The following is a 57,671-nucleotide window of genomic DNA, read 5'->3' as shown; positions in this document are numbered from 1 at the left end:
ATCACAGCAATATACACCGCGACAGGTAAAATCATCTTCCCGAGAGACGGGAGTAACAAAAGAAAAACAATGACCCCTGCAGCAGCAAGCATGGCTGGTAGCCACCAAACCATTCCTCCATCAAGCTGACTCCAGAACCCAACAGAATAGGCAATGTGGGCAAATAGAAAGCTAATAAGCCCAGGAATAAAACGATCTTTGGGGAGCATTAGAAAAATATCACCGAACAGTGACAATATAAGACCTGCAATTAATGCACTATGGTATAAGCCTTCAAATTCAGCGTGCCATGCCACAATAAGTAACAGCAGCATCGTGAAAGGTTTAAAAAAATAAAATTGCCACTTAGGCCCATAATAAGAAGCCGTAATATGAACAAGAGCAGACAGAGAGATGGCTAACCAAACCCACATAGTTTCACCGTTATTGTTATGAACACCAAACTGAGTAACCCTTTGTCATCCAGAGGAAAGCATAGTTTAGAAAGTCATTACGGATTGTCTAGCAACTGACATCAATAACTGGCTCCCAATCATATTAATTTTATTCTTCTTTTTACCCCCATCAACAACATTCAATCACTAGCCTCTTCTTTATTATGGGAAAAACAAAAAGCAATCGTTTGGCATACCACTAACTAGTGAATAAGGTTTTTTACTAGTCTAGAAAGATAAGCCAAAGGTATTAACACACTTTGACAACCATAAGAAAAGCGATAAAAACAGATAATAAACAAATACTTAATTAGACAAAAGTTATATTACCACCAATAGCAACCGTTAAAGACCAAAAACCACAAAACCACCACCAATAGACAATAGCTGCTATAAAAATAGAGTTTTATTCATTTCATCTATGAGTTGAAGGTATACAGACATCTACATTTAAATTTCAGATGTTAGTTTACTGACATATCCACACGACTTGCCAGCTAAGTGGCTTTTTTRTCACTATCTATAAACCAAACAAATTAAAACTGAAAAACCCAAAAGACAAAAAGCACAAATAACAATTAAAAACAAAGACTTAAAATCGTATTACCCATCAAAAATTAAAGGAGAACAAAAAAGAAACAACACAATAAAACACAATTTTAAATGGTAAAAACCCCATAAAAAAGCCCTGATAAATTATTTTTATTACAAACACATGACATTTAAATTTGATAAATCAGTAAAAATAATGCTATTCTTATTTACATCATCTTTCTAGCAGCTTAATTAGGAGCCTAACTATGTTCACTACCTCTCAAAAACAAGGGCTTATGATGATCGCAGTGGTTGTCGGTTTAATGACGCTGCCAGTGATTTATTAAGTAAAAAAAAATTCACAAAAAAAAGGTGCCTATGGCACCTTTTTTTATGAATTTCTGCAATCACCGCACAGAGCTAAGGGGTGAGATTTATCCGGTGCCAATGCTCAGAATAAAACCAAATCGCCAGTGCCGTGACACCAATGACTAATACCGCTGCCGCAGTCCAAACAAAACGACCACTTCTTGGCGTCAATTCTTTTTCACACGCCTTACAAGCGGCAATAAAACCTTTCTTATCGTCTAGCTTATAGCCTTCTTCATGCACCGTTTTATTACGTATTGACGCCACAAAGCGTAACGTCGGAATAATTTCATGCGGCAAGCGCTCTTCACAACTGGTGATCAGCTGGTGCAAACCCTTGCCTTCAGCGTGATAATGTTCTCGCAGTAAATGTTCAATACGCCTTGAGCGCGTTACCACTAACTCAATGTTTGCCATAAATAACGATTCCTTTTTTACCTTTCTTTAACTTACCGCGAGTTGGCAATAAAACAAAGCAAAGAGACAGTGTTTTACATTTCTTCACCGAATTGATATCGCCACAAGGCATCTGAGCAATCTCCCTGAACATACTTGTTCATCAATTCCCAGCCAAGATCACGGTTTATCCGCACAGTAGTATTCTATCTTGCTTTCATCTTGAATAATGGCGTTCACACGATTTTCAAGTATCAAGGAGGACGCCAATGCCAACATGGATTGTCTTGGCTATTTTCGCTTTATTGGTTGCCGCTATTCTTTATTATGTACGTTTCTATCGTCACCATGTACTCGGTGAAAATGCACCAGAAAAAAAAATAGAGGTGCAGATCCTCGACAAGCAAAGTGTCGCAGTCATTGGTGCCAAACCCGGTGAGGACGATGAAGAATACTGGGTTTACGTTCAACCAACAAAAGGCGGCCCTAAACGTGAATTCATGGTTGGGGTTCACTACTATCACGCACTCAACCCAGGTGATAGTGGGATCATGACCTACAAAGGAGTGACCTTCTTACATTTTGCTCTTCAGCGAAATTAACGTCGAAAAATCGCACCAGCCCCCAACTACGGCACCAACCACGCCGTTTTGGGGTTTTTCGCCAATAGCCAACTCGCCCCGAGTGCCAAGGCGGTGATCACCACGGTCCAAAACGGGATCATAATAATAGGATGAAAGAAGTACCAGTCAAAGGCGCGAACCGGCCATAAAAAGATGGGGTGTAATAAATAAATACCTAAGCTATAGCGGCTCATAAAGGCTAATCGTTCAAGCCACTTTTCATTCATTCTATCGGCAACATAACGTCCAAGAACAAAAATCATTGCCGCAATAAGAGCAGTATTGAGCGTTTTATAAGACATCCAGCGGCCAACAGTATATTCATCAAATGCAAATGTCTGACTAATGACCATGTAATCTGTCAACAATAGCCCCATAACCCCGAGTGGCAATAACCACTTCAGCGTTGGCCATCTTAGCTGGTATAGGCTATAGCCAAAAACGAGGTAGCCGCTATATAAAACGAATTCATAGCTCCAAGGCCCATCAATATGAAATAAAAATAGCGTCGTCATCACCAGCCAGACAGATGTTAGGGCGATAACTGCAGTGCGATCATAACGCTGAACAAAGTAGCGGAAGAAAGGGATGACAAAATAAAGAGGGATAAAGTAATAAAAGAAACCAAGGTGATAGTAGGTTTCATGAACAGGTAATGCCTTTAGCGTTTCCCAAGCCACATTCGTTGAATAACCAGTCGGTAGCAACCCTGACAATACCGCATAAAAGATTGACCAGACAATAAATGGAAGCAGGACCTTGCCCAAGCGCCTTTGTATGTAGTATTTCAGTTCAAACGGACGTTTATCCGTCAGCATCAACGCCCCGGTTATCATAATAAAGATAGGAACGGCCCAACGGCTAAAGCTATTAAAGGTCGTTGCGGTTATCCAACTGCTACTCGAAATCTCACCAAATAACTCCCTATATGGGCCAAGTACGTGGATAACGACGACGGCAACAGCGGCCACACAGCGTAGCACGTCAAAAAAAACAACCTTATCTCGCACACATCCCCCTAAACGACAACCACGTTTTGAGTTCAATATAGCAATAGCCACTGTCACCATAAAAGGAAGACAGCGGCTTTATCTCATAAGGAACAATAAAATAGACTATTGTATTTCATGTTCTTTCCGTGACAGAGTAAATATCTGCCTATGGTTGTTGGCGAGTAGCTGCCAGAACAATCTCACGGATACACAGGTGCTGCGGCTGCTGATAAGCATAATTAATCGCGTTAGCAATATCTTGAGGTGCAATTACCCCACCCATGCCTTCTTTCCACTCTTCATAACCCGCTTTAATAGCGTCACTTGATGTATGGCTTAGCAGTTCGGTATCAACCGCACCCGGCGCAATAGTAATAAAGCGAACATTGTCATCAGCAACTTCTTCTCGAAGGTTTTCAGTAATCGCATGGACGGCAAATTTAGTTCCGCAATAAGCGGCATGATTAGGAAATGTTTTACGCCCTGCAACAGAGCTAATATTAATTACCGTACCACCCTTACGTGCTTTCATTTTCGCTAGTACGGCATGAATACCATTGAGTAACCCGAGAACATTCACATCGAACATGGTCTTCCATTCAGCCGGATCTTGTTCATGCGCTAAACCCAGTAACATCATACCGGCATTGTTAACAAGGCAATCAACAGGACCAAATTGTGCTTCCGCTTCTTCAATTGCAGCAGACACCGCTTCACCATCAGTGACATCTACCTGACGACACATAGCATTAGGTAAACCTAACGCAGTCAGACGATCAATACGACGCGCCAATAATAATAGAGGATGGCCTTGTGCAGATAATGTACGAGCAGTCGCTTCACCAATACCAGAACTTGCACCTGTGATTACAACCAAAGACTTAGACATAATTTCACCTTTTATAGACTGAGAACAGAAGCCATTGGACTCTGCCAATAACCTAACCCACCAGCGGCCGTCTGATGATGTTGGCCACTATATAGACCCTACCCATCAATGAAAAATATCAATTTATTTTGCTTACCATAAATTTTAGCTATGGATAAACACTCATGAGGTAGGAAAACAACATGCGCACCCATAAAAAAGTTATCAATTCGCTATCAAATCGTTATCAAATATAAATTATTAGAAAGCAAAGGTTCAATTTTGTGAATTAAAGCACAAATATTTTGTGCTTCATTTTCTAATCGCCTGATATTCGGTGTTATGAACTCGGTTAACAGTTGAGCAATAACCAACCAAATGCATAAACATCAGGGATAAATTGAGAGTAAAACATCACAAAAACAAAACTAAACATCAAAGAATTAACCAAAATTAGACAAAAAACCATCAAATGACATATTTAGACACAATTATATCTTGTTTCTGACATTAACAATGACGTAACCTTCTCCAAATAATAGACGTACCCATTGATGGGATTAAAACGATAAATGGAGGTCGTGATGCAATCACCTGCTTCACAGCAAACACAACAACAACCAAAGAAAACAGTTTTCACCCGTTTTCTAGATACTGTCGAGTGGCTAGGTAACCTACTACCACACCCAATTACCCTTTTTGCTCTATTCTGTTTAGCGGTTTTAGTCGCTTCAGGTGTGGCCGGTTACTTTGGCGTATCAGTTATTGACCCTCGCCCAGAAGGTGCTGCAGGCCGAGCTGCTGATGGCATGATCCATGTCGTTAGCTTATTCAACGCTGAAGGCCTACAGAAAATTGTAGCGAACCTAGTTACGAACTTCACAGGCTTTGCACCACTTGGTACCGTATTGGTTGCCATGCTTGGTGTTGCGATTGCTGAACACTCGGGCATGCTATCTTCCGCAATGCGTGGAATGGTCATGGGTGCATCGACGCGAATGGTGACACTGGTTGTCGTCTTCGCCGGTATTATCTCTAACACAGCATCTGAGCTTGGTTATGTAGTTCTAGTACCGCTTGCGGCGATGCTATTCCACTCTCTAGGTCGACACCCTCTTGCAGGTCTAGCGGCAGCCTTTGCTGGTGTATCTGGCGGCTACAGTGCAAACCTACTACTGGGTACTGTTGACCCACTGCTATCGGGTATTACCCAAACGGCAGCGCACATTATTGATCCGAACTACTCGGTTGGCCCTGAAGCTAACTGGTACTTCATGTTCGCATCAACATTTGCGATCACTATCATGGGTGCATTTGTTACCGAGAAAATCGTTGAGCCAAAACTGGGTAAATACAACCCTGAAGAAGCAAGCGAAGATCTAGGTAAGGATAAACTAGGTAAAATCACCGATCTTGAGAAGAAAGGCTTGAAAATGGCCGGCCTAGCAGCACTCGTTGTTGCAGCGCTACTTGCTCTTACGATCGTGCCGGAAAATGGCATCCTACGTCACCCAGACACCGGTCTTGTGGCAGGCTCACCATTCCTGAAAGGCATCGTAGCATTCATCTTTGTTTTCTTCGCCGTCCCTGGTTTTGTTTACGGTAAAGTCGTTGGCACCATGAAGAACGACCGCGATGTAATTGATGCAATGTCGAAGTCAATGTCTTCAATGGGCATGTACATTGTACTGGTATTCTTTGCTGCACAGTTTGTTGCTTTCTTTAGCTGGACAAACTTCGGTCAAGTCTTTGCAGTTGGTGGTGCAGACTTCCTACAGTCTATCGGCCTAACCGGTCCTTCACTGTTCTTTGCATTCATCCTAATGTGTGGCTTCATCAACCTGATGCTAGGTTCAGCGTCTGCACAATGGGCGGTAACTGCACCGATCTTTGTGCCAATGCTAATGCTGGTTGGCTATGCGCCTGAAACCATTCAAGCGGCTTACCGTATTGGTGATTCGGTGACCAACATCATCACACCAATGATGAGCTACTTCGGTATGATTTTGGCTGTTGCGACCCGCTACAAGAAAAATCTTGGCTTGGGTACACTGATTTCAACCATGCTGCCATACTCGATTGTATTCACTGTGGGCTGGAGCCTGATGTTCTACCTATGGGTATTCGTATTCGGTATCCCTGTTGGTCCTGGCTCAGCAACCTTCTACAACATTGCTGGCTAATACGCACCGCTATATCGTGCGATATGCTTAAAATCAAAACGCCGGGCCTTTGCCCGGCGTTTTATTTTGCACTTCACCATTGTGATACCCCCATAAGCCTTTATCATCATGGCATGCCTTTTTCTGCGGGTTACCACTATGGACTTACGCTTACTCCGTTTTTTTGTCGCCGTTTACGAAGAAAAAAATATCACACTCGCTGCCGAGCGCTGTTTTGTTTCCCAACCCTCAATTTCAAATGCAATTAAACAATTGGAAGCTGAGCTGAACACACCACTGTTCGAGCGTCATAAAAAAGGCGTGAACCTCAGCGATGAAGCGCATTACCTATACCCGCTAGCGGTCAGGCTCCTGGCTGATGTAAATCGCCTGCCGAGCCTATTCCAGCAACGTACTGAGTGCTTATCACTTAAACTAGGTAACTTTCCCGACTTAAGCCAATCCGAGCTGGCCGATGTCATGGCAAAGCTAAACGCAGATGTGCCGAATCTACTACTCGAACTCGTCGATCATGATGCCACCGCAGATGGCAGGATAACGCTGGATATGTTTAAAGGAGATGATGAGATATTTCTGCCACTATGGGATGAAGATTATGTGCTATGCATGTTGCCAGACCACCCATTAGCCCAGCATCAGCTGGTGCGCCCAGATCAGCTCCACCAGCATGACTTTATCGAATGCCCACCTTGCGAGGCACATCAGCAAACTATTGGCTTACTTGCCTGTGATGGCTTAGCCGTTAACTTGGTTGCCAAGGCCGAACATAAGACTCAAGTGATGCACTTAGTGCAGGCAGGGCTCGGGATTTCTTTTTTGCCGACCGGAGTGCTGGAAACGGCAAAGCGATTGGTAACAGTACCACTTGATGGCCCACGGATGTTTCGACGGTTAGGGCTTTGCTACCCTGCCAACAAAACACTCAACCCTGCCTTGGCCGCGGCAGTGAAAGCGCTAAGCCAGTATCAAAAATAACGCGTCTTCCCTGATTTAGGCACTGACAGACTGGGGCGTTGCCTGTAAGTAAGAGGATGACCACTTCAATGCTGACTGGTAACTCCAAATAACTCGCTCTTCACTAATTGCTAGCTGCTCACAGCAAGAACTCACGCAATCCCAATCCGCCTGTTCATAAGCATCAAGCAAAGTCAGTACCAGTCCTAATTCCCCTTCCCGCTTTAGGAGTGCATCGCACATATCAGGCTCAAGAGGAAGCAGAGGAATTAGCTCCTCTAAAGGGCTATCTAACAGTGCATCTATCAATGAAAATAGCCCCGTTAAAAAGGCTTTTTCGCCCGCAATGGCTAAACCGCTGCTATTGGCGAGCACTTCACACATTCGGCCCCGCTGAAGAGACATTGCATACAGCTCGCGCGGCTTATCTATCGAAGCTTGTGCCGTCGCCACCGCACTGACAAACATCTTCAGCTTATCTTCTCCGAGATAGACCAGGGCTTGGCGGAAGGTACTGATCGGAACCAAAGTACGGCTCGCAGCAGTATTTACATAACGCAATAACAAATATGACAATGAGACATCTGCAATGATGATTTTTTCAATGCGATCAAAATTAACGTCTTCACGGCATACCTCTTGAAGTAACCGCAAAGTCGAAAGCCGCTCTGGCTCGACCAATCGGTTTTTCACTAGTTCTGGCTTGCTAAAATAGTAGCCTTGGAAAAAATGAAAACCCGCATTGAATGTCACCATAAAGTCTTCATGCGTTTCAACTTTTTCGGCTAAGAACATCAGCTTACGATGGCGGTTCTGAGAAACATACTCACACGCAACGGTAAGACCAATGGTCATCAAATCAAGTTTAATGATATGCACATAGGGCAAGAATCGCTGCCAGCGTTTATCCATATCAAAATCGTCTAACGCAATCAGATATCCAAGTTTATTCAGTCGGCGAATCGCAAGAAACAGCTCATCATCTGGCTCGCAACTTTCCAGCACCTCGATCACAACCTGCTTTTTCGGCAGCAAAGTGGGCAATAACCGGATCAGGCTTTGATACGGAAAATTTATGAAGTTGCGTTTTCCTCTGGTCGCTGGGTTTTCGCCTACCGCCATAAAGTTTTCAACCAGCAAGCGGCAGGTTGCCTTATTTTCCTCGATGTCAGGAAAAGCATTACTCTCGCCATCACGAAACAACAGTTCATATCCAGCTGTTCGCTGCTGACGATTAAAAATAGGCTGACGTGCGACATAGGAATACATGGTAGAGCTACAACCCCGAGCATCAAAGCAATAAACAAGAACAAAGCCTAGGTCAGTATACTACTGTCCTATCTGTCATTAGACGACGATTATGCCTTTGCTGTCGCCAGCAATGCACCGCAGCCAATAAACATCGAACCAAAAATACGATTCAGCCCAGCCATCACACGCTGCGAGCGAATATAATGTGCAAGACGTGACGCCAGTGCAACGTATGCCAGCATCACCAAAGTATCAACAGCAACAGTCGTCACACCTAAGATCAATAATTGTTCAGCCTGAGGCAGTGTCGGGGTTAAGAATTGCGGAAATAATGCAACTAAAAAGACCACTGTTTTTGGGTTAGTTAAATTCACTAGCACGGCTTGTCGGCATAATTGATAACCTGAAATATTGTCCATTGCCGTACTGACCGACAACGTGGCCTGTTCACGCCATTTCTGAACGCCAAGCCAAATTAAATAAGCCACACCCACCCACTTGATCAATGTAAACGCTTCGGCTGATTGAGCAATCACCGCGCCAAGCCCGATACCAACCAAACCAATATGAATCGCAAGGCCAATTTGTAAGCCCAGTATTGAGGCCAGCGATTTGCGCCAGCCATAGACCATACCATTGCTGATCGAATTCACCGTACCAGACCCCGGCGCGAGGCTAAATACAATGGCCGTCACGAGGTAAGCCAACCACACATCAATATTCACAATATTCCTCTCTTTACCTGATAGCCCGTCATTTATCACCACTTACGACGAATAACGGCGATGATTGACATCAAAACACATAAAATCGCGACACGTTAACAGTAGTTCATGATTAAAGGCAACACGATCATGTACTTCCTTCCCGCTCAGTAGGTTATACTTGCCAATGTTGCTGATTATCAGGAAGCCAAATGACCATTCAACCTCCCCATTATTTTAATTTTACCCAAGAACCTCATTACCTCAAAACAATGGCGGGGCCAATCACCGAGCTTTGGCAGCAACGTAAAGAAGGTGCTTTCAGCGGTGTCGACCAACTCTCGATTCATTGGGCGGCTTTTACACCGAATAACTCAAGTAAAATGATCCTGCTAGTTAACGGGCGAGTCGAAAGCTATTGGAAATACCAAGAGCTAATCTATGACTTAGTGCAACAGGGTTATGACGTCTATGCGATTGATCATCGAGGACAAGGTATGTCAGATCGCCTCACGAACGATAACGAATTGGGTCATGTTGAAGAGTTCTCCGACTATGTTACCGATCTAGAAACTTTTTTCAGAACTGAAATCGCACCGAAAAACTACCAACAGCATTTCATGCTCGCGCATTCGATGGGCGGGACGATTGGCAGCTTGTTTCTAGCTCACAACCCTGATCTCATCGACAGTGCCGTACTCAGTGCTCCCATGCACGGTATTAACATCAAGAACTGGATGCGGCCGATTGCCTCACCCCTCGCACGCGTTGTTGAGCAACTTCAGCGTCAACCTAATTATGCCCCTGGGCAAGTCCCCTATTACCCTAAGCCCTTCACTGGGAATCCTTTATGCCAAAGCGAGGTACGTTACCAGTGGTTTCGCGACCTCTATGATACCAAGCCAGAGCTTAAAATTGGTGGGCCGAGTGCCCGTTGGGTCTGGCAAGGTATTGCAGCCGCAAAACAGTGCATTGAGCTTGCCTCGCAGATCACGACACCCGTGCTGTTACTGCAAGCCAGTCACGATACCATCATTGATAATCAAGCTCATCACCGCTTCTGTCAAGCGATGCAAAGTGCCGAAAGGCAATGCCAGCTCCAAGTCATTGACGGGGCTCGCCACGAGTTGTTATTTGAGAGCGATACCTACCGTCAGCCGGTACTCACGGCGACCATCAATCACTTTCGGAAGGCGGAAATAGCAAAACTGTAAATTAACCTCCTTATTATTGAGTGTTCTGGTTTACTATTCATGCTGCTTTCTCCCAAAGTGCCTTCTGTCGGGATAGGCAACCTTCATGGCTGCTAACCTTTGATGTTGTGATATCACTTTGGGCCTCTGTTCCTATAGCGAGAGGTTTCATGTACCAAATTATTGCATCCGATTTAGATGGCACTTTGCTGACCCCTGAGCATAAGCTTGCCCCTTATACCAAAAACGTGCTGAACCAACTGCACCAACAAGGCAAAGACTTCATCTTCGCAACAGGTCGCCACCATATTGATGTCGCAGGCATGCGAGAGGAATTGGGCATTCCGGCTTATATGATCACCTCGAATGGTGCTCGCGTGCATAACTGCAAGGGTGAGGTAGTTTTCAAACAAGATCTACCCGCTTCGATCGTTAGTGGTCTAGTAGCACTCACCAAAAATGACCCAGAGCTAAAAATTCATATCTACCGCAATGATGATTGGCTGCTAAATGCAGAAGACCCAGCCTTGCGTGATTTCCACGAGACTTTTTGCTATCAGTTATTCGATGTCGACAACCCACCGCAAGAGGGAGTCGCAAAAATATTCTTTACTCGCGATGATCGTGACCATGACAAGTTGGTTGAGTGGGAAGAGCGTTTCAATGAGCACTTTGGCGATCGCGCCAACATTGCCTTTTCAACACCTTGGTGCTTAGAGGTTATGGATGCCGGCGTTTCAAAAGGCCATGCATTAGAAGCCGTCGCAAAAGAAAAAGGCTGCACCCTTGCCGACTGTATTGCCTTTGGCGACGGCATGAACGATGTCGAGATGCTCAGCATGGCGGGGAAAGGACTGGTCATGGGCACCTCTCACGAAAAAGTGAAAAAAGCGCTGCCTGAAAACGACATTATCGGATCTTGCCAAGACGAGGCCGTGGCTCACTATCTGACTGATATGTTCTTAAAGTAAAGCCGAGTTACGTTACCAATATAATGCTGAAACAAAAGCTGCCACATAGGCAGCTTTTTCATTATTGCTAATAGGCTAACAACTAGAACTGCCCGGTCATTTGTAATATCTCCTGCCACTGTGCTTTCGTGACCGGCATAATGCTTAAACGATTACCGCGCTTTACCAATGGCATCGCTTCCAGTAATGGATTCGCCTTCATCCGCTTGAGTGACACTAAGCGTAAATGACGCTGATATTCAATATCCACCATGATCCAACGCGGGTTATCAGGGGCTGATTTCGGGTCAAAATAAGGCCCTTCCGGATCAAATTGGAAATGATCGGGATAAGCTTCTTTCACTACCTTGGCAATCCCCACAACGCCAACATCTTTACAAGAAGAATGGTAGACAAACACTTCATCACCCAGCTTGATGTCATCTCGCATCATATTGCGTGCTTGATAGTTCCTGACCCCTTCCCAGCAAGAAACTTTTTGCTGTTTTAAGGTGTCTATGGAAAAAGTATCTGGCTCTGTCTTAAATAACCAATACGCCATCCTAGTACTCTTCTTTTTTATCTGATATCACTGACTTTAGCTCCAACCTACCACAATAAGGGAACCTGATGACACTCCAACGAACAGCCTTCGCCACCTCAGTGGCAGTGCTCACCTTACTTGCGGGGTGTGCCAGTAACCCAACACCACAGCCAGATACCGCCAGCCCGACCACACAGTCACCCGCAGAAGACGGGAAAGTACAAGCCTTCATGCTTCGCGGCAATGTGGTTATTGGCCATGAAAACCGCAGTATCCAACCTTGCGGCAGCAGCCAGCAATACTGGCTCCAACTCCCCTCCAGTATGCAGCAGGATATCAATACCATCACACGTCCAGGCTACGAGCCAATGTACGGTGAATTCATCGGTTTTCTGGAGCCAGTGCCTGAAGATGGCTTTGCAGCAGGCTATGATGCACGCTTTACCGTCAAACAAATCAACTTACTATCGAGTGAAATGCGCCAAGGCTGCCAGCGGCCTCCTCGTACAACTCGTGCTTTTGGTAATGAACCAGGGTGGAGTATTGAGATAGAGAACGGTCAAGCAACTCTAGTCCGTATTGGCCAAGCCGAAGCACAGCAAAACATCACCACGCAGTATATTCAAAGCGGGCAACAACAATACTCAGGCAAAGACTTCTCGTTGGTCATGACCAAAAATAAGTGTAACGACACCATGAGTGATTCGTTATTTGGCTGGCAAGCCAAATTAAACTGGCAGGGAAAACAATATCAGGGCTGTGCAACTGTTGGGGCCACAGATGTAACCAAAGGGTGGGTCGGGCAATATCAAGGCACCAGTATGATAGGCGAGACCCCCACTCTTACCACAACCATTGAACTCAAGCCTGATCATTCCGCGATAACTCGCTACGACTACCCGTCAGGTGAGCCGAGCCTCAAAGAAAATGGCTTTTGGCAACAAGTCAGCCCAACCCAAGTCAAAGTCACGATGGTGAGCCTGCAAGGGCGCCGATTGATCAGCGAGCGCTTGTTCACATTTGACAATAGCGCGCTAACAACCCAGGAAGAAACGATCAACGGGCAAACCTTCCCGCTTAGCGGCAATGGACTTGAGCTTGAACGGCAGCCACACACTCAGCCCTAGTTAACGTCATGCATTGCTAGTTGCGTTCAGGGTATGCCACACTCTGTGGTATGCCCTATTTAGCCTAATATTATCGCCATGAGTAACCAACAAGCCTGCCCTCGCTGCGGGTTCCACCACAACTGTATCTGCTATGCTGAACCTGATCTCCATTGCGAGATCCCGTTTATTTTACTGACTCACCCGAAAGAGCTCGGCAAAGACACCAATACAGGTGCCTTAATGGCACGCAGTTTGCCCCACTGCGAACGCCAAATATGGGATCGCGTCAACCCACCTCAAGCATTGCTCAAGATGCTCGCCAGCCCACAATATCAGCCATGGTTACTGTTTCCGGGGGATGAGACAATCCCAGCAACCCCATACCGTAAGCACACAGGCAAAACTCCGTTGGTGATCATACTTGATGCAACGTGGCAAGAAGCGCGCAAAATGGTGCGCCGCAGCCCGTGGCTAGCCAGTTTACCTCGGCTTGAACTCTCACCGACCTCGCGCTCAGCATACCAACTCAGGCGTAACCAACAGCCGGGGAATTTATGCACTTGCGAGGCTGGCATTGTCGTGCTTGAGCAGCTCGGCTACCCCCTTGACGCTCAACACCTTCAGCATTACTTCAATGCTTTTATCGAGGTTTTTCAAGCCGACAAGAGCGGGCACAAGAAAAACGGCTGAGAGCTTGGTTAAGCTGAACAATGCCTGAGTGTTTCTTATTATTTCGCTAACTCCGCTTGATCAATGGCTAAAATATCACCTACACTAAAACCGACTGACTAGTCGGTTTTAGTGTCGATGTACGCAACCACGGAGAGTAACCCAATGACGGTAGTGGAAAAAATCAATGTCACACCTAGCCTTTGCCAGCAAATGGACAGTACGCTGGCGGCACAAAAAGCCGCTTATCAAGCCGCTCCCATGCCATCATTCGAGCAACGTAAAGAACAGTTGATTGCTCTCAAAAGTGCGCTTAAAAAACATAAAACTGCACTTTGCCAAGCACTAGAGCAAGATTATGGGCAACGCAGCCATCAAGACAGCTTGATTGCTGACATTATGCCAAGTATTGCGAACATTAATTACAATTTGCGCCGGCTGAAAAAGTGGATGAAACCCTCTCGGCGTCATGCAGGCCTCATGCTTGCCCCGGCAAAAGTCAGTGTCCATTACCAACCTGTTGGGGTCGTTGGGATCATCGTGCCATGGAACTTTCCAGTAACCCTTAGCCTCGGCCCACTCATTACCGCTATCGCGGCGGGCAACCGTGCGATGCTCAAACTTAGTGAGTTTACGCCTGCCACCAATAGAGTACTGAAATCCTTATTGGCTGAAGCCTTTGATGGCAACTGCGTCGCAGCGTTTGAAGGTGAAGCCGATGCTGCTGCGTATTTCAGTCAGCTCTCGTTTGATCACCTTATTTTTACTGGTTCGACGGCCGTTGGTCATCATGTCATGCGTGCCGCTGCCGATAACTTAACCCCTGTCACTTTAGAGTTGGGTGGGAAATCTCCCGTATTGATCGCCGATGACATTCCTATGAACCTCGCGGTTGAACGGATGATTTTTGGCAAATGCATGAACGCAGGACAAATTTGCGTCGCACCCGACTATGTTTTAGTGCCAGAAGGGCGTGAAAAAGAATTTGTCGATGAGTTTAAGCGCCAATTTAATTGCCTTTATCCCAACGGCGCGGCCAATCGAGATTTTTCATCGGTGATTAGCCCCCGCCAATATCAGCGCTTAATTAGCTGGCTTGACGAGGCACAATCGCTGGGGGCGACCGTTCACCCGTGCCATGATAACGCCCGCGATAATGAACAGCACCGGATGATCCCGCACCTTCTTACTGATGTTGCGCCTGAAGCAACCTTAATGCAGCAAGAGATCTTTGGTCCTCTTCTGCCTGTTATCGGCTATCAAGACCTTGAACAAGCGATCAACTATATCCAAGAGCGGCCCCGTCCATTGGCCTTATACCTAATGAGCCTTAATGTTGAAACACAAGAGCGGGTCAAGCTGGCTACTCACTCCGGCGGAATGGGTATAAATGAAACGGTCCTGCATGTCGCAGCAGATGACGCCCCGTTTGGCGGCATTGGCCCTTCAGGTATGGGTCACTATCACGGCAAAGAAGGATTCTTAACACTCTCACATGCCAAAACCGTGTTATCACGTGGTACATTCACCACGGCAAAGCTAATCATCCCACCCTATGGCCGATGGTGGCAAAAACTAATGTTAGCTTTCTTTATGCGATAGGAGAAAATGGTGAGTAAGCAACAACAGATCCTGCAAACCGCCCTCACACTATTTGCCCAGCAGGGCATTAGCACAACCACGACCGCGAGCATTGCTAAGCAAGCGGGCGTGGCAACGGGCACCTTATTCCATCATTTCCCGACCAAACAAGCGCTCATTCGGGCGCTGCATCTAGCAACGAAAACGAAATTAGCCACCGCAATGACCTCTCAGCCGCCAGAAGGAACGTTGCGCCAGCAAGTGCTGCATTACTGGGAGCAAGCACTGCACTGGGCACAGTCACACCCGGACGACATACAGTTCATGTTGCTGTTCAATCACGATCCTGATTACACCCTGAGTGAACACCACGACTATATGGCGGCCACCATGGGGTTTCTGCCAGCGCTCATTAACCAAGCACAACAGCAGCACCTACTGGCTCCCCTGCCGCAGACATTGATTTTAAATTTTTGCCATCACCACTTTTTATCCACTGCTCGATTGTTTGCCGAGCAACCGGATCTTGCCACGCAGCCGGCATATCAAGATGGCGCATTCCACATACTGTGGCAGGCTCTGCAGCCAACCGACTACGCGTAAAGTTGACAAGATCATGAGACAAAAACAAAAAACGGGAGCCTAGGCTCCCGTTTATGCGCTGATAGCAAGCAACTGATTATGCTTGGTTATTCGCGTACTGGCTTAGCTCTTCAACGCTAACCGCTGTAATGAATTCACCATCTAGGTAGAAATTCACATCATCACCCGCTTTCTCGCCACGCAGTACCACGCTCTCGCCACCTTGATAAACGACATTCATTTCCAATGTTTTGTCATCTAACTGACGAAAGCTTGCTGCTTCAATATCACTGTTTTGAACGCTTGCTAGAGGTACTGTCGTCATTGACGGATCGAGTTTGTCGTTTACTTTGAAAATGGCATCGACTGGCGTATCTGCTACTGCTGGTGATTTGCCGGTAATTGGGTTCTTACCCGTCCAGAATTCAACCGAGTTAAAGATGAACAAATCAGCCGTTGCTGCAATACCATATACTGGGCTAAGCAAAACAAATAGGCCAGCACGGCCATAGCGGTTATCAACAGCGCTTAGGTTTGCTTTGGTCACTAGTTGAGATGTGCCCATCTGGCCAATACAACCTGTTAGTGATGTAGCAAGAATGGTCATCGCGACAGCTTTCATTGCGATCTTTTTCATCAAGGTTAACTCCAAAAGTTTTTATAATTAAAATAAAGCGGGCGGATTATAGGCTTTTTTGTTCATCTAGCTAGTGAAATCGACAATAATTTGACAGAAACTGACAGACGTAGAAACAATGCGTAAAAAATGTAGCCAAGGTGTAATGGCGTGGTGTTCACCAATCACCCCAACCAATCAATTCCCTCGCACCAATAAAAAACGGCGCATTGCGCCGTTTTCTTCATTCACCGTAATAAAAATCAGGCATATTGCCCGGCCACAAAGCCGGAGCTCCATGCCCACTGGAAGTTGTAGCCTCCCAACCAACCACTGACATCCATCACTTCACCAGCAAAGTACAAGCCCGGCACTTTCTTCGCTTCCATGGTTTTCGATGACAATTCATCGGTATCAACACCACCCAGCGTAACTTCCGCGGTTCGGTAACCTTCGGTTCCATTTGGCGCAATATGCCATTGATGGAAATAGGTCGCCATTGCGGTGATCTCTTTCGGGTTAAACTGCTTCAACGGCTTATCCGTTAAATCACCACGCGCAATCAACACTTCAATCAAGCGCTTTGGCAATAAACGAGACAGCGAATTTTTCAGGCTTTGATTTGGATGTTGCTCACGCATTGTCGTCAACGTATCGTCCAAATCGAGAGTCGGCAGTAAATCAATCGTCACTTTTTGGCCCGGCGTCCAATAAGATGAAATTTGTAGTACCACAGGCCCCGATAAGCCACGGTGAGTAAACAACAAATTTTCTTTAAATGTGGTGCCGTCTTCTGCTTCAATGACGGTTGGGATCGCAATGCCAGATAGCTCTGCAAACGCTTCTTTTTCTTCTTTGTGCAGTGTGAAAGGCACTAAACCTGCCGTTGTGGGGATCATCTTCAGGCCAAATTGCTCGGCAACTTGGTAACCAAACGGTGTCGCACCAAGCTTGGGCATCGACAAGCCACCAGTCGCGATCACCAGCGACTCGCACTCCACTAAATCCGTATTCAGCTTAAGACTGAAGCCATTTTCTGTTTTATCAATCGCATGAACATCAACACGGTAGCGCTGTTGAACGGTGGGCAAGTCACATTCTGCCAGCAGCATTTTCACGATATCTTTGGCTGAGTCTTCGCAAAATAACTGGCCATGATCGCGCTCTTCAAAGGCAATATCATGCTTGGCAATCATCGAGATGAAATCCCATTGGGTATATTGCGACAAGGCCGATTTAGCAAAGTGTTGGTTACGACAAACAAAGTTACTCGCCGTCACATCATAGTTGGTAAAGTTACAACGGCCACCGCCAGAGATCAGAATTTTGCGTCCCGGCTTCTTACCATGATCGACCACCAGCACAGAGCGGCCACGCTTGCCCGCTTCTGCTGCACACATCAGGCCCGCTGCACCGGCACCAATTATTACTACATCGAACTTTTCTGCCATATCTCTACCGTTAACGACCGTTGCTAAACAAATAAAAAAAGGGATGCGGTAACCAATCTTGGTCTGCATCCCTAATCTAGATGGCTATTCTACCTACCAACCGCTGGAATAGAAACCGTTATCCATGCTTGGCTGCAGTCTGTGGCAGAATATTAGGTTGAAACGGTGACTCTGCCATACGAATGGTCGTTGTTGGAAAGGCGAAGTCCGCGCCGTGCTGACGGACGATTTGGGTTATTTCCAGCATCACGCTTTGCTGAATAGCCTTATATTCCACCCAGCCAGTCGTCTTGGTGAAGGTATAAATAAGAATATCGAGCGAAGAAGGGCCGTAATTATCAAAGCTAACAATTAAGGTTTGACGTGTATCGATCTCAGGGTGTGCCAATAACATGGCTTTAATGTCATCAACCACCAAATTGATCACGCCAGCATCCTGATAACGGAGGCCAATTTTTTGTTTAATGCGTCGATTATGCATCCGTGATGGGTTTTCAACCACAATCGAACTGAATACGGCATTAGGCACATACAAAGGCCGTTTATCAAAGGTGCGGATCACGGTCATGCGAAAACCAATTTTCTCGACGGTGCCTTCAATTTCCCGATCAGGGCTGCGGATCCAATCACCCAGCTTAAAAGGCTTATCAAAATAAATCATGATCGCGCCGAAGAAGTTAGCCAACAAATCCTTCGCCGCCATACCAACAATCAAGCCCCCGACACCACCAAACGTCAGTACCCCCGATAAGCTCAATCCGAGGTTCTGCATCATAGCCAAACCACCGATAACTAACACCACCAGCCGGAGAATTTTAGAGACGGCATTAATGCTAGTAACATCTTTTGCTGTCAGGCAAATTGCATGTTCAGCATTAGTGATCAGGCGTAGTAATACCCATATAAACGTCCATACCAACATTAGGTGGCGAACATTCGTCAAGAAGGCACTTGAATAGTCGGAGGTATTATCGATCACGACACCCAGTGAGAAGGCCGCAGGCCAGAGCCAAATCAGCCAGCTAACCGGCCTTCTAATGGCACCCACCAATGCATCATCCCACACTAGCCGTGTTTTACTTGCAGCCGTCGAAAGGTGACGGGTTACTAATAACCACGCCGCCCACAAAACAGCACTGAGCAATAACAGTAAGCCGACATTGCTCATCCAGTCTTGACTAACGCCTCTTTGCAGCGCATCCCACCATTGATAAACCCGATTCATCGCAACCACATATAATATGTTTGATTATTTGGCCGCTAACTTAGTTTCATATTTACAAGATGGCAAGACACCTGAGCGATTTTATGCAGTGAGCGGCGATTTTATCCCCGCACGGCACTATATCCCAAGGTAGGCAACAACAAAGATAGAGACAAAAAATACCATTAGGTAAGTACTTGCTAAGACAAACAGTTTACGTACCTTAATGCATTTTGCCATGAACACCGGATCATGGTGCTTTTCATACTGATGGCTGCGGATGTAATGAAACAATCTGATTTGCTTAGAGACATTCCCTTGGGATGAGAAGAAGCCTCGGCCATCAACTTGTTGGTAGAGAAGAGGGTCGCATTCGCGCATAACCGTCAATAAAGTACGCAAGGTACTGACATAACGGGAAACGTTCACCACAGCGACCAGAAAAAGTGCGAATATAAGTGCATCACCACTAATCATATAGCCCCCGAACAACGTGACTTGGCAGCTGACAGGGTGATGATGAAAGGGACGAATAACTCGCCCCAAACACATTAGCCAGCTTGTGTATCCATAACTGATGAAGATCCAGCTTTTGCCATCGCGGCAAGATCTTTATCAATGAAGAACAGTGCTTTACCGTCTTCACCAACAAGCTCAATCTTATCCAGAACGCCTTTAAATAGTTTTTCTTCTTCGTGCTGCTCTGCCACATACCACTGCAAGAAGTTAAACGTAGAGTAGTCTTGAGTGGTAAACGCAACATGGGCAAGAGTGTTGATTTGCTTAGTGATCAACTGCTCATGCTCATACGTTTCACGAAACACATCACCCAACGATGCAAACTCATGTTTTGGTGCTTCAATAGAACCCAAAATTGGCATCGCGCCAGTTTCACTCACGTAAGTGAAAAGACGCTGCATATGCTCCATCTCTTCAACAGCATGCGCGCGTAAAAACTCTGCGGCACCTTCAAAGCCTTTATCTTCACACCACGCACTCATTTGCAGGTAAAGATTAGAAGAAAAGAACTCCAAATTAATCTGCTCGTTAAGTTTTTCAACCATTGCTTGAGCTAACATCGTACTACTCCTATCTATTCTAGTTTATACCAATCTCATCGATAGGTATGAAAACGCCTTTTCCCCATTGTCACAATGCAATAATGAGAATGCAACTCAAAGGTAAGGTTGACGAACAATCTCCTTCTTTGATTTCAAAACCTAGCGGTTATCATTAAAAACGCGTGTAAATTCAAACGATTTATTTAAGATCATTTTCACTGTTTTTCTCTCAATAAGTTGCGATCTAGCCTATATTTTTTATTCTGCCTCGGTGCTAGCATGAAAGACACCATTGAGGTCAAGGAGTGAAAAATATGGCTTATAAACACATTTTGGTCGCAATCGACCTCTCTGAAGACAGTGTTCTTCTCGTCAGCAAAGCAGCCCAGCTTGCCAAACCACTTGATGCTAAGTTGTCACTGATCCATATCGATGTGAATTATGCAGAACTGTATACTGGCCTCATCGATATCAACCTATCCGATGCCCAACACCGTATGGCTGACGATGCACAAAAACAGCTAAAAATTCTCGCTGAAAAAGCCAATTATCCCGTATCTCATACCTTGGTTGGCAGTGGTGACCTAAGCGAAGAGATTTGCCACGCTATCGATGATCTCAATGTTGAACTGGTTGTTTGCGGCCATCATCAGGATTTTTGGAGCAAGCTGCTTAGTTCGGCCAAGCAACTGATCAATCGCACCCCAATTGATATGCTAATGGTGCCATTGAAATAGCCGCTGACGTTGATCTTTACTTTTAAACGTCACTGAAATTCGGTAGCGATCACTCGTGCATCGCTACCGCTGCTCTTACCTGCTCATCATCACAACACTACACGTGTTGCTTGCCCTGATAATTCGCTACACTAGCGCCATATTCTCACTGCGAACTATCAATCATTATGGGATACCTCTCAGCAATCACCCTGCTATGGGCCTTTTCGTTTAGCTTAATCGGCGTTTATCTGGCGGGACAAGTTGATGCTTGGTTCTCGGTGTTAACCCGTGTCTCACTTGCTGCGCTGGTCTTTTTGCCTTTCCTGCGCAAACAACACCTGCACCTATCACTATCACTAAAATTAATGACTGTCGGTGCTTTCCAGCTCGGCATCATGTACTGCTTTTACTATCAGTCTTTCCTTCATTTAAGTGTACCGGAAGTACTGCTGTTTACCATCTTCACCCCAATCTACGTCACATTGATCTATGACTTGCTACATCGTCAGTTTTCAGCCTGGTATCTCGTCACAGCGGCCATTGCCGTATTGGGGGCTGCTGTGATCAAATTCGAAGGGATCAATGCAGACTTCATTATTGGCTTTTTAATCGTACAAGGTGCCAACCTCTCGTTTGCTATCGGCCAGGTTGGCTACAAACGAATCATGGAACAAGAGAAAGCAGATCTACCACAACATACCGTGTTTGGGCTGTTCTATTTAGGGGCGGTTTGCGTGGCCTTGCCAATGTTCCTGCTGTTTGGCAACAGCGAGCAACTACCAACGACCAGCACACAGTGGGGGATCCTCACCTACCTCGGTATTGTGGCTTCTGGGTTGGGCTATTTCATCTGGAATAAAGGTACGACCATGGTCAACGCTGGGGCATTGGCTATCATGAATAATGCCCTCGTCCCTGCCGGACTCATTGTGAACATCGTGATTTGGAATAGCGATGTCGACTACCTTCGCCTGCTGCTTGGCGGGGGGATCATCGTGCTCTCATTGTGGATAAATGAAACGTGGGTAAAACGTAAAGTTGAGCTCTCTCGTGGTAACACGTCACCATAGCGCTTTTTCACGCAGCCATGAAAAAAGGCGAGATAATTAATCTCGCCTTTTTATTGTTGGTGCTGCGATATTATCTAGTTTTAGATGAACGCAAATGCATCAGCAAACATACGCTCACGTTCTGCACCTTTCTCGGCCGAGAATTGCTCACGTGCTGCGCCTGCCATCTCAAAACGACCGCAAATATAAATATCATAAGCAGATAAGCTAACAAAATCGTCACTCACCGCTTCGAGTACATTACCCACTTTACCTTGCCAATTTTCTGGAGCCATTTCGACAACAGGTACATAGGTCAGGTTACGGTATTGCGCAGCCAGTGTTTGCAGTTCATCATTGGCATACAGCTGACATTCATCACGCCCCCCCCAATATACGAAGATAGGCTGGTTCACACCGCGGCTTAAGCAATTATCTAAAATACTGCGAACATAAGAAAAGCCTGTACCGCCAGCAATCAGCAACAAAGGCTTGTCACTGTCTTCGCGCACCCATGCGTCACCGTGCGGCGCTTCAATCTCGATAGAGTCACCAGAAGCCAGAGCAGCCTTCATTGCCTCTACCACTTCCATGGCATACGGATTATGTTCAGCCGCACCAATGTGCAGCTCCAATTCGTTATCACGGCATGGGCTACTCGCGATCGAAAACGGGCGCTTGTCTTTTTCGCCCATGACGGCCAGCAAGTATTGACCCGCTTTAAATTCAATGGCGGCTTCAGGCTGTAATAATATTTTAAATGTATTACATGCCAATGATTCGACTGACTTTACTTCACATTTGATGGACATTCTCTTCCTCTAGTCTAGCTCTAATACCAAGTCGCTTTTCACTACGGCCTGACAGGCAAAGATCCAACCTTCGGCTTGCTCGTTCTCAGTAAGCATAGGCGCTAGTTGGTAACTTATCTCGCCCGTTTTCTTTCGGCACATGCACATAGCGCAAGCACCGACCTGACAGCGGTTAGGAAAAGCGATGCCTGCGTTGAGCGCAGCCTCCAATACTGTTTGCTGCCCATTGGCAGGAAAAGTAAGGTTATGGGGCAGCAGGCGTACTTGATGCATATAATGGTTTCTCAAGCCCGATCATCTCGGGCAATTTATCGGTCTTGGTTTAATCCAAGATCCCTAATTCATTCCAGATAGCGTCAACTTTCGCGACGATTTCAGTATCTTTGGCGATAGGTATACCCCACTCGCGGTCAGTCTCTCCTGGCCACTTGTTCGTCGCATCCATCCCCATTTTAGAACTCTGGTTTATTACAGGTGCGTCCGCGGCGCCATGATTAATCAATAGCGTATCGCGACTTGGGTCCATCCGCGTGGTGATCGCCCAAATAACATCATTCCAATCACGGACATTGACATCATCGTCACAGACAATCACAAACTTGGCATCAGTAAACTGACTTAAGAACGACCAAATCCCATCCATTACTTTGCGTGCATGGCCTGCAGCATTTTTCTTGATACTCACAATCGCCATTCTATTTTCCTCCGCTTCTGGGGGTAAATAGAAATCGACAATTTCAGGGAATTGCTGAAGTAATGCTTGAGTACCCGCTTCGATATCGAAATCTGGATTAACCAATCCGCTTTCGCTAGGCGTATTAACGGTTTCAGCATCCCACTTGATGGTCGCATCTAATCCCATTTTTGAGCCCAGACCCACCACAGGAGAGGCGAAATCAAGTGAGTCGATCGGTGTATGCTCTATCAGCAAAGTATCTCGAACCGGATCCATTCGCGTGGTCATCGCCTGGATCACGCTGTTCCAGTCACGCGCATCAACATCATCGTCACACACCACCACATACTTGGTGTACATGAATTGGCGCAAGAAGGACCACACCCCCATCATCACACGCTTGGCATGACCTGGGTATTGTTTCTTCATCGTCACCACCGCCATGCGGTACGAACACCCTTCCGGCGGTAGGTAGAAATCTTCTATCTCAGGGAATTGTTTCTGCAAAATCGGCACAAACACTTCATTGAGGGCAACCCCTAACACAGCCGGCTCATCAGGTGGACGGCCAGTGTAGGTACTGTGATAAATCGGGTCTTTACGCATAGTGACATGGGTTATGGTAAAGACATGGTGACGCTCGACCTCATTGTAATAACCGGTGTGATCACCGTATGGGCCTTCATCGGCAAACTCGTTGGGATCGATGTACCCTTCCATCACAATTTCTGCGCTGGCAGGGACTTCCAGCTCATTGCTGATACTTTTGACAACTTCGGTTTTACTGCCCCGCAGTAGCCCTGCAAACGCATATTCAGACAACGTATCGGGAACAGGGGTAACGGCACCAAGGATAGTGGCAGGATCCGCACCAAATGCGACAGTGACAGGAAAACGTTCACCGGGGTGGGTTTCCATCCAGTCACGTAAGTCTAACGCCCCACCACGGTGAGCCAACCAACGCATGATGATCTTGTTTTTACCAATTTTTTGCTGGCGGTAAATACCCAAGTTCTGGCGTTTTTTCTTTGGCCCCTTGGTGATCGTGAGCCCCCAAGTCAACAATGGTGCGACATCACCCGGCCAGCAGCTCATCACTGGGATTTTATCGAGATCAACCTCGTCGCCTTCCCACACCACTTGTTGGCAAGGTGCGTTACGCAGACGCTTCACTGGCATATTCAGCACTTGCTTGAAAACGGGCAGCTTATCGATAGCATCACGAAAGCCGCGTGGTGGCTCAGGCTCCTTAAGGTAGGCCAACAGCTTGCCAACTTCACGCAGCTCTTTGACATTCTGACGCCCCATGCCCATCGCAACACGCCCAGGCGTACCGTACAAGTTAGCCAGAACTGGCATATCATAGCCAACCGGATTCTCGAACAACAAGGCAGGGCCTCCCGCACGCAATGTACGGTCGCAAATTTCAGTAATTTCCTGATCGGGGTCGATCGGTTGCTTAATTCGTTTTAGCTGACCTTCCTGCTCGAGGTAGTCAATAAATTCACGCAAATCCTTGAACTTCATTGCTTCGCAGTTATCCATATTTAAATACACCAGCACCGGCGCGGCGACCGATTACTGCAAATAATTATCATGCCATTATAACGAGTTGTTAACGTCAAAACAGCTGAAAATACCGCAATGAATCCGCTTAAGGCAGCTTAGTTACCGCAGCTTCAAAATTTCGTTGAAATACCTTGTTGCTACTGACCAAGGCTAACTGCTCCAGCCAATCCAGATAGCCATGATTGGCCAATTCAAACGCCACCAGCTGACCATCGTCCACTTCATCGAGCTTACCTCTGAGAAACTCACGAGTCGCGGCAGGCAAAGGGTTCAATGTCACCAGTGAACGATAAGCTTGTTGTTTTAGCGATGGGTTGATTGTCGCCGCCATCAACTGTTCGATCGCTTCAGATTGCGGGGCTAACTGGGCTAACCGCTGAACTTCAGCAACACTGTAGTGATCACTGCGCCGGCGCCATAGCAAGTGGTACACCGCTGGCTCATCGGATGCTGCAGCCAATGCCGCTATAATCGCGTTATCAGGCAACCAAACCAATTTACTGTCAGTAGAAAACTGCGCCGCCAATTGCGTTACGGCTTGAGCTGATAAGGAGGGGAGCTGGGCCAAAAAGATATCTCGGCGTACAGTTTGGGTAGGTAGATCACCGCGGAGCCACTCTGACAGCACTAACTCTCCAGCCTCTGCTTGTACCACCATAGCCTGAGCCAAGAGGGTTTGCTGCCATCTTAAAACCAGCCCGCGCGCCTGTGCACCATAATGAAAAGCACTTTGCGTGACTAGATAGCCATCACCCTGCTCAACAACATTGAACATGAGTTTGCGTTCGGCCTGCGCCTGTAGCCAATCGGCTTTGGCTTGGTCAAGGGTGCCGAAATCCACCGCATGTGAGACTAACTGGCTACGAACAGCTTCTTGCTGGAAGTCAGATAATTGCGATAATTTAAATTCTAGCGCGCGAAAGTCACCGTGATCATAGAGCGTTGTCAGCGCCGCTACCCGATCCTGAACGATAGGAGAAGTTAGAACTTGGCTCACTTCCAGCTCTGACACCTCAGTGCCATTTGCCGTTGCCATACTCCCGACTAAAAGCCCTATCAGCATGCACCGTCCTAGTCGCATGTCACCTCCCTGGTGAAATGATGAGGAGAAAAAAGAAACTACCAAAGCCACCCTGCTTAAAGGCAATAACTCCAAATATGTGGGTACTCAAGATCAATTTCCGTCGTCTGAGTTACAAACACAGCGTGATAATTGCACACCGCTCAATAATACCCAAACTGCAAGTAATAAAAAACGCCACACAAGGTGGCGTTTCAATAAACTGTGAGTCAAACGACTAAATTATGACTTTTGACGACGCATGGCATCGAAGAACTCATCGTTCGTTTTCGTCATTGATAGCTTGTCGATCAAAAACTCCATGCTATCGGTTTCACCCATCGGGTGAACAATCTTACGCAGGATCCACATTTTCTGTAGTTCATCTGCTTTCGCCAATAGCTCTTCACGACGCGTACCTGAACGGTTAAAGTCAATCGCAGGGAAAACACGCTTCTCAGCAATTTTACGAGATAGGTGCAGTTCCATGTTACCTGTACCTTTAAATTCTTCGTAGATCACTTCATCCATCTTCGAACCAGTATCAACCAATGCCGTTGCAATGATTGTCAGGCTACCACCCTCTTCAACGTTACGTGCCGCACCGAAGAAACGCTTAGGACGGTGAAGTGCGTTAGCATCAACACCACCAGTCAATACTTTACCAGATGACGGGATCACGGTGTTGTATGCACGGGCTAGACGAGTAATAGAATCGAGTAAGATAACAACGTCTTTTTTGTGCTCAACAAGGCGCTTGGCTTTTTCAATTACCATTTCAGCAACTTGTACGTGACGTGATGCAGGTTCATCAAACGTAGAGGCAATAACCTCACCTTTAACCAAGCGCTGCATTTCTGTTACTTCTTCCGGGCGCTCATCAATCAGCAATACCATCAATTCACATTCTGGGTGATTGTGGGCAATACTTTGGGCGATGTTCTGTAGCAACATGGTCTTACCCGCTTTTGGCGGAGCAACAATCAGACCACGCTGACCTTTACCAATTGGTGAAGCCAAATCGAGTACACGCGCAGTGATATCTTCACGCGAACCGTTACCACGCTCCATACGCATACGATCATTTGCATGCAATGGCGTTAAGTTTTCAAATAAAATCTTATTACGCGCGTTATCTGGCTTATCGTGGTTAACTTCATTGACTTTCAATAGCGCAAAATAACGCTCACCATCTTTTGGCGGTCGGATCTTCCCGGCAATGGTATCACCAGTGCGGAGATTGAAACGACGAATTTGGCTCGGCGAAACATAGATGTCATCAGGGCCGGCCAAGTAAGAGCTGTCTGAAGAGCGAAGGAAGCCAAAGCCATCTTGAAGAATTTCTAGAACACCATCTCCAAAAATGTCCTCACCACCTTTAGCATGCTGCTTGAGAATGGAGAAGATAATATCTTGCTTTCTCAAGCGTGCCAGGTTTTCTAATCCTAAGCTTTCGCCAAGCGCAACCAACTTGGAAATAGGTTGGTTCTTTAATTCGGTCAGATTCATAGTGGTGGGTTTCTTGTCAGTCAAAATAGGGGTTCTATGTTTAATTGAGATAGGGTCGACCAATGTGGGCTGGTCAAGGAATGAACAAAAATATGTTTTATGTGCGTTAAGTTAGCACTAAAGATCTCATCCGTCTAGCATAGACGTAAGTCAAACCGTGCACAACTGAGAAATTGCGCACAGTTCGAAGCAGAGTTACTTATAAATTCGCGTCTAAGAACTCTTTCAGTTGACTCTTTGATAGCGCGCCAACTTTTGTCGCGGCTACACCACCGTCTTTAAACAGCAGTAATGTTGGAATACCACGGATACCAAATTTTGGCGGCGTTGCGGCATTCTGATCGATATTTAATTTACCAATCGTTAGCTTGCCTTCGTACTCGTCCGCGATCTCGTCAAGAATTGGGGCAATCATTTTACATGGACCACACCATTCAGCCCAAAAATCGACTAGTACCGGGCCTGCAGCATTAATCACATCGCTATCAAAACTTGCGTCTGTTAGCTGCACAATCTTGTCGCTCATCTTCCACTCCAATGGTTGATTTTCTTAGCTGATTTGATTTTAACCAGCAAATCGTTGCCCTATTTGAATGGAATCCGTTTCGTATTGCAACCCTAAGCTGATATTCTATACGAATGAAGACGACTCACATCACAGAGCAAAAATTTGCCGACCTAGGTTTAGAACCTACGGTTTTACAAGGATTGGAAGCAAAAAACTTCCATAATTGTACGCCTATTCAGGCGCTGGCATTGCCGGTAGTGCTCTCCGGCCGTGATATTGCAGGTCAGGCTCAAACAGGTACAGGTAAAACCCTGGCCTTCCTGACAGCGACTTTTAACCACTTACTGCTAACACCAGCTGCAGAGGATCGTAAAACCAACCATCCTCGTGCCATTATTATGGCACCAACCCGTGAACTGGCTATCCAGATTTACAACGATGCTGCACCGTTACTTGAAAGCACAGGCCTAAAAGCAGGCTTAGCTTACGGTGGTGAAGCATATGAAAAGCAACAAAAAACGTTAGAAGCTGGCGTTGATATCCTGATCGGTACTTGTGGCCGTATCATTGATTTCTACAAACAGCGCGTGATTGATCTACGTTCGATTCAAGTTGTAGTACTTGATGAAGCCGATCGCATGTTCGATCTTGGTTTTATTAAAGATATCCGCTTCTTGTTCCGTCGTATGCCAGCACCTCAAGCTCGCTTGAACATGCTGTTCTCTGCCACACTGTCATACCGTGTGAAAGAGCTTGCATTCGAACATATGAATACACCTGAAAGCGTGGTTGTTGAACCAGACCAAAAAACCGGTCACCGTATTCAGGAAGAATTATTCTACCCTTCAAATCAAGACAAAATGCGCTTACTGCAAACCTTGATTGAAGAAGAATGGCCAGATCGCGCAATTATTTTTGCTAATACGAAATATCGTTGTGACGATGTTTGGGCCCACCTAGCAGCAGATAAGCACCGTGTTGGTTTGCTAACAGGCGATGTACCACAGAAGAAACGCGTTCGCATTCTTGAGCAATTTACTCAAGGCGAAATCGACATTCTGGTTGCTACTGATGTCGCAGCACGTGGCTTGCACATTCCTCAGGTAACGCACGTATTTAACTACGACCTACCTGACGATGCCGAAGACTATGTACACCGTATTGGCCGTACAGGTCGTGCAGGTGAAAGCGGCCACTCAATCAGCTTTGCCTGTGAAGAGTACGCAATTAACCTGACAGCAATCGAAACGTATATCGAACATGCGATCCCACTGTCAAAGTACAATGTTGACGCATTATTAGACGATCTACCTGCACCGGTTAGCATTCCTCGCGCACCGCGCCAAGGTGGTAATCGCCGTAACAGTGGCTCACAGCGTCAAGGTCAAGGTCAATCGCGTCAGCGAAATAACCGCCGCCGTCCGCCGCAAAACAAATCACAGTAATACGAAAATATGCCTATGGAAAGAACAGTATCCCCTTTGTACGCCGCGATTGATCTTGGCTCAAACAGCTTTCATATGTGGATTGTCAAAGAAGTAGCTGGCAGTGTACAAACGCTGGCTAAAATCAAGCGCAAGGTTCGCCTTGCCGCCGGCCTGAATAGCGAAAGCATGCTGAGTGAAGAAGCCATGCAACGAGGCTGGGACTGCCTGAGCCTGTTTGCCGAACGACTTCAAGATATCCCTGAAGCCAACATTCGCATTGTGGGCACAGCTGCACTGCGTACAGCGGTAAATGCCGATACTTTTCTTTCCAAAGCGAAGACGATTCTTGGCTATCCTGTCGACATTATTCCCGGCAAGGAAGAAGCTCGAATTATCTATCAAGGCGTTGCCCATACCTCTGGTGGCAGTGGTAAGCGCCTCGTGGTCGATATTGGCGGCGCCAGTACCGAAGTGATCATTGGTGAAGGTTTTGATGCCAGCGCCCTTACCAGCCTGAAAATAGGCTGTGTTACGTGGTTGGAGCGCTACTTCAAAGACCGTAGCTTAACAGCAGAAAACTTCAACGCCGCCATTTCAGCCGCAAAGTCGGCCATAGAACCCATTGTCGAATCTTATAAAGAACTCGGCTGGGATACATGCGTCGGTGCCAGTGGCACCGTTCAGGCGCTACAAGAAATTATGCTCGCTCAAGGGATGGATGAAGTGATCACCCTGCAGAAGCTTAAGCGCATGCAGCGCCAAGCAATGCAGTATGAGCGACTCGAAGATCTGGATATCGAAGGGCTTACGCTTGAAAGAGCCTTGGTTTTCCCGAGCGGCTTATCCATCCTCATTGCGATTTTTGAATCGCTGAGCATTGAATCAATGACACTCGCTGGTGGTGCACTCCGTGAAGGCATGGTGTACGAAATGATGAGCCAAATGCGCCACAATGATGTTCGTGAGCGCACACTAATGAGCTTACAATCGCGTTTCCAGCTCGATACACCGCACGCCAACACTGTTGCCAACACCGCACTGTCATTACTCAAAGGCTGTAGCCCAGAATGGCACATGGAGCCACAAGCGAAGTACCTCCTTCATGCCAGTGCCGTACTGCATGAAATTGGTACAACAATTGAGTTCAAGAAAAGTGGCGAGCATTCTGCGTATTTGATCAGCAATAGCGATCTTCCGGGTTTTACCCGCGCGCAGAAATACTTGATCGCAGAGCTATTACGTCGCTTCCGCGAACAGCTCATGAGCATGCCTGAACAACACGCACTATCAGCCCAAAGCGCAACCCGTATTTTGCGCCTGCTTCGCCTCGCCGTGATCTTATGTCACCGTCGTGATCACCAGCAACAGCCGCCGTTTAGCTTATGTGCCAGCGACAGTAAATTAACCCTGACGCTGCCAGCTAGCTGGCTTGAAGCCAACCCATTAACCGACGCTGAACTTCAACAAGAAGCAACACGTCAGACTGACATGGGCTGGCCGCTGGTGCTGACCAAAACTGCATAGCCACCTGTACAACGTTCCAACAAAAAAAGACGCCTTATGGCGTCTTTTTTTATGTCTTATCGAGAATAACTGCTCTTAGCCTGTGATACCCGAATGACGCAATAATGCATCGATTTGAGGTTCACGGCCACGGAAACGCTTAAACAAGTCCATCGGCTCCTCACTGCCACCACGCTCTAGAATGCAATCAAGGAAATCAGCCCCAGTCTGGGTATTAAAAATCCCTTCATCTTCGAAACGCGAGAACGCATCTGACGATAACACTTCTGCCCATAGGTAACTGTAGTAACCCGCGCTATAACCACCAGCGAAGATATGGCCAAAGCTGTGCGGGAAGCGTCCCCATTCAGGACTCGGTACCACTGAAACACGTGATTTAATGTCAAACAGTGTATCAAGTACCTTAGCGCCGATTTCTGGGTCATATTCGGTGTACAGGGTGAAGTCGAACAAACCAAACTCAAGCTGACGCAGAATACCCATTGCTGACTGGAAGTTTTTCGCCGCCAGCATTTTATCCAACATCTCTTTCGGTAACGGCTCACCGGTTTCATAGTGACCAGAAATAAAGGCCAGTGCCTCCTCTTCCCAGCACCAATTCTCTAAAAACTGGCTTGGCAATTCGACTGCATCCCACGGCACACCATTAATACCCGATACGGCAGGCACTTCCACTTGAGTTAACATGTGGTGGATACCATGACCAGTTTCGTGGAACAAGGTGACAACTTCATCATGAGTAAACAACGCTGGTTTGTCGCCTATCGGCTTATTGAAGTTACACGTGAGATACGCAACGGGCGCTTGTAGGCTGCCGTCATCACGCGTACGTCGAACAACGCACTCATCCATCCATGCCCCACCACGTTTGTGCTCACGGGCATATAGGTCAAGATAGAAGCTACCACGCAATGTTCCCGTAGCATCAACGATATCGTAAAACTTCACGGAGTCGTGCCATGTATCAACGCCATCACGTTCGGTCACGACCATGCCAAAGACACGCTTGAGCACTTCAAAGAGACCTGCGACCACTTTTTGCTCTGGGAAATAAGGACGTAGTTGCTCATCAGAAATGCTATAACGATGCTGCTTAAGCTTTTCGGCATAGAAGCCAAAATCCCAAGGTTCTAGGGATTCAGCACCAAATTCAGCTTGTGCGTAATCACGTAACTCTTGTACTTCTCGCTCACCTTGTGGCTTCGCTCGGGTTGCAAGATCATTTAAGAAACCAAGCACTTGCTCTGACGATTCCGCCATTTTTGTTGCTAATGATTTCTCGCTGTAAGTAGAGAAACCCAACAAGCGGGCAATTTCATGGCTTAATTTAAGCTTCTCGGCAATGATATCGGTATTGTCCCACTGGCCAGCATTGGGCCCGCGATCAGACGCTCTGGTTACAAAGGCTTCATACATTTCCTGGCGCAAAGCGGCATTTTCACAATACGTCATAACAGGTAGGTACGACGGAATATCTAACGTAAATAGGTACCCTTCCTGCTCTTTTGCTTCAGCTGCTGCTTGCGCCGCCTGTAGTGCTGATTCCGGCAAGCCGGCTAAATCAGCAACGTCTGTTACCAACTTACTCCAACCCATCGTGGCATCCAGTACATTGTTGCTGAAGGTTGAAGCCAGCTCAGATAAGCGCTTGCTGATCTCACCGTATCGGTGCTGCTCTGTTGCTGGTAGGCCAATGCCTGATAGCTCAAACTCTTTCAATGCATCGGTGATCGATTTCTGTTGCGCTTGATTTAAAGCCGTAAAACTTTCGTCCGACTTCATCGCTTTAAAAGCGTCATATAAGCCTTTGTGTTGACCAACCCAAGTACCGTAATCAGATAACAGTGGCAGGCAACTTTCATACGCTTCGCGCAACTCACTGCTATTTTTCACCGCATTTAAATGGCCAACAGGCGACCAAATACGGCTAAGACGATCATCTGTTTCCGCTAATGGCACACAAATGGATGCCCAGCTTGGTGGTACATCGCTCGCCAATACCGTCTCAACGGCAGCACGACAATCGGTAATTGCCTGCTCTACCGCAGGTTTAATGTGCTCTGGCTGAATTTGAGAAAACGGAGGCAGATCCGTCATAGTGAGTAATGGGTTAGACATGCGCGATTCCTTAATTCTGTATTCCTTTATTAAATGCGTCTTCTCGTAAGCAAATTCAATCCCTTAATGACGCTATTTCCTGCTTAACTCTTTTTATTTTAACCTAGAATTAACAACTGGATTAATGAAAGTCATCACTGCTTTGTGGATCTTCGTCGACAATTCGCCATAATACAGGCCTTACTCATAACTTATTACTGTCGAGACTCCAGCCATGCTGAGCTACCGCCACAGTTTCCATGCCGGTAACCATGCCGATGTGGTCAAACACATTGTACAAAGCCTGATCCTTGATGCCCTAAAGCAAAAGGAAAAGCCATTTGTTTATCATGACACCCATTCCGGTGTCGGCCGCTACGATTTACAAGATGAGCGCAGCGAAAAAACCGGCGAGTTCAAGCAAGGCATTGCACGGCTCTGGGCACGTGATGATATCCCAACAGACATCGCCACTTACCTTGAGGCAATTAAGGCCCTTAATGACAGTGATGAACTGCGTTACTACCCAGGCTCACCCCGTGTAGCTCGTGCACAGCTTCGTGAACAAGATCGCATGGTGCTTACAGAATTGCACCCAAGTGACTTCCCTCTGCTATTGCAAGAATTTCGCAGTGATCGCCAAGTCAAAATATACAAAGAAGATGGCTTTGCGCGCTTAAAAGGCAGCCTTCCCCCGAAAGAGCGTCGTGGTGTGGTACTCATCGACCCACCTTACGAACTCAAGCATGAGTATATGGACGTGGTGAATGCGATCATCGATAGCCATAAACGCTGGGCAACAGGCACCTATGCGATTTGGTATCCCGTGGTATATCGCGAGAACATTGACAAGATGCTACGTGGATTGGAAAAAGGCGGGATCCGCAAAGTACTGCAGATTGAGCTAGGCGTTGAACCTGATACCACTGAACGTGGTATGACCGCTTCAGGCATGATAGTAATTAACCCACCGTGGAAGCTAGAAAGCCAAATGAAAACAATTCTACCGTGGTTACAACAAGCCATTGCCCCAAGCCATGGCCACCATAAAGTCGAGTGGATCGTGCCGGAATAAGCCCAGTTTGGTATACAAAATCATCTAAGGCGGGGGTTTCCCGCCTTATTTATGCCTGTTATTTTAAGTTCTGACTTTCTCGATCATCCCCTCTCGTAACTCATCTCATTCTTGATTACACTAGAGCAAGCACAGCAGGAGCTGTAAGCAAATCAATAAAATCATTGGAGTAAAGTCATGGCAAAGCATTTTGATTACATTTGTATCGGTGGTGGCAGCGGCGGTATTGCATCAGCAAACCGTGCCGCAATGCATGGCGCAAAAGTAGCATTAGTTGAAGCCAAAGCCCTCGGCGGTACCTGTGTAAACGTTGGTTGTGTACCTAAAAAAGTCATGTGGCACGGCGCGCAAATTGCTGAAGCAATGCACTTATACGCCAAAGATTATGGCTTTGATGTCGATGTGAAAGGCTTTAACTGGAGCAAACTGGTTGAAAGCCGCGAAGCATACATCAGCCGTATTCACACCGCATACGACAACGTACTGGGTAAAAATAACATTGAAGTGATCAACGGTTTTGCTCGGTTTGTTGATGCAAAGACAGTTGAAGTTAACGGTGAGCACTACACTGCGGACCACATCCTGATTGCTGTAGGCGGCGAGCCAACCATTCCGAATGTACCTGGTGCCGAGCACGGTATCGATTCGAACGGCTTCTTCGAGCTAACCGAGCAACCAAAGCGTACCGCCGTTATTGGTGCTGGCTACATTGCGGTTGAAATCGCAGGCGTATTAAGCTCGCTAGGTACAGACACCCATCTGTTCGTGCGTAAAGAGTCGCCACTGCGCAGCTTTGACCCAATGATCATCGACACGTTAGTCGAAGTAATGGATGCAGAAGGTCCAACACTGCACACCCATTCAGTGCCAAAAGAAGTCGTGAAAGAAGCTGATGGGTCGACAACCCTGCACTTCGAAAACGGTGAATCACACAATACTGACCTATTAATTTGGGCGATCGGCCGTAACCCAACCACCGACAAAATCAACCTTGCAGCTACAGGCGTTGAAACCAATAGCCGTGGCTACATCAAAGTTGATGAGTACCAGCAGACCAATGTTGCTGGCATTTACTGTGTTGGCGATATCATGGAAGGTGGTATCGAGCTAACTCCTGTAGCCGTAAAAGCGGGTCGTCAGCTATCAGAGCGCCTATTTAACGGTAAGACTGATGCGAAGATGGACTACAAACTAGTCCCAACCGTGGTATTCAGCCATCCACCTATCGGCACTATTGGCCAGACCGAAGCAGAAGCAATTGCTGAGTTTGGCGAAGATAACGTAAAAGTATACCAGTCAGGGTTTACGGCGATGTATACCGCTGTGACTGCCCACCGCCAGCCTTGTAAGATGAAGCTGGTTTGTGCAGGCCCTGACGAGAAAGTCGTTGGTCTACACGGTATTGGTTATACCGTCGATGAAATGATCCAAGGCTTCGGTGTTGCGATGAAGATGGGCGCAACCAAAGCTGACTTCGATAGCGTTGTCGCTATCCACCCAACCGGCTCTGAAGAGTTTGTTACCATGCGTTAAGCCTTAACTGGCAAACCAACCACAAAAGGGGCGATGATGCCCCTTTTTTACATTCAAAATATAAGCTGGTTACAACACTAACTTGAAGCCATATTTCAACGCGAGCTTATCGAACAGCTTATCTTAGTCGCCAATATCACATCATTAAGTATCATTATCAGGCACACCCTATCAGCTTATTTTGGGTTAAGTATAAAAAAGCATGCATAAGTTCCTTCACCATCGTCAATTAGATGAATACCCAGTCATAGTGGCAACACACAGCATAATACTGAATAACTAGCCAGTTTTAACCAAATACTATTCCAATTTATATCGAAAAACTGTAATCTCTCACCACCTGATTATGGACAATCAGTGAATATTTATTCCAAACGGAATAGCGGTTATTTACTCCCAATCAAAACAATTAATTAAGGTCTGGCATGCAAGATCAGGTTATTGCTAAATCAAAACAGAAAGCCAATTGGCTGATGTTTATTTTACCGTCACTGCTCGGTGTATTCCTTTTCATGGCACCGATTGAATACCAAGGTACGATCACGATCCCAATCGCGGTATTGGCAAAATCGGTTCAAGCCTTATTCGACGGTATGCTGCCGGCTATCGTAACGTTCGTAATTTCCCTAACTGCCGCAGCTTCTCTTTTTACTAAAGCAGTAAAACCGAAAGCAATAACTGAAAATCGCTTTTTAAACGGCCTGTTCAACCCAACTCTGCCATGGCTCGTAGTACAGCAGATGGGGGCAATTTTCGCGATCATGTCATTCTTCGCCATCGGCCCAGAAATGATCCACCACGGTGATACGGGTGGCATGGTATTAAACGATCTTCTACCAGTTCTGTTTTCTGTCTTCCTTTTTGCCGGTTTATTACTCCCTCTGCTGCTTAACTTTGGCCTGCTAGAGTTTGTTGGTGCAATGTTCACTCGCATCATGCGTCCGCTATTCAATCTACCTGGCCGCTCTGCTGTTAACTGTATTGCCTCTTGGCTTGGTGACGGCAGTGTTGGCGTATTAATGACGAGTAAGCAATACGAAAGTAAGATTTACACCGAGCGTGAAGCGGCGGTCATTGGTACAACCTTTACCGCAGTCTCTATTACTTTTAGCTTGGTTGTTATTGCACAAGTAAACCTTGAGCATATGTTTGCCCCGTTCTACCTCACAGTGTGTCTGGCTGGATTAGCAGCCGCGGTGATTGTGCCACGCTTACCACCACTGTCTTGGAAGAAAGACCATTATGTTGATGGCGCGACATCAAGCACTGCAAACATTGAAGCCGTGCCTGAAGGTAAAACTGTGTTTAGCTTCGGCCTTGAGCAAGCACTGAATAAAGCTGCTGAAGTAAAAAGCCTACGTAAGGTAGTTATTGAAGGTATTGAAAATGCTGTTGATATGATTTTCGGGGTGCTACCTGTTGTCATGGCCATTGGTACCGCAGCGCTGGTTATTGCTGAAAATACGCCAGTATTTAGCATACTAGGTCAGCCCTTTATTCCATTCCTTGAGCTGCTACGTATTCCAGAAGCGGCAGCGGCATCAGAAACTATCGTGGTCGGCTTTGCTGATATGTTCTTACCATCTATTTTGGCATCAAGCATTGAAAGTGATTTGACCCGCTTTGTCATTGCAGCAATGTCAGTCACGCAGCTAATTTACATGTCTGAAATCGGTGCACTACTAATTGGCAGTAAAATTCCAGTGAAGCCTTGGGAACTGTTCATGATTTTCATCCTGCGTACCTTGGTCACCCTGCCAGTAATTGCAGTGATGGGACATATCTTCTTCTAAAAAGAGAGTCCAACCTCCCGCTTCAAAAAAGCCAGCTCATCGAGCTGGCTTTTTAGTATAGGTAGCATACTGCTATGCTTACCCTTAAGTTGCCCACTATGTTTGATACTGCAATACATCAACTCAACACCCTTTCTATCGCCAAAACACAGTCATAGTGCAACATAATCACATTATACGAGCCCAACCGATTCTTATGACCCTCTTGAACTAACGAAAAACAAGCATAAAAAAACCGGCCAAGGCCGGTTTTTTATCATTCAAAAGCGGTGATTACTGCTCGTCTTCCGCAATATCATCTTCCTCTCGCCCTTCACGAACATAAAACTTCGCGAAGAACAGTCCAACTTCAAACAGCAGGCACATAGGGATCGCTAACAATGTTTGCGAGATGATATCTGGCGGTGTCAACATCATACCCACTACAAACGCTCCTACGACAATATAAGGTCGCTTGGTACGCAATGTTTGTGGATCTGTCGCCCCCGTCCAACATAGCAAGATAATGGCCACCGGGATTTCAAATGCAATACCGAAAGCCATAAACAATGCGAGCACGAAATCAAGGTAGCTGGCAATATCAGTCGCGACCTGCACACCCTCTGGTGCAATGCTGGTAAAGAAACCAAACACCAAGGGGAATACAACGAAATAAGCGAACGAAACACCCGCATAGAACAATAGCGAACTGGAAAACAGCAGCGGCATGATCAGCTTGCGCTCGTGTTTGTATAGGCCTGGTGCGATAAAGCCCCATACCTGATACAAAATCATTGGTACCGCAACAAAAACCGAAGTCACCAAAGTCAGCTTAATTGGTGTAAAGAATGGTGAAGCGACATCTGTCGCGATCATGGTCGCCCCTTCTGGTAAACGTTCTACCAAAGGCGCAGACATGAAGGCATAGATGTCGTTAGCAAACCAAACCAGACCAAGAAAAACCACAATGACGCTCAGGATAGAACGCAGCAGACGGTTACGCAGCTCAACAAGGTGGCTGAATAGCGGTTGCGTGTCTTCAACTGTAGACATAGTGAGTTACTTTAATCCTGCTTTTGAGAGGTCGTCGCCGAGGGCTGCTCGTCTTTTTTATCGGCATAAGGGCGTTGGACTTCTGCAGCAGCTTTTTTAAGCTCCTCAACAGAATCTCGCAGTTCAGGTGCGAGATCTTCCATTCCCATTTTCTCAGCTTTTTTAAGATTTTCCTGCAACTCTTGGATTTTAAGCTCCTGAGACAGTTCATCTTTCACCGAGTTTGCCATATTACGAGCAGCACCAACCCAACGCGATACAGAACGGATCGCGACGGGAAGGCGTTCCGGCCCCAGTACAACTAATCCCACAACGGAGATCAGTATTAGCTCCCAGAACCCGATATCAAACACGCGTTAAACCTGCTCTTTATCTTTTTGGCTCTTTTGAGCTTGTGGATCTTGCTGCTCTTCAGCAAGCTTCTTCTGATCGAAATCCGCATCCGCTTCTTTCTTTTCAGTTGGCTCATCGTCACCGATCGCTTTTTTGAAACCTTTCACAGCCGAACCTAGGTCACCGCCTAACGAACGTAGTTTCTTTGTTCCGAATAAAAGCACAATGATCAGTGCAATGATAAGCAGTTGCCAGATACTAATACCACCCATGCTTGTTTTACCTCAGCTTATTGTGGTTGATAAGAAAACGTTTTGTTTGTTGGTCGCTTACTCTACCGTCTATTTTCGGCAAGCGCGCCAACCAAGTAACCAAAACGTGATACCCATTACAGCCGTAATGACTGGATAGGTTTCAACATGATTACTAAAAAGTATGGCAGAACATACAACCAGAGTTGCACCAATGCCAAAATGGAACCTAGCCTGGCCCTGATAACGCCGACTCTCCATAAAACTATCATAGAGTGTATCGATGCGTTGGTTCAGTGCATTGCCCTGACGCAAACTATCGTATAGTAATTCCGGTAATTCCGGTAACTTTTCCGCCCAGAATGGTGCACGGCTTTTGACGCCTTCAATCACGGCTTGTGGGCCGACTTGACGCGACATCCAATCTTCAAGAAACGGCTTGGCGGTATCCCACAAATCAAGCTGCGGGTATAACTGACGGCCAAGCCCTTCTACATATAACAGCGTTTTCTGCAGTAACACTAACTGTGGCTGCACTTCCATATTGAAGCGGCGCGCAGTATTAAACAGATTTAACAACACATGACCAAACGAAATCTCGGCCAAGGGTTTTTCAAAAATCGGCTCGCACACGGTACGGATAGCAAATTCAAACTCATCGACATTGGTGTCTGGTGGCACCCAGCCAGAATCAACATGCAGCTCGGCGACCTTACGGTAGTCACGATGGAAAAATGCCAGCAAGTTTTCCGCCAGATAGCGCTTATCTTCGCGATTTAAAGTACCGACGATACCGCAATCTAAGGCTATCCATTGTGGTGTTTCAGGATTTTCCCGCGCCACAAAGATATTCCCTGGGTGCATGTCAGCATGGAAAAAACTATCACGGAACACTTGAGTAAAGAAGATGGTCACGGCATTTTCCGATAGCAACTTCAGATCGGTGCCGTTAGCCACCAGCGCATCCACATCGGATACCTGGATACCGTATATACGTTCCATCACCAGTAAACGCTCACTGCTGAGATCGGTATACACCTCAGGTACATACAACATGTCACTGTCTTCGAAATTACGTCGCAGCTGGATACCATTTGCGGCTTCACGCATTAGGTTTAGCTCGTCTAGCAACGTTTTCTCATATTCGCGTACCACTTCGATTGGTCGTAAACGTCGCGCTTCTGGCAGCATACGTGACAGAATTTTCGCCATGCGATACATCAGTTTAATATCAGCCCGGATCACCGGTAAGATATCTGGGCGGATCACCTTGAGAACAATCTCAGCCCCTGTCTCTTTCAGCGTCGCGGTATGCACTTGCGCAATCGAGGCTGACGCTAAGGGTGTTTCATCAAAGTTATCAAACCATGTTTCCAACGGCCCACCCAATGATGCTTCCATGTGTTGCTTTGCCAATTTGCCATCAAACGGGGCAACCTGATCTTGCAGCATGGCAAGTTGATCGGCAATGTGGGGTGGAAATAAGTCTCGACGCGTTGACATCATTTGCCCGAACTTAATCCAGACTGGCCCGAGCTCTTGCAGCGCCAAACGTAGGCGCTCGCCCAGCGGTTTATCTGGGTGCTCGTTTTTCATCCACACTAATGATTTTCGTGCCGCTTTCGGTAACTTTAACCGCGGATCATCAGGTAATAATTCATCAAGGCCATAACGCAGCTGAACTGCGGTGATCTGATAAAGGCGTTTAAATTCAGACAGTGCCATCATGAAGAATAACGCTCCATTATTACATTCATACGAGCTTCACACCTTGCGACATCTGATTTCAAATCATCAACCTGATCGGCGAAATGAGCAATTTCTAACGCTTGTGGTGCAAGCTTCCACTCTTCCGTGATCACTTCAGCCAAGTATTGCTGACGGCGTTCGATACCATGACGCACCACGCTAGCACCGCTCTTCAGTCCGCCCACTAACGTATGTGCCACTATATCACCGGTATATTGCGAAATTTTTTCTTCAACATCAGGTTTCAAGCCATTTAACAGCGCTGAGAATTGCTGGGCAAGCTGAATATCCCCTTCAAGAGATAATTTGTCCGCCTTGATCAGCTGAGTCAAATTAGCCTGTTGGCGCAATTCAGGCAGTACAGACAGATTCAAGGCAAGCTGGCAATCAACCTCACCTTCATACGCACCCAATACATCGATCTGCTGACTAAAAACAAAGTACAGTTGCTTACCAAACTCATTGATGGTGACACCAATAATTTTCCCGCGTAAACGGGCCAGTCGACGCTGGCTGTCTTCATCTTCTTTTAGCAGGGTATTTAGCGATGTTTCTATCGCCCCAGTGACTAATACATCAACAGGCATAACATCCTCAGAACTTAAAGCCACGGTGCAACGCAACGATACCACCGGTTAGGTTGTAGTATTGGGTCTGTTCAAACCCAGCATCCTGCATCATACCTTCTAAGGTATTTTGATCAGGGTGCATACGAATAGATTCTGCTAAATAACGGTAGCTCTCCGCATCATTAGCAATTATTTCACCCATTTTCGGCAATAGATGAAAAGAGTATGCGTCATAGACTTTTGAAAGTGGTTCAAGAATTGGTTTCGAGAACTCAAGCACTAATAAACGCCCACCTGGTTTTAGCACGCGGTACATAGAACGCAGCGCTTTCTCTTTATCGGTGACATTACGCAGGCAGAAGCTGATGGTAATACAATCGAAGAAGTCATCAGGAAATGGGAGTTCTTCGGCATTCGCCTGCACATACCCGACATTACCGACAACACCCATATCACGTAACTTACTGCGGCCAACATTCAGCATCGAGTTATTGATATCAGCGAGGATCACCTGACCATCATCACCCACAATTCGTGAGAATTTTGCGGTTAGATCGCCAGTACCGCCCCCTAAATCCAACACTTTATGGCCGCGGCGAACACCACTGCAATCAATGGTGAAGCGTTTCCAAACGCGATGAACGCCCATCGACATCAGATCATTCATAATGTCGTATTTCGCGGCTACAGAGTGAAATACTTCTGCAACCATCTCTGCCTTCTCTTCCTTGGCTACGGTGCGGTAACCAAAGTGTGTGGTATCTAGTGAGGTGTCCGTCATGCTACATCCGTCATGGTTATCAAACTGTCATAAACTGGTCTAGTGTACTTGATGGTTGAGCTTTGCTCAAAGCACTACGACAAATCATTTTCTTCACTAGCCTGTAACGAAAGTCGGCGACTTATCGCCGGCGAGGATTCAGGCGTATCGTCATCAGCGGCGCCAAGTAATGCTCTCTCCGCAAGTAATGGATTTATATCGCGTTTAACCTCAACCCCCAGCTGCTTAAAACCTTCTGCTTGGCGGATCACATTGCCTCTACCTGTAAGCAACTTATTCATAGCGCCTTGATAGCTTTGATTCGCCTTATCGAGGGATGCCCCCACCGACTCCATATCGGTGACAAACAAGCGGAGTTTGTCATAGAGCTTACTCGCACGTTCAGCGATATGTTTCGCATTTTGATTTTGTCGCTCATTGCGCCATAAATTATTAATGGTACGCAATGCCACCAGCAACGTCGTAGGGCTAACCAGCATGATATTTTGATCCATAGCATCACGGATTAAGCTTGGGTCGGTTTCAATCGCCGCCTGAAAAGCCGGTTCAACCGGAATGAACATCAGCACATAATCCAAGCTTTGCACACCATGCAATTGGTGGTAGTCCTTACGACTTAAGCCCCGAATGTGACCACGGACAGAAGCAACATGTTCACTCAGTGCTAGATCTTGTTCAGCGCTGGTTTCTGCATTGAAGAAACGTTCGTAAGCAACCAGCGACATTTTTGCATCGATCACCACATCCTTACTTTGCGGTAGATGCACCACAACATCGGGCTGGTAGCGTTTGCCATCGTCATTTTCTAAACTGACCTGAGTTTGATATTCATGGCCATCACGAAGTCCTGATTCGCTAAGTACACGCGACAGTACCACTTCACCCCAGTTACCCTGCGCTTTGTTATCACCTTTTAATGCTTGGGTTAGGTTGACCGCTTCACGCGCCATTTGCTCATTTAGCTGTTTGAGGTTATTGATTTCATGCACCAGCGTATGACGCTCGCGTGCTTCTTGGCTGAAGTTGTCATTAACCTGCTTCTTGAAGCCTTCCAACTGTGCCTTCAATGGGCTGAGTAAGGTTTCCATACTGAGACGGTTTTGCTCGTCCACTGTGCGGGTCTTTTGCTCAAATAAACGGTTCGCCAAACTTTCAAACTGCACCCGTAGCCGTTCTTCTGCATTTTCAAGTAAAGCAATTTTCTCATCAGCCGCTTTTTGCTCTTCAAAATGACGGGCTTCTTGCTCACGCAGATCCGCTTCAAGACCGGCATTGGCCATGCGTGCGTTTTCAAGCTGTTCACTAAAATATTGTTTTTCGTTTTTAAGTGCTTCGAAGTGGCGCATTTTTTCTAGCGCGGCAGCCAGACGTGCATGCATTTGGCGCACCTCATTAGTGAGGCGATCGCGCTCAATATCCATCTCATCGAGCTCTTTATTTCGCTCATCAAGCTGGGTCATAAACTGTTGCTCTCGGCTTTCAGCCAGTCGCTTGTCTGATTCAATTTGCTGTTGAAGCAACTGCAGCAGTTGTTGCCAGCGCTGCTTCACTAGCCAGGCAGTAATTGCACTGGCAATGACAGCCACAAACAATGCCGTTATTACTGCCAAACCATATCCTGACAGCCATTCATTAATCATGCTTAATACCTTGAATCTTTGAATATACAAGCGGGGCGAGCCGCAAAAAACAGGTATTTAAGGCTAAAAGGATACTGGATAAATGTCCAGATGTTATCGCTCAAGCCCCCTCATTCCAGAGAACATTACATCCCTCACAGGAATGGGCTAGTCGATATCGATACAATCGACTAGACTGACGCTCTCGTCGATGGTTCTTTCGCCAGTTTGGCACTTTGATTATGGATAAACAATGAACGAACGTTACGCGCTCGGCTACGGGCTTTCTGCAGTATTACTCTGGTCGACTGTTGCGACAGCCTTTAAAATCACCTTAGATTTTTTTACCCCGGTTCAAATGCTGGTTGCGGCAAGTATTGTCTCGGCCATTGCTCTTGCTGGTATTGCTCTTTACCAAGGTAAATTGCACTTGCTCATCCGTACCTTCCTGGCTCGTCCGTGGTACTACGTATTACTCGGCATGATCAACCCATTTGCTTATTATCTGATTTTGTTCAAATCGTATGAGCTATTACCTGCTTCACAAGCCCAACCACTGAACTATAGCTGGGCGATCACCTTGACCTTAATGGCGGCCGTTTTCCTCGGGCAAAAGATCCGAAAACAAGACTGGGCTGCCTGTGCATTAGGTTATGTTGGTGTGATCATCATTGCGACCAAAGGGGATGTTCTCGCCTTACAGTTTGATAGCCCGACAGGTGTCGCATTAGCCTTACTCTCGACCTTACTTTGGGCAATGTATTGGATTTTAAACACTAAAAACCAAGCTGACCCGGTACTTGGTGTACTGCTTGGCTTTTTAGTGTCTCTTCCCTTCTCGATTGGGCTGAGTTTATATCTAGGCGGATGGTCGCAGGTACCTTGGCAGGGTTGGGCTGCGGTTAGCTATGTCGGCTTGTTTGAAATGGGGATCACTTTTGTTTTATGGATTAATGCACTCAAGCTTACTCGCAATACCGCAAGGATCAGCAACCTGATTTTCATCTCACCCTTTATTTCCCTAATGCTATTGGCGACAATTATTGGTGAAGAGATCCACCCGTCAACGTTAGTTGGTTTGGTGCTGATTGTTTGTGGCTTGTTAGTACAGCAATTGAAAGGAAAAAAGGCAAACGCCACCAGCGCCGCCTAGCACATCGAACCCCAGACGTATCAAAATAAAAAAGCCTGCCACTGAGTGGCAGGCAAAAAGAGCCTAAGGGTTGTCGAGACCCTGCGCCTTAAAAGGGTGGCGTCTTATTAGTATATTGAACCTGTTATTTAAGCCGCTTCTGCTGAAACAGGAGCATGCCAGCGTTGACCATATCTAGACCATAAAATTAATAATCCCGGTAATAGCAGCCACATTTGCAGCACCATTAAGTTAGGCGGCGTTAGATCTAGACGCTGAGTCAAGCCAACCATCAGACCCGCACCACTCATTTGGAATAACCCTAATAACGCCGCGGCCGTACCCGCACGATCACCGAACGGTGCCAGCGCCTTGCCTGCCGCAGAGCCCAAGACAAAAGCAAATCCAAAAGATGACATGAAGATTGGCACCATAAATGCCCACGCCTGTGCGATATGACTAAGCAGTAGCATTGCGATACCAGCAATAAGCAAGGTCAGCAATCCAGTATTCAGGGTGTGGCGCGAGCCAAATCGGTCCATATATTTGGGTGCAACCATACAGGCAAAAATATTAAAAGCAGCGTTAACACCAAACCAAAACGTAAACTGGTTCATATCTTGCCCCAGCTCCATCATTAACCATACTGGTGCCGACGTGACATAAGCTAAGATCACCGCCATAGCTAACATACATAATGTGGCGTGAAACAAGAACGTTGGCTCTTTTAATACCGACCAGTAACGCGATAAGCTAATAGTTGAACCTTGTACGTTGGTACTTTGAGGGCGCGTCTCTTTGAAAAAGAGCAGAATGAATGTACCCGCTACAACCGCAAAGCCTGCCATAAAACTAAAGTTAGAACGCCAGCCAAATTGATGCGTCAGCCATGTACCAAGTAACGGTGCTAATGCTGGAATAAAACAAATGGCGCCGTTTAAGTAACTGATCATTCGCCCACTTTTCTCTGGGCCAAAACTATCACGTACCGCAGCAAACGCTGCAACAGACGTTGCACATGCACCGAACCCTTGTAAAAAGCGGGCAACTAGCAATAAGTCTAGCGTCTCAGCGGTATACGCCAATGCCGCACTCAAGGCATAAATGGTGATCCCAGCCAGCGCAATTGGGCGGCGGCCAAAGCGATCAGCAAGTGGTCCAGCTAATAACTGGCCAAGGCCTAGACTAAACATAAACCAAGTAATTGTGTCTTGTACTCGGGTGCTATCAACCGCGAACGTGTCAGCCATTGCTGGCAATGCCGGTAAATAAATATCAATCGCTAAAGGGCTAAACAGAACCAGCGTTACCATTAAGGCAATAAGACGCGATCCAGCTTGAGGGGTGTTCGTGGTGGTCATAAGGTGTTCCTATTCTATCTAGATCGCAAGTCTACGAGTTTCAAGATATGAATTGAAATGGTATATATTCAATCCGTACTTTCCATTTAGGAATATCACTGGTTTCACCACCGTATTTAAAGCTCACAATGCTTATCACTATTTGCAAAGCACCTAATTGCAGCCGAACGATAAAACCGCTAACGTAACCCCAACGAACGGCCATTTAATCCCCCATATCCACGGATATAGCTTTTCTTTCCGGTCGCTCTCTTCTTTCCGTCAGCAAGGACGGTGACATTTAAAAGGAACAATACATGCAAGCTGTTATCTCACAACGTGTTGAGCAGATCCGCCAATGGCTGGTAGCAAATCAGCTCGATGCGCTGCTTATTCCTCATGAAGATGAATACCTCGGCGAATACATTCCAGCCCATAATGAACGCCTTCACTGGGCTACAGGCTTTACCGGCTCTGCTGGCATGGCTGTGATCACGCAAGAGAAAGCCGCGGTCTTTGTAGATGGTCGCTATGTGGTACAAGTACGTAAGCAAGTACCGGGTGATGTCTTTGAATACCGCCACCTGATTGAAGAACCGCCAATTTCGTGGGCGCAAGAGAATCTTGCTACGGGCAGTAAAGTCGCCATTGATACCCGACTACACAGCGGTGCATGGCTAGCACGCACCACTGAACAGCTAAGCGGTGCATTAGAATTAGTCTGCATTGAGCAAAACCCCATTGAACTCCATTGGCATGATCGCCCAGCTGCGACACTATCAAACGCAAAACTAATGGGGCTGGAGTTCGTCGGTGAGCACAGTACAGACAAACGTCAAAAAATTGCTTCAGAACTAAAAAAACAAGGAGCTGACGCAGTCTTATTGACCCAGCTCGATAGCATTGCTTGGTTGCTCAATGTGCGTGGTAGCGATATCCCTAGCCTACCGGTATTACTGTCAACCGCAGTATTGCATGCCGATGAAAGTGTTGATTTCTTCATTGACCCGACTCGTCTACCACAAGACTTTACAGCACATGTGGGCAGTGGCGTTCGAATACAAGAACCAGCAGCACTTGAAGCTAACTTACAGCAACTTGGCGGTAAAACTGTGTTAGTTGACCCAGCCACCAGCAACGCATGGTCTAGCCAAGTATTGGGCGCAGCAGAAGCAAATATCATTGAAGCCGCGGATCCATGTCTGCTGCCAAAAGCCGCTAAAAACCCGACAGAAATTGCAGGTATGAAAGCCTGTCATATTCGTGATGGGGTTGCAGTAAGCAAATTTTTGTCATGGGTTGATGCACAGGTTGCCCAGGGCTACCTGCTAGATGAAGGCACGCTTTCTGATCGGCTATGGCAATTCCGAGCAGAAGATAGCAGCTGTAGTGATGTCAGCTTCGATACTATCTCAGCCGCGGGCGGCAATGCGGCAATGTGCCACTACAACCACCTCAACCAACCAGAGCCAAGCGTGCTTGAGATGGACAATGTCTATTTGGTCGATTCGGGTGGCCAATACCCAGATGGAACAACTGACATCACCCGCACGATTGCTATTGGTCAGCCTAGCGATGAAGTTAAGCAAACCTTTACACTTGTATTGAAAGGCCATATTGCACTGACGTCTGCGCGTTTTCCGAAAGGCACAACTGGCTCACAGCTTGATGCTTTGGCTCGCCAACACCTATGGGCTTACGGCTTTGATTATGACCACGGTACGGGTCATGGGGTTGGTCATTTCTTGAGTGTGCATGAAGGCCCACAACGTATTGCCAAGGTCTACAACCCGACAGCCCTACTACCAGGTATGGTGTTATCTAACGAGCCGGGTTACTACCGAGCTGATGCTTTTGGCATTCGCATTGAGAATCTTGAGCTTGTGGTCGAGGTTGAAACAGCTGGTGATATGACTGTAATGGGTTTTGAATCATTAACGCGTGCACCTATCGATCGCCGTTTAGTCGATTTGTCACTGATGACAGATACAGAGCTAACTTGGCTAAACAACTACCATCAAACGGTGTTTGATGTCGTCAGCCCATCTCTTGACTGTGAAGTACTGGCTTGGCTAGAACAAGCAACCGCACCGCTAGTACGATAGCTCGCCCACAAACGAGTACGACTAAAAAAACGCCCGCAAAACTGCGGGCGTTTTTACATCCAAGGATAGGAATTATTGCGGTTAGCCCGAATATGCGTGGTGCCAATCTTTCCACACCACTTCAAAGCCATTTTGCTTTACTGCCGAGGCAACAGCAGCAGCAGAGCGATCATCACTAATCGAAAACTGTTCTAATTCAGGTTCATCATCGGCATAGCCACCTGGTTGGGTTTTCGATGCCGCTGACATACTGGTGATCCCCAGCGGTAGCACATTATCCCTAAATTGCGATGACTCACGAGTAGACAGTGATAGCTCAACTTCAGGGTTCAGCAATCGATAAGCACAAATTAACTGCACCAATTGACGATCAGACATTACTGACTTGGGCTGTAACCCCCCTTCACACGGGCGCAAACGCGGAAATGATATCGAATAACGAGTTTGCCAGTAAGTACGCTCTAAATAATCAAGGTGACTGGCGGCAAAGAAGCAGTCCGTTCGCCATTCCTCCAAACCAATCAGTGCGCCAATACCAATTTTATCAATTCCTGCTCGAGCAAGACGATCAGGCGTATCTAAACGATATTCAAAATCCATCTTGTTACCGCGAAGGTGATGTTCGGCATAAGTCGGGGCACTGTAGGTTTCCTGATATACCATCACTGCATCTAAACCAAGTGTTTTCAGCTCGGCATATTCGTCTTGATCAAGAGGCTGCACTTCCATTGATAGATAGCTAAACTGCGATTTAATTGCGGGCAGAGCGTCACGGAAATATTCCATGCCGACCTTACGTTCGTGTTCACCGGTAACCAATAAGATATTGTCGAAGTTCATCGCTTTGATAGCTGCGCATTCGCGGTTGATTTCATCAACAGTCAATGTCCGTCGCTTGATCCGGTTTTCCATTGAAAAACCACAATAGGTACACGCATTGGCACACAGGTTTGACAGGTAAAGCGGAACATAAAACGAGATTGTATGACCAAACCGTTTACGCGTTAACGCAGCTGATTGCTGGGCCATCTGCTCGAGATACGACTCGGCCGCAGGCGAGATCAGCGCCTTAAAGTCCTCCAAGTCACGCTTCGGTTTACGCAGGGCCCGCTCAACATCCGCCGGTGTTTTACTGTAGATCGACAGCCGAACATCATCCCAATCAAGCTGTTTCCACACATCTACGAAACTCATCGCGAGATCCTTATGCTGTTTGATCTAAGAAAGCGGTTAATGGGCTCGATGCAATCGCGTGGTTAACGGTACCAGCAAGGCCAGCTTCATAAGCCATACGCCCACTTTCTACCGCCAGTTTAAAAGCTCGTCCCATTGCGATCGGATCGGCCGCTGCAGCAATTGCGGTATTCACCAATACAGCATCTGCCCCCATCTCCATCGCTTCTGCCGCATGAGATGGTGCACCGATACCAGCATCGACAATCACAGGCACGCGCGCTTGGTCGATGATAATTTCTAAGAAGTCACGAGAGGCTAAGCCTTTATTCGAACCAATTGGCGCCCCCAATGGCATTACCGCAGCACAGCCAACTTCTTCCAAACGCTTACACAGTACCGGATCAGCATGGCAATATGGCAATACGATAAACCCTTCGCGTACTAACATTTCTGCAGCCGCTAACGTTTCAATCGGATCTGGCATTAAGTACTTAGGATCTGGATGAATTTCCAATTTCAACCAGTTGGTACCTAGGGCTTCTCGTGCCAATTTAGCCGCAAATACAGCTTCTTTGGCATTTTTGGCTCCGGAAGTATTCGGTAGCAGATTGACCCCAGCTGCAATCAATGGAGCCAAAATGTCATCGTCACGGTTTTCGATATCAACCCGCTTCAATGCCATCGTCACGAGTTCAGAATTCGAGGCAATAATCGATTCTGCCATCGTTGAACTGTTAGCGTACTTTCCCGTACCAGTAAATAATCGTGACGAGAACGTTTTATCTGCAATAGTTAACATTTAGCCTCCAGCAATGGCTTGGAAAAGGGCAATACGATCACCCGAGTTTAATTGTGTCGTTTCCCACTCGGTGCGAGCGACAATGTCATCATTAAGTGCCACGGCCGTTGCTTGTAGCGGCATTTCTAACTGGTTAAGCAAGGCAACCAGCGTTGTGCCTTCTACGACATCGACAGGCTTATCATTGACCAGTAACTGGTTCATTATGGTTGTTGTCATCGTTGCATTACTCTCCTGTGCCACATACCGGACACTTACTATCTCTTACGAGATTAAATTTTTGCCAAGCCATGGTTAAGCCATCAAATTGCTGTAAAGCAGAAAAAGCGACTACGCCTGCACCAGTGATCAATTTAATTGCCTCTAGAGCCTGCATGGTTCCCATCATGCCAACAACAGGGCCGGCAATACCTGAGTTGCTGCAGTTTTGCGGCTCTTGTGGGGCATCTGCCTGCCAGGGAAACAAACAGTGGTAACACGGACCACGTCCCGCTCGAAAATCAAACGCCATTAATTGCCCTTGCCAACGAATCGCGGCCCCAGAAATCAATGGAGTATTGGCTTCAAAACACGCCTTGTTCACAGCATGACGAGTCGGTAAGTTATCCGAGCAATCAAGCACCACATCAGCTAACGAAATTTCCATTGCCAAACGTTGATCAGCCAACCGCGCTTTTACAGGACGAACTCGAATGTAGGGATTCAATGATCGAGCTTGCTCTGCCGCCATATCAGCCTTACTTCTTCCTTGGTGTTCATCGCGATAAATCACTTGTCGCTGAAGGTTAGAACTATCCACCTCATCATCATCAGCAATAACGAGATTACCAACACCAGCGCCAGCAAGGTAAAGAACAGCAGCAGATCCTAAACCACCCGCCCCAACTAATAGAACCTGTGCCTTGTTTAGTTGCTCTTGCCCCTTCTCCCCAATTTCAGGCAACATGATTTGGCGGTTATAACGCAGAAATTCCTGATCAGTTAGCATATCAAGCAACCTTAATGTGATACTGGACGAAGCAGTATTTGATTAAAAGCATCCACCGCAACCTGCGGATCTTCAGCCTGAGTCACGGCACGTACTACCGCCACGCTACTAACACCGGTTTGCCAGACATTTTCTGCCCGAGATAAATCAATACCACCGATAGCCACAGTCGGAAAAGTGTCACCAATTAACTTCTGGTATAGCGCTAAACGGCTCAGTCCTTGTGGCTTAGATGGCATGTCTTTAGTCGTCGTTGGGTAAATATGACCTAAGGCGATATAGCTTGGGGCAAATTCAATGGCTCGAAGGATTTCGTAATAGCCATGGGTGGATAAACCAAGGCGCAAACCAGCTTGCTGGATTGCAGCCAGATCAGCGGTTTCCAAGTCCTCCTGCCCCAAGTGCACCCCATAAGCCTGATGCTCAATGGCGAGTTGCCAATAGTCATTAACAAATACCTGCGCCTGATGTGCATTACCTGCTGCAATAATTCTTTCTACCTGCGCAGGCAATGACGGCTCTGAAGGATCTTTTATCCGTAGCTGAGTGGTTTTCACTCCCAGCTCTAGCACTTTCTCTACCCACTCAGCGGTATCGACAACCGGATACAAGGCCAATTTCTGCGGATCTGTTTTCGCAAATGAGGTAACAGGCACCTCTGTGCTTACCCAACCAAGTGCATCCACCTCGGGGTGGTTAGCCGTTAAAGGACGAGGAAACAACTCACGTCCCATTGGCCAAGCCGCACTAGCATGGCTTCGGGCATATGCTCGCGCTAATGTAACCGCATCTTCTAATGGGTAATCTAATGCTAAAGCAGTTAGCAACATCGCACGTTGCGGCTCACTCGCACCAGCATCGTGGCAGTACACTGCCCGCGCCTCACCATTGTGATGCCAAATATCCACACAGCCACGCTCTGTGGGCAAGCTACAGATGATCAGCTTAGGCTGAGCAGCAACCGCTTGTTGCAGCTCAGACACACTCGGGTAAGGCGTAACCCATTGGTCACGCACTGTATACCCATCACTCGTTAGGCATTGCTCATTAAAAGCAATGCCTAATGGTCGCTGATCAACATGCATGTCTACCACTGCCGACTCACTACTTCCCACACGAACGGGTTCGCCTAACTGATATTGTTCAGCCACCGCCAATAGAGGCTCAATATGCATTAATAGCGGGGTCAGGTGATCGGGTAAACACAAAGTGCTCATTAGTTTTCCTCTTGCATAGGATGGTAGAGTTCACTGCCTCTCGAGCGGAATTCATCCGATTTCTGCTGCATCCCCTCTAGCGGATCGTCCAGTAGCTGAATAGCCAAGTCACCGTCTTGTTCAAGGCCATGAGCATATTCGCGAACTTCCTGTGAGATTTTCATCGAGCAGAATTTAGGGCCACACATAGAACAAAAATGCGCAACTTTTCCAGATTCTTGAGGTAGTGTCTCGTCGTGATAGGCCCTTGCTGTAACAGGGTCTAAAGCTAGGTTAAATTGATCTTCCCAGCGGAATTCAAAGCGCGCTTTTGAAAGCGCATTATCTCGGACTTGGGCGCCGGGGTGGCCTTTCGCCAAATCTGCCGCATGTGCACACAGTTTGTAGGTGATCAGTCCTACTTTTACATCATCTTTATTCGGTAAGCCTAAGTGCTCTTTCGGCGTGACATAGCAGAGCATGGCACAGCCATACCAACCAATCATCGCAGCACCAATACCAGAAGTAATGTGATCATAACCTGGTGCGATATCAGTGGTGAGTGGGCCAAGCGTATAAAAAGGGGCTTCATGGCAGTGCTTTAGTTGCTCTTCCATATTTTCTTTGATCATATGCATAGGCACATGACCAGGACCTTCAATCATCACCTGTACATCGTATTCCCATGCAACCTTCGTTAACTCACCCAGTGTACGAAGCTCACTGAACTGCGCTTCATCGTTGGCATCAGCAACTGAGCCAGGGCGCAAACCGTCCCCTAAAGATAGGGCGATATCGTATTGGGCACATATTTCGCAGATCTCACGAAAATGCTGGTACAAAAAGCTTTCTTGGTGATGCGCCAGACACCACTTCGCCATAATCGAGCCGCCACGGGAGACAATGCCAGTTACCCGTTTAGCCGTCATTGGTACATAACGAAGTAGTACACCGGCATGAATGGTGAAGTAATCAACGCCTTGCTCAGCTTGCTCGAGTAAGGTGTCCCTGAAAACCTCCCAATTGAGGTTTTCAGCAATACCGTTCACTTTCTCGAGCGCTTGGTACATAGGTACTGTACCAATCGGTACCGGACTGTTACGGATGATCCACTCACGGGTCTCGTGAATATTGCGTCCCGTCGATAGATCCATCACCGTGTCGCCACCCCAGCGGGTTGACCACACTAATTTTTCAACCTCTTCTTCAATCGAAGAGCTCACCGATGAGTTACCAATGTTGGCATTTACTTTCACCAGAAAGTTACGCCCGATAATCATGGGTTCTGACTCGGGGTGATTGATGTTCGATGGAATAATGGCACGCCCTTCTGCGACTTCTTGACGTACAAAATCTGGGGTAATATCTCGGGGTAAATTAGCACCAAGGGGCATGCCAGGATGTTGCTGGTTCAGTACTTCGTCACGGTATTTCGCTCGTCCCATATTTTCACGGATCGCGATAAATTCCATTTCAGGAGTAATGACCCCTTTTCGAGCATAATGAAGCTGAGTAACATTGGAGCCAGTAACAGCACGACGTACACGAGAACGCTCACCAAAACGTAATTCATCCAGTGTATCGTCAGCTAGCCGCTCTTTTGAATAAGCGGAGCTAAGATCATCCAATAGCTCAGTATCACCTCGTTCGGCTATCCAGCTTTCACGTAATTTAGGTAAACCACTGTAGATATCTATTTGATGTTCAGGATCAGTATAATAACCAGAGGTGTCATAGACTCGGACTGGTTCATTCGGCTCAAAAGCAGGCTCATCTTTTGTTCCACCGACCAAACTATCGGCTAGCGTAATTTCACGCATAGGCACCCGAATATCATTTCGGCTACCTGTAACATAAACCTTTTGAGAGTTAGGGTACGGTTGGGCAGTTAGTGACTCTATAAATTGTTTAGCTTCCAGTCTCGCTTGTTTGCGATTCGTCATAGCAATTTCCTATCATTCCATAGTAGGGAAGTTGCTTGGCGGATTGGTGCTTAAACAAGAGGCTACATGTAGGAATGTAGCATCATCTGGAACTGCAGCTGCGAATACAGCATTATCAGAAGATTTTCTCTTGTTCCCTTCGCAGGTATTAGCCTGATCAGGTTCTACGGATCCCGCAATGCGGTCTCAGCCAATTGGCACTCCGACAAGTTGAAAGGTCAGTATATGTAATCGATTAATACCCGGCAAGTGAACGAAACATAAAACTGATACTTTGTTAACAAAAATCGCATTTATTTTGACAGCCTTGATGATAAGGCTAAGCACTATTTATATTTTTTTACTAAGCTTTTCAGCAAAGATGAGTGCGTCTCACGGAGTTCACCAAGTTTATGAGTGATCTTAGGAGCCCCGTCTAAATCAAATAGCTTCGGTACCGCAACGCGCTGTGATGAATAGATACCCGTATGGCCGCTGAAGTAATAAGCCGTATAACAAGCAATCGCAAAATACAGCATATGATCAGCTCCAAACAGCTCAACCCCCATGATAGTACATGCAAGCGGTGTATTGGTTGCGGCGGCAAATACCGCGAGAAAGCCTAAAGCGGCGAACAGATCAACTGGTGCCCCCAATACCCACGCTAATGTATTACCTAGCGTAGCCCCCACAAAGAACAATGGTGTGACTTCTCCACCTTTAAAGCCAGCAGCCAGCGTCACTGCAGTGAGTATTAACTTCAGCAACCAGCTATACCACTCAGCCCCACCGTCCTGAAAGGCGCTGAGTATGCTGACACCACCCTCACGGCTTGAATACACACCAAGGCCAATATAATCATAATTGCCAATAAGCTGTACTGATGCAATCACGATGCATCCCCCAACAACAACAATTAGGTATGGATTCTTCAATGTTGCTTTGAATATGTCTTTAAAGGCATGGGTTAACTCACCAAACAAATAACCAGCAAGGCCAAAAGCGACTGCTGCCAATACAATCTTTCCCACCAAAAATAAATCTACTTTCACAGCATGTTCAAAAATAGTAATGGTTTCGAGAAAATCAATTCGGTAGTGAGTATGGTGTACCCCCCAAGCGGTACAAACAACATCAGCCAAAATAGCAGCAAAGAGTGCAGGAATAATTGCGTCATAACGCAAACGGCCAATAGCGAGTACTTCGAGAGCAAAAATGGCCCCTGTGAGCGGTGTTCCGAATACAGCACCAAATCCAGCGGCAACCCCAGCAATCAGCATCAATCGAGTATCAGCTTCATTCAGCTTAAATTTTCGCGCTAACCAATGAGTCGATGCCCCGCCGATCTGAACGGCAGTTCCTTCACGCCCTGCAGAGCCTCCGAATAAATGGGTTATCACAGTGGTGAGCAGTACCAACGGCCCCATACGAGCAGGAATGCCTGCACCTGGTTTATGAATTTCATCCATAATCAGGTTATTACCACCTTCTGAATTTTTCCCAAGGTTGCGGTAGCAATAAACAATGATGATACCAGCCAGCGGTAAGAAATAGATTAACCAAGGGTTATCAATACGAGTGCTTGTCGCTAAGCTAAGGATCCATAGGAAAAAAGCATTGAATGAACCGACAAGAACAGCAACAGGAATGATAAGCAGTGTCCAACGCAAAATTTGGACGAATATTTTAGGGTTTGTACTTAAAGGATGAGCCATACCGTTTTCTATCTTTTACTGAGTTAATTTCAAGGATAGAAGCTATGGCAAATGATGTTTACCCTACCATAGACGGATCTACCCTACTACGATAGGAGTCATCATCTCAGATGAGCGGTTAAAGGTGGAACTCCATCACCCGTTATCAAATGAAATTGATAACAATGACCTGATGCTATAACTAATAAGAAAGAGCGACAAGCCTAATTTCACATTTGTCTATATGAGTTGACCTGAAACAATTTACTAAAGCCCAGATACAGCAAAGCCCCGACCGTAGTCGAGGCTTTTAAATGTGGCAGGGGTGGAGAGATTCGAACTCCCAACACGCGGATTTGGAATCCGCTGCTCTGCCAATTGGAGCTACACCCCTGTAGTTCTGTTACAGCACTTCTTAAATTAACGTTATCTAAGAAGTGATGAGTATTCTATACAGCTAGCAGAGAATTACCAGTCTTAATTAGATCTTTTTTCAAAAACACATACTAACTGGTTAAATAAGAAACAATTCATTCACTTAGCTGCATTTCACCTAAATATTTAAGCTAGCGCCTGCTTCTTTTTCTTCTTATATACCGCATAGATAACCATTGCAGGCCCGCCAACAAGCATTACCATTCCTAAGCATGCAAGCGCTGTCATGACTAACATTTCAATTTCTGACATATTTTATTCCCACTGACTTTAATATGATTTCCCGGCTTTGGTATTAACCAGTCTTTTTTATTTTTCACACAAAAGCGTAACAAAAAAAACAAAAGAAACATACCTTTCCAGATGAACAGCCAGCCTAAAAACATTAACAGACAAACAGCAATTGTGAAACATAGTGAATAAGGTTTAGTTATCCAACCTAAGAATGAAGAAAAGCATAACGCAAAAAGCTTCGTCATTTCTGACAAGGCTTTCGAAGAAGTGGCGGAGCGGCCGGGCTGGTACACAAGCGGGACTCATTCGCCTGCAAGACGAACATATCCGACAGACGTAAAAAAGCCCGAGTCTTTCGACTCGGGCTTAGTATAAGTGGCGGAGCGGACGGGACTCGAACCCGCGACCCCCGGCGTGACAGGCCGGTATTCTAACCAACTGAACTACCGCTCCACACGGTGATAAATACTTACGTATCTATCCGACATCCATCGTTCAATATGAATATCTAAATTGGGCGCCTGGCGATGTCCTACTCTCACATGGGGAAACCCCACACTACCATCGGCGCTATTACGTTTCACTACTGAGTTCGGCATGGGATCAGGTGGGTCCATAATGCTATGGTCGCCAAGCAAATTCTGTTTTATTCACCACCTAATGGCAGTAAATAGCAATCTGGGAAAATCTGACTAGT

General features: G+C 46.6%; 53 protein-coding genes, 2 tRNA genes, 1 rRNA gene and 2 riboswitches (1 of these 58 running past the window's edge). Of the genes, 18 read left to right on the top strand and 38 right to left on the bottom strand.

All coding sequences use genetic code 11. The features are described 5' to 3' along the window. Both L4D09_RS05785 and L4D09_RS05780 read right to left on the bottom strand, forming a co-directional pair. Positions 1-413, bottom strand: the 5' portion of a protein-coding gene (locus L4D09_RS05785) for a lysoplasmalogenase (RefSeq protein WP_428456542.1). 211 nt of this gene lie to the left of the window's left edge; only the first 413 of its 624 coding nucleotides appear in the window; the start codon lies at positions 411-413; the stop codon falls past the left edge of the window. A 975-nt stretch (positions 414-1,388) separates the two neighbouring features. Continuing rightward, positions 1,389-1,754, bottom strand: a complete 366-nt coding sequence (locus tag L4D09_RS05780; protein ID WP_428456541.1) for a DUF4145 domain-containing protein — start codon at positions 1,752-1,754, stop codon at positions 1,389-1,391. A gap of 248 nt (positions 1,755-2,002) precedes the next feature. On the opposite strand from L4D09_RS05780, the gene L4D09_RS05775 reads away from it, so the two are divergent. Next, a complete protein-coding gene (locus tag L4D09_RS05775; RefSeq protein ID WP_428456540.1) occupies positions 2,003-2,335 on the top strand; it encodes a DUF2500 domain-containing protein in 333 nt (110 codons plus the stop codon). A 26-nt stretch (positions 2,336-2,361) separates the two neighbouring features. Here the strand turns inward: L4D09_RS05775 and L4D09_RS05770 are convergent, their stop codons facing one another. Together L4D09_RS05770 and L4D09_RS05765 are read right to left on the bottom strand one after the other, a co-directional pair. Beyond that, the gene (locus L4D09_RS05770) at positions 2,362-3,366 is read right to left on the bottom strand and encodes an acyltransferase (RefSeq protein ID WP_428456539.1); all 1,005 of its coding nucleotides are present in this window, start codon (positions 3,364-3,366) and stop codon (positions 2,362-2,364) included. A 148-nt stretch (positions 3,367-3,514) separates the two neighbouring features. Next, on the bottom strand, positions 3,515-4,237 hold the full coding sequence (locus tag L4D09_RS05765) for an SDR family oxidoreductase (RefSeq protein ID WP_428456538.1): 723 nt from the start codon (positions 4,235-4,237) through the stop codon (positions 3,515-3,517). Positions 4,238-4,800: 563 nt separating this feature from the next. Here L4D09_RS05765 and L4D09_RS05760 point away from each other — a divergent pair. Continuing rightward, entirely contained in the window at positions 4,801-6,399 is a 1,599-nt protein-coding gene (locus tag L4D09_RS05760; RefSeq protein WP_428456537.1) for an AbgT family transporter, read from the top strand. Positions 6,400-6,537: 138 nt separating this feature from the next. Then, a complete protein-coding gene (locus L4D09_RS05755; RefSeq protein ID WP_428456536.1) occupies positions 6,538-7,374 on the top strand; it encodes a LysR family transcriptional regulator in 837 nt (278 codons plus the stop codon). Between the two features lie 15 nt (positions 7,375-7,389). Here the strand turns inward: L4D09_RS05755 and L4D09_RS05750 are convergent, their stop codons facing one another. Continuing rightward, positions 7,390-8,622, bottom strand: a complete 1,233-nt coding sequence (locus L4D09_RS05750) for an EAL and HDOD domain-containing protein (RefSeq protein ID WP_428456535.1) — start codon at positions 8,620-8,622, stop codon at positions 7,390-7,392. Positions 8,623-8,711: 89 nt separating this feature from the next. Next, a complete protein-coding gene (gene rhtB, locus L4D09_RS05745; RefSeq protein ID WP_428456534.1) occupies positions 8,712-9,329 on the bottom strand; it encodes a homoserine/homoserine lactone efflux protein in 618 nt (205 codons plus the stop codon). A gap of 191 nt (positions 9,330-9,520) precedes the next feature. Here rhtB and L4D09_RS05740 point away from each other — a divergent pair, with 191 nt between their 5' ends. Together L4D09_RS05740 and L4D09_RS05735 are read left to right on the top strand one after the other, a co-directional pair. Beyond that, a complete protein-coding gene (locus L4D09_RS05740) occupies positions 9,521-10,522 on the top strand; it encodes an alpha/beta fold hydrolase (protein WP_428456533.1) in 1,002 nt (333 codons plus the stop codon). A 149-nt stretch (positions 10,523-10,671) separates the two neighbouring features. After that, on the top strand, positions 10,672-11,472 hold the full coding sequence (locus tag L4D09_RS05735) for a Cof-type HAD-IIB family hydrolase (protein ID WP_428456532.1): 801 nt from the start codon (positions 10,672-10,674) through the stop codon (positions 11,470-11,472). A gap of 82 nt (positions 11,473-11,554) precedes the next feature. Here the strand turns inward: L4D09_RS05735 and L4D09_RS05730 are convergent, their stop codons facing one another. Further along, positions 11,555-12,013: an EVE domain-containing protein gene (locus L4D09_RS05730; RefSeq protein ID WP_428456531.1), complete on the bottom strand. Its 459-nt coding sequence runs from the start codon at positions 12,011-12,013 to the stop codon at positions 11,555-11,557. A gap of 68 nt (positions 12,014-12,081) precedes the next feature. Between L4D09_RS05730 and L4D09_RS05725 the strand changes: the two genes are divergently transcribed. The 4 genes from L4D09_RS05725 to L4D09_RS05710 all read left to right on the top strand — a co-directional run bounded on the left by L4D09_RS05725 (position 12,082) and on the right by L4D09_RS05710 (position 15,957). Beyond that, positions 12,082-13,122 (top strand): COG3650 family protein, encoded by a 1,041-nt coding sequence (locus L4D09_RS05725; protein WP_428456530.1) that lies wholly within the window; start codon positions 12,082-12,084, stop codon positions 13,120-13,122. Between the two features lie 78 nt (positions 13,123-13,200). Then, a complete protein-coding gene (locus tag L4D09_RS05720) occupies positions 13,201-13,794 on the top strand; it encodes a tRNA-uridine aminocarboxypropyltransferase (RefSeq protein WP_428456529.1) in 594 nt (197 codons plus the stop codon). A 144-nt stretch (positions 13,795-13,938) separates the two neighbouring features. Next, a complete protein-coding gene (locus tag L4D09_RS05715) occupies positions 13,939-15,375 on the top strand; it encodes a coniferyl aldehyde dehydrogenase (RefSeq protein ID WP_428456688.1) in 1,437 nt (478 codons plus the stop codon). A 9-nt stretch (positions 15,376-15,384) separates the two neighbouring features. Beyond that, entirely contained in the window at positions 15,385-15,957 is a 573-nt protein-coding gene (locus L4D09_RS05710) for a TetR/AcrR family transcriptional regulator (RefSeq protein ID WP_428456528.1), read from the top strand. 76 nt (positions 15,958-16,033) lie between these two features. Here L4D09_RS05710 and L4D09_RS05705 read toward each other — a convergent pair whose 3' ends face one another. From L4D09_RS05705 to ftnA, 5 genes are all read right to left on the bottom strand, one after another. Then, positions 16,034-16,573, bottom strand: coding sequence for a DUF3332 domain-containing protein (locus tag L4D09_RS05705; RefSeq protein WP_428456527.1), 540 nt, complete (start codon positions 16,571-16,573; stop codon positions 16,034-16,036). Positions 16,574-16,815: 242 nt separating this feature from the next. Next, positions 16,816-18,003, bottom strand: a complete 1,188-nt coding sequence (locus L4D09_RS05700) for a BaiN/RdsA family NAD(P)/FAD-dependent oxidoreductase (RefSeq protein ID WP_428456687.1) — start codon at positions 18,001-18,003, stop codon at positions 16,816-16,818. A 118-nt stretch (positions 18,004-18,121) separates the two neighbouring features. Then, on the bottom strand, positions 18,122-19,228 hold the full coding sequence (locus L4D09_RS05695) for a mechanosensitive ion channel family protein (protein WP_428456526.1): 1,107 nt from the start codon (positions 19,226-19,228) through the stop codon (positions 18,122-18,124). A 117-nt stretch (positions 19,229-19,345) separates the two neighbouring features. After that, on the bottom strand, positions 19,346-19,684 hold the full coding sequence (gene uspB / locus L4D09_RS05690) for a universal stress protein UspB (protein WP_428456525.1): 339 nt from the start codon (positions 19,682-19,684) through the stop codon (positions 19,346-19,348). A gap of 74 nt (positions 19,685-19,758) precedes the next feature. Next, positions 19,759-20,286 carry a non-heme ferritin gene (gene ftnA / locus L4D09_RS05685; RefSeq protein WP_428456524.1) on the bottom strand — a complete coding sequence of 176 codons (528 nt, stop codon included), beginning with the start codon at positions 20,284-20,286 and terminating at the stop codon, positions 19,759-19,761. A gap of 296 nt (positions 20,287-20,582) precedes the next feature. On the opposite strand from ftnA, the gene L4D09_RS05680 reads away from it, so the two are divergent. After that, the gene (locus L4D09_RS05680; RefSeq protein WP_428456523.1) at positions 20,583-21,005 is read left to right on the top strand and encodes a universal stress protein; all 423 of its coding nucleotides are present in this window, start codon (positions 20,583-20,585) and stop codon (positions 21,003-21,005) included. Positions 21,006-21,172: 167 nt separating this feature from the next. Next, positions 21,173-22,057: a carboxylate/amino acid/amine transporter gene (locus L4D09_RS05675; RefSeq protein ID WP_428456522.1), complete on the top strand. Its 885-nt coding sequence runs from the start codon at positions 21,173-21,175 to the stop codon at positions 22,055-22,057. Positions 22,058-22,137: 80 nt separating this feature from the next. On the opposite strand, the gene fre is transcribed toward L4D09_RS05675, so the two are convergent. From fre to trxA, 6 genes are all read right to left on the bottom strand, one after another. Then, positions 22,138-22,848: an NAD(P)H-flavin reductase gene (fre, locus tag L4D09_RS05670; protein WP_428456521.1), complete on the bottom strand. Its 711-nt coding sequence runs from the start codon at positions 22,846-22,848 to the stop codon at positions 22,138-22,140. 9 nt (positions 22,849-22,857) lie between these two features. Beyond that, positions 22,858-23,121, bottom strand: a complete 264-nt coding sequence (locus L4D09_RS05665; protein ID WP_428456520.1) for a 2Fe-2S iron-sulfur cluster-binding protein — start codon at positions 23,119-23,121, stop codon at positions 22,858-22,860. A gap of 49 nt (positions 23,122-23,170) precedes the next feature. Continuing rightward, on the bottom strand, positions 23,171-25,051 hold the full coding sequence (gene ubiD, locus L4D09_RS05660; protein ID WP_428456686.1) for a 4-hydroxy-3-polyprenylbenzoate decarboxylase: 1,881 nt from the start codon (positions 25,049-25,051) through the stop codon (positions 23,171-23,173). A 127-nt stretch (positions 25,052-25,178) separates the two neighbouring features. Further along, the gene (locus L4D09_RS05655) at positions 25,179-26,174 is read right to left on the bottom strand and encodes a hypothetical protein (RefSeq protein ID WP_428456519.1); all 996 of its coding nucleotides are present in this window, start codon (positions 26,172-26,174) and stop codon (positions 25,179-25,181) included. A 222-nt stretch (positions 26,175-26,396) separates the two neighbouring features. Then, complete coding sequence (gene rho / locus L4D09_RS05650) at positions 26,397-27,662, bottom strand: transcription termination factor Rho (RefSeq protein ID WP_428456518.1); 1,266 nt, start codon at positions 27,660-27,662, stop codon at positions 26,397-26,399. A gap of 199 nt (positions 27,663-27,861) precedes the next feature. After that, positions 27,862-28,188 (bottom strand): thioredoxin TrxA, encoded by a 327-nt coding sequence (gene trxA / locus L4D09_RS05645; protein ID WP_036821764.1) that lies wholly within the window; start codon positions 28,186-28,188, stop codon positions 27,862-27,864. 113 nt (positions 28,189-28,301) lie between these two features. Between trxA and rhlB the strand changes: the two genes are divergently transcribed. Then, on the top strand, positions 28,302-29,615 hold the full coding sequence (rhlB, locus tag L4D09_RS05640; RefSeq protein ID WP_428456517.1) for an ATP-dependent RNA helicase RhlB: 1,314 nt from the start codon (positions 28,302-28,304) through the stop codon (positions 29,613-29,615). A 15-nt stretch (positions 29,616-29,630) separates the two neighbouring features. Further along, positions 29,631-31,121: a guanosine-5'-triphosphate,3'-diphosphate diphosphatase gene (gene gppA, locus L4D09_RS05635; RefSeq protein ID WP_428456516.1), complete on the top strand. Its 1,491-nt coding sequence runs from the start codon at positions 29,631-29,633 to the stop codon at positions 31,119-31,121. 75 nt (positions 31,122-31,196) lie between these two features. Here gppA and prlC read toward each other — a convergent pair whose 3' ends face one another. After that, positions 31,197-33,239 (bottom strand): oligopeptidase A, encoded by a 2,043-nt coding sequence (gene prlC, locus L4D09_RS05630; RefSeq protein ID WP_428456515.1) that lies wholly within the window; start codon positions 33,237-33,239, stop codon positions 31,197-31,199. A 214-nt stretch (positions 33,240-33,453) separates the two neighbouring features. On the opposite strand from prlC, the gene L4D09_RS05625 reads away from it, so the two are divergent. The 3 genes from L4D09_RS05625 to L4D09_RS05615 all read left to right on the top strand — a co-directional run bounded on the left by L4D09_RS05625 (position 33,454) and on the right by L4D09_RS05615 (position 37,619). Continuing rightward, positions 33,454-34,293, top strand: coding sequence for a 23S rRNA (adenine(2030)-N(6))-methyltransferase RlmJ (locus tag L4D09_RS05625; protein WP_428456514.1), 840 nt, complete (start codon positions 33,454-33,456; stop codon positions 34,291-34,293). A 177-nt stretch (positions 34,294-34,470) separates the two neighbouring features. Then, complete coding sequence (gorA, locus tag L4D09_RS05620; protein WP_428456513.1) at positions 34,471-35,826, top strand: glutathione-disulfide reductase; 1,356 nt, start codon at positions 34,471-34,473, stop codon at positions 35,824-35,826. Positions 35,827-36,251: 425 nt separating this feature from the next. Continuing rightward, complete coding sequence (locus L4D09_RS05615; RefSeq protein WP_428456512.1) at positions 36,252-37,619, top strand: YjiH family protein; 1,368 nt, start codon at positions 36,252-36,254, stop codon at positions 37,617-37,619. A gap of 273 nt (positions 37,620-37,892) precedes the next feature. Here L4D09_RS05615 and tatC read toward each other — a convergent pair whose 3' ends face one another. From tatC to rmuC, 7 genes are all read right to left on the bottom strand, one after another. Continuing rightward, complete coding sequence (gene tatC / locus L4D09_RS05610; protein ID WP_428456511.1) at positions 37,893-38,651, bottom strand: Sec-independent protein translocase subunit TatC; 759 nt, start codon at positions 38,649-38,651, stop codon at positions 37,893-37,895. A gap of 11 nt (positions 38,652-38,662) precedes the next feature. Continuing rightward, entirely contained in the window at positions 38,663-39,004 is a 342-nt protein-coding gene (gene tatB / locus L4D09_RS05605; RefSeq protein ID WP_428456510.1) for a Sec-independent protein translocase protein TatB, read from the bottom strand. A gap of 3 nt (positions 39,005-39,007) precedes the next feature. Next, positions 39,008-39,256 carry a Sec-independent protein translocase subunit TatA gene (gene tatA, locus L4D09_RS05600; protein WP_428456509.1) on the bottom strand — a complete coding sequence of 83 codons (249 nt, stop codon included), beginning with the start codon at positions 39,254-39,256 and terminating at the stop codon, positions 39,008-39,010. A gap of 69 nt (positions 39,257-39,325) precedes the next feature. Then, on the bottom strand, positions 39,326-40,960 hold the full coding sequence (ubiB, locus tag L4D09_RS05595) for a ubiquinone biosynthesis regulatory protein kinase UbiB (protein WP_428456685.1): 1,635 nt from the start codon (positions 40,958-40,960) through the stop codon (positions 39,326-39,328). After that, the gene (locus L4D09_RS05590; RefSeq protein ID WP_428456508.1) at positions 40,960-41,571 is read right to left on the bottom strand and encodes a ubiquinone biosynthesis accessory factor UbiJ; all 612 of its coding nucleotides are present in this window, start codon (positions 41,569-41,571) and stop codon (positions 40,960-40,962) included. The genes ubiB and L4D09_RS05590 overlap by 1 nt, the downstream gene beginning before the upstream one ends. A gap of 7 nt (positions 41,572-41,578) precedes the next feature. Continuing rightward, positions 41,579-42,334, bottom strand: a complete 756-nt coding sequence (ubiE, locus tag L4D09_RS05585; RefSeq protein WP_428456507.1) for a bifunctional demethylmenaquinone methyltransferase/2-methoxy-6-polyprenyl-1,4-benzoquinol methylase UbiE — start codon at positions 42,332-42,334, stop codon at positions 41,579-41,581. A 74-nt stretch (positions 42,335-42,408) separates the two neighbouring features. Next, the gene (gene rmuC / locus L4D09_RS05580; RefSeq protein WP_428456506.1) at positions 42,409-43,974 is read right to left on the bottom strand and encodes a DNA recombination protein RmuC; all 1,566 of its coding nucleotides are present in this window, start codon (positions 43,972-43,974) and stop codon (positions 42,409-42,411) included. A gap of 232 nt (positions 43,975-44,206) precedes the next feature. Here rmuC and L4D09_RS05575 point away from each other — a divergent pair, with 232 nt between their 5' ends. Then, complete coding sequence (locus L4D09_RS05575) at positions 44,207-45,106, top strand: DMT family transporter (RefSeq protein ID WP_428456505.1); 900 nt, start codon at positions 44,207-44,209, stop codon at positions 45,104-45,106. A 128-nt stretch (positions 45,107-45,234) separates the two neighbouring features. Here the strand turns inward: L4D09_RS05575 and L4D09_RS05570 are convergent, their stop codons facing one another. Then, a complete protein-coding gene (locus L4D09_RS05570) occupies positions 45,235-46,446 on the bottom strand; it encodes a multidrug effflux MFS transporter (protein WP_428456504.1) in 1,212 nt (403 codons plus the stop codon). Between the two features lie 296 nt (positions 46,447-46,742). On the opposite strand from L4D09_RS05570, the gene L4D09_RS05565 reads away from it, so the two are divergent. Beyond that, positions 46,743-48,530: an aminopeptidase P family protein gene (locus L4D09_RS05565; protein WP_428456503.1), complete on the top strand. Its 1,788-nt coding sequence runs from the start codon at positions 46,743-46,745 to the stop codon at positions 48,528-48,530. An 81-nt stretch (positions 48,531-48,611) separates the two neighbouring features. On the opposite strand, the gene thiH is transcribed toward L4D09_RS05565, so the two are convergent. From thiH to rrf, 11 genes are all read right to left on the bottom strand, one after another. Continuing rightward, positions 48,612-49,724: a 2-iminoacetate synthase ThiH gene (thiH, locus tag L4D09_RS05560; RefSeq protein ID WP_428456502.1), complete on the bottom strand. Its 1,113-nt coding sequence runs from the start codon at positions 49,722-49,724 to the stop codon at positions 48,612-48,614. Between the two features lie 10 nt (positions 49,725-49,734). Next, entirely contained in the window at positions 49,735-50,505 is a 771-nt protein-coding gene (locus L4D09_RS05555; protein WP_428456501.1) for a thiazole synthase, read from the bottom strand. Then, the gene (gene thiS / locus L4D09_RS05550) at positions 50,506-50,724 is read right to left on the bottom strand and encodes a sulfur carrier protein ThiS (RefSeq protein WP_428456500.1); all 219 of its coding nucleotides are present in this window, start codon (positions 50,722-50,724) and stop codon (positions 50,506-50,508) included. A 7-nt stretch (positions 50,725-50,731) separates the two neighbouring features. Further along, entirely contained in the window at positions 50,732-51,493 is a 762-nt protein-coding gene (locus L4D09_RS05545) for a HesA/MoeB/ThiF family protein (protein ID WP_428456499.1), read from the bottom strand. A gap of 11 nt (positions 51,494-51,504) precedes the next feature. Beyond that, the gene (locus L4D09_RS05540; protein WP_428456498.1) at positions 51,505-52,710 is read right to left on the bottom strand and encodes a thiamine phosphate synthase; all 1,206 of its coding nucleotides are present in this window, start codon (positions 52,708-52,710) and stop codon (positions 51,505-51,507) included. After that, on the bottom strand, positions 52,710-54,632 hold the full coding sequence (thiC, locus tag L4D09_RS05535; RefSeq protein WP_428456497.1) for a phosphomethylpyrimidine synthase ThiC: 1,923 nt from the start codon (positions 54,630-54,632) through the stop codon (positions 52,710-52,712). The genes L4D09_RS05540 and thiC overlap by 1 nt, the downstream gene beginning before the upstream one ends. 117 nt (positions 54,633-54,749) lie before the next feature. Continuing rightward, a riboswitch (TPP riboswitch) is annotated at positions 54,750-54,847 on the bottom strand. Positions 54,848-54,958: 111 nt separating this feature from the next. After that, the gene (locus L4D09_RS05530; protein ID WP_428456496.1) at positions 54,959-56,326 is read right to left on the bottom strand and encodes a voltage-gated chloride channel family protein; all 1,368 of its coding nucleotides are present in this window, start codon (positions 56,324-56,326) and stop codon (positions 54,959-54,961) included. Positions 56,327-56,411: 85 nt separating this feature from the next. Next, a riboswitch (Fluoride riboswitch) is annotated at positions 56,412-56,475 on the bottom strand. Between the two features lie 147 nt (positions 56,476-56,622). After that, a tRNA-Trp gene (locus L4D09_RS05525) sits at positions 56,623-56,699 on the bottom strand. A gap of 167 nt (positions 56,700-56,866) precedes the next feature. Next, the gene (locus tag L4D09_RS05520; RefSeq protein WP_428456495.1) at positions 56,867-56,992 is read right to left on the bottom strand and encodes a hypothetical protein; all 126 of its coding nucleotides are present in this window, start codon (positions 56,990-56,992) and stop codon (positions 56,867-56,869) included. Positions 56,993-57,350: 358 nt separating this feature from the next. After that, a tRNA-Asp gene (locus tag L4D09_RS05515) sits at positions 57,351-57,427 on the bottom strand. A gap of 66 nt (positions 57,428-57,493) precedes the next feature. Continuing rightward, positions 57,494-57,609: ribosomal RNA gene (gene rrf / locus L4D09_RS05510) — 5S ribosomal RNA — on the bottom strand. Positions 57,610-57,671: the final 62 nt, after the last annotated feature.

Origin of the sequence: Photobacterium makurazakiensis (assembly GCF_050336715.1) — a bacterium.
GTDB lineage: Bacteria > Pseudomonadota > Gammaproteobacteria > Enterobacterales > Vibrionaceae > Photobacterium > Photobacterium makurazakiensis.
This window is presented reverse-complemented; position numbering and strand designations above follow the sequence as displayed.

Coding starts and splice junctions, on each gene's coding strand:
- L4D09_RS05780 (WP_428456541.1), bottom strand. CDS start 1,754: ATGGCAAACATTGAGTTAGTGGTAACGCGCTCAAGGCGTATTGAACAT.
- L4D09_RS05775 (WP_428456540.1), top strand. CDS start 2,003: ATGCCAACATGGATTGTCTTGGCTATTTTCGCTTTATTGGTTGCCGCT.
- L4D09_RS05765 (WP_428456538.1), bottom strand. CDS start 4,237: ATGTCTAAGTCTTTGGTTGTAATCACAGGTGCAAGTTCTGGTATTGGT.
- L4D09_RS05760 (WP_428456537.1), top strand. CDS start 4,801: ATGCAATCACCTGCTTCACAGCAAACACAACAACAACCAAAGAAAACA.
- L4D09_RS05755 (WP_428456536.1), top strand. CDS start 6,538: ATGGACTTACGCTTACTCCGTTTTTTTGTCGCCGTTTACGAAGAAAAA.
- L4D09_RS05750 (WP_428456535.1), bottom strand. CDS start 8,622: ATGTATTCCTATGTCGCACGTCAGCCTATTTTTAATCGTCAGCAGCGA.
- L4D09_RS05740 (WP_428456533.1), top strand. CDS start 9,521: ATGACCATTCAACCTCCCCATTATTTTAATTTTACCCAAGAACCTCAT.
- L4D09_RS05735 (WP_428456532.1), top strand. CDS start 10,672: ATGTACCAAATTATTGCATCCGATTTAGATGGCACTTTGCTGACCCCT.
- L4D09_RS05730 (WP_428456531.1), bottom strand. CDS start 12,013: ATGGCGTATTGGTTATTTAAGACAGAGCCAGATACTTTTTCCATAGAC.
- L4D09_RS05725 (WP_428456530.1), top strand. CDS start 12,082: ATGACACTCCAACGAACAGCCTTCGCCACCTCAGTGGCAGTGCTCACC.
- L4D09_RS05720 (WP_428456529.1), top strand. CDS start 13,201: ATGAGTAACCAACAAGCCTGCCCTCGCTGCGGGTTCCACCACAACTGT.
- L4D09_RS05715 (WP_428456688.1), top strand. CDS start 13,939: ATGACGGTAGTGGAAAAAATCAATGTCACACCTAGCCTTTGCCAGCAA.
- L4D09_RS05705 (WP_428456527.1), bottom strand. CDS start 16,573: ATGAAAAAGATCGCAATGAAAGCTGTCGCGATGACCATTCTTGCTACA.
- L4D09_RS05700 (WP_428456687.1), bottom strand. CDS start 18,003: ATGGCAGAAAAGTTCGATGTAGTAATAATTGGTGCCGGTGCAGCGGGC.
- L4D09_RS05695 (WP_428456526.1), bottom strand. CDS start 19,228: ATGAATCGGGTTTATCAATGGTGGGATGCGCTGCAAAGAGGCGTTAGT.
- uspB (WP_428456525.1), bottom strand. CDS start 19,684: ATGATTAGTGGTGATGCACTTATATTCGCACTTTTTCTGGTCGCTGTG.
- ftnA (WP_428456524.1), bottom strand. CDS start 20,286: ATGTTAGCTCAAGCAATGGTTGAAAAACTTAACGAGCAGATTAATTTG.
- L4D09_RS05680 (WP_428456523.1), top strand. CDS start 20,583: ATGGCTTATAAACACATTTTGGTCGCAATCGACCTCTCTGAAGACAGT.
- L4D09_RS05675 (WP_428456522.1), top strand. CDS start 21,173: ATGGGATACCTCTCAGCAATCACCCTGCTATGGGCCTTTTCGTTTAGC.
- fre (WP_428456521.1), bottom strand. CDS start 22,848: ATGTCCATCAAATGTGAAGTAAAGTCAGTCGAATCATTGGCATGTAAT.
- L4D09_RS05665 (WP_428456520.1), bottom strand. CDS start 23,121: ATGCATCAAGTACGCCTGCTGCCCCATAACCTTACTTTTCCTGCCAAT.
- ubiD (WP_428456686.1), bottom strand. CDS start 25,051: ATGAAGTTCAAGGATTTGCGTGAATTTATTGACTACCTCGAGCAGGAA.
- L4D09_RS05655 (WP_428456519.1), bottom strand. CDS start 26,174: ATGCGACTAGGACGGTGCATGCTGATAGGGCTTTTAGTCGGGAGTATG.
- rho (WP_428456518.1), bottom strand. CDS start 27,662: ATGAATCTGACCGAATTAAAGAACCAACCTATTTCCAAGTTGGTTGCG.
- trxA (WP_036821764.1), bottom strand. CDS start 28,188: ATGAGCGACAAGATTGTGCAGCTAACAGACGCAAGTTTTGATAGCGAT.
- rhlB (WP_428456517.1), top strand. CDS start 28,302: ATGAAGACGACTCACATCACAGAGCAAAAATTTGCCGACCTAGGTTTA.
- gppA (WP_428456516.1), top strand. CDS start 29,631: ATGGAAAGAACAGTATCCCCTTTGTACGCCGCGATTGATCTTGGCTCA.
- prlC (WP_428456515.1), bottom strand. CDS start 33,239: ATGTCTAACCCATTACTCACTATGACGGATCTGCCTCCGTTTTCTCAA.
- L4D09_RS05625 (WP_428456514.1), top strand. CDS start 33,454: ATGCTGAGCTACCGCCACAGTTTCCATGCCGGTAACCATGCCGATGTG.
- gorA (WP_428456513.1), top strand. CDS start 34,471: ATGGCAAAGCATTTTGATTACATTTGTATCGGTGGTGGCAGCGGCGGT.
- L4D09_RS05615 (WP_428456512.1), top strand. CDS start 36,252: ATGCAAGATCAGGTTATTGCTAAATCAAAACAGAAAGCCAATTGGCTG.
- tatC (WP_428456511.1), bottom strand. CDS start 38,651: ATGTCTACAGTTGAAGACACGCAACCGCTATTCAGCCACCTTGTTGAG.
- tatA (WP_428456509.1), bottom strand. CDS start 39,256: ATGGGTGGTATTAGTATCTGGCAACTGCTTATCATTGCACTGATCATT.
- ubiB (WP_428456685.1), bottom strand. CDS start 40,960: ATGGCACTGTCTGAATTTAAACGCCTTTATCAGATCACCGCAGTTCAG.
- L4D09_RS05590 (WP_428456508.1), bottom strand. CDS start 41,571: ATGCCTGTTGATGTATTAGTCACTGGGGCGATAGAAACATCGCTAAAT.
- ubiE (WP_428456507.1), bottom strand. CDS start 42,334: ATGACGGACACCTCACTAGATACCACACACTTTGGTTACCGCACCGTA.
- rmuC (WP_428456506.1), bottom strand. CDS start 43,974: ATGATTAATGAATGGCTGTCAGGATATGGTTTGGCAGTAATAACGGCA.
- L4D09_RS05575 (WP_428456505.1), top strand. CDS start 44,207: ATGAACGAACGTTACGCGCTCGGCTACGGGCTTTCTGCAGTATTACTC.
- L4D09_RS05570 (WP_428456504.1), bottom strand. CDS start 46,446: ATGACCACCACGAACACCCCTCAAGCTGGATCGCGTCTTATTGCCTTA.
- L4D09_RS05565 (WP_428456503.1), top strand. CDS start 46,743: ATGCAAGCTGTTATCTCACAACGTGTTGAGCAGATCCGCCAATGGCTG.
- thiH (WP_428456502.1), bottom strand. CDS start 49,724: ATGAGTTTCGTAGATGTGTGGAAACAGCTTGATTGGGATGATGTTCGG.
- L4D09_RS05555 (WP_428456501.1), bottom strand. CDS start 50,505: ATGTTAACTATTGCAGATAAAACGTTCTCGTCACGATTATTTACTGGT.
- thiS (WP_428456500.1), bottom strand. CDS start 50,724: ATGACAACAACCATAATGAACCAGTTACTGGTCAATGATAAGCCTGTC.
- L4D09_RS05545 (WP_428456499.1), bottom strand. CDS start 51,493: ATGCTAACTGATCAGGAATTTCTGCGTTATAACCGCCAAATCATGTTG.
- L4D09_RS05540 (WP_428456498.1), bottom strand. CDS start 52,710: ATGAGCACTTTGTGTTTACCCGATCACCTGACCCCGCTATTAATGCAT.
- thiC (WP_428456497.1), bottom strand. CDS start 54,632: ATGACGAATCGCAAACAAGCGAGACTGGAAGCTAAACAATTTATAGAG.
- L4D09_RS05530 (WP_428456496.1), bottom strand. CDS start 56,326: ATGGCTCATCCTTTAAGTACAAACCCTAAAATATTCGTCCAAATTTTG.
- L4D09_RS05520 (WP_428456495.1), bottom strand. CDS start 56,992: ATGTCAGAAATTGAAATGTTAGTCATGACAGCGCTTGCATGCTTAGGA.